The sequence below is a fragment of the Pseudoalteromonas sp. J010 genome, from assembly GCF_003934235.1.
Classification (GTDB): domain Bacteria; phylum Pseudomonadota; class Gammaproteobacteria; order Enterobacterales; family Alteromonadaceae; genus Pseudoalteromonas; species Pseudoalteromonas peptidolytica.
The window spans coordinates 57672-115342 of record NZ_RDBW01000010.1; the positions used below are offsets into that span (position 1 = coordinate 57672).

Sequence of the window (57671 nt, forward strand, 5' to 3'; positions counted from 1 at the left end):
GAGTTCTTTGTATATGGTGATATGTCTTACCGTAGCGAGATCGATTTCTTCTTGTACAAATCGGTAGAGTTTGAAGGTGAAGCTTTATTTGAAACTGGTTTACGTACAGGCTATATGTGGTTCTCTGGTGATAATGAATACGAAGTATCAGCGTTTGTTCGTAACTTATTTGACGAGCAAGTTGTTATTGGTGGTGTAGATTTTAACAATAACACGGGTATGCTGAATGAAGCGCGCTTCATTGGAGCTGAATTCAAAGTGAAATTCTTCTAATTCATGCTACAGTGATTATAATAGAATAACTAAAGCCCGCATTAAGCGGGCTTTTTTAATGAAATTTTTATGATAGGAGTGGATATGTCAGGTTTTTGGAACTATCGAGTGATATATTGTGAAGCGACCAAAGAAGAGGCGGCTTTATATCAGATCCATGAGGTAGAATATAATCTCAACGGTAAAGTTACGAACTGGTCTGAAACAGGCGCAGCACCTTTTGGGCGTACATTAGAAGAGCTACAAGCAGATGCAGAGCGACTCAAGTCAGCATTTGATAAACCAATTCTAAAAGTAATTCGACAGCCACGTGGGTATACCTTAGTAGAAGTTGAAACAGGCGAAGAAGCCACTGCTGAGCCACCTGCGGGTCTAAACAGCTAAATAATCTATTAGGAGTGTTGTGATGCGCTATCAGGCAGTTTTATTTGACTTTGACGGCACACTGGTTGACTCAGAAGCACTCCATTATCAAAGTTGGATGACAGTACTTGCTCAGGACAATATTCATTATACTGAGTTGGAGTTTTGTGATGAGTTCTCAGGTGTACCAACATTAAAAGCAGCTCAGACGCTGAAATTACGGCATCAACTTCAGCCATCACCTCAAGCTTTGTGCGATCATAAAAATCGTATATTTGTGGCTCGGGCAGCAACTGTTTTCCCCAAGTTGATGCCTTATGCGAAACAAATACTTGAACTTACCGCTAAACAGGTGCCTATTGCACTTGTGACAGGAAGCAGCAAAGCCGAAGCACTTCCCGTGCTGGATCACTATCAACTCTTAGGGCTGTTTTCAGTGATAATTTGCAAAGATGATGTTACGCAGCCAAAGCCCCATCCAGAGCCATATAACAAGGCACTTAGTGTATTAAATATAGCGCCGCATCAGGCTGTTGCAATCGAGGACACTTATACTGGGCTTACGTCAGCCAAAGAAGCCGGGGTAACTGCGGTCGTGGTACCAAACGTACATTCACGTAAGCAAGATTTTATTCATGCTGATCATTTGTTTACCGACTTAGAAGCGGTATTTAAATGGCTCAGTGCTAGCGAGTAAACCGGCTCAATAGGTTGTGAGTCTAAATTTACTCTGACTCGGTTTTACAAACGCCAAGTTATATGTAATCTTTAAATTAGAAATGCCAACACCATAAAGTAAATTAAGGGTGTGAAGTACCCTGTGGCGTCAGGTGTGCTCCTTCAGATTGGGCAAGAATTACGGCTAATTGGTTTAAGGGGCTACTTTGAGCTTTTTCGCCTAGAATTATGTGTTTACTGTAGTAAGTGAACTTAACTTAATATCCACTGCAAAGGAATGTGCTATGAGATGTTACCTATACGTACTATTTTTCCTATTTTGTTTTTCTCAATATATACATGGAAGTGAAGTCCATAAAAAAATCCAACTTGCTTCGATATATCAAGGTGATGAGGATATCTCTGCATACCTGGTAAGTGAAAAGTTTGATGGAGTTCGAGCCATTTGGAATGGTCATCAACTACTTACTCGTGGTGGTCATGTCATTAATGCGCCAAAGTGGTTTACCCAAAAGTTACCGAGCGTTTGGTTAGACGGTGAGTTGTGGGCAGGGTATAACAACTTTGCATTTGTTAGTGCAGTAGCTAGGCGACACGCCCCAAATGAGGAGCATTGGCGTCAAGTTACCTATTATGTGTTTGATGCGCCAGATCCTAAAGAGGAATTTCAAAAGCGGCACGAGCGCTATGTTAAGCTAATAAACGATATTCAAGTGGCACATGTTAAGCCAGTTGAACAAAACGTGTTTACTTCTATTGAAATGCTAAACGACTATTATCATGGCGTGTTAAAACGCGGTGGTGAAGGGGTTATATTACACTCGAAAACAGCAAAACATGAAGATGGGCGAACGAAAAATCTATTGAAATACAAACCTCACTTGGATGATGAGGCGATAGTGATTAAACATCTACCTGGTAAGGGAAAATATCGAGGGATGATGGGGGCTTTGTTAGTGAGAGATGCTAATGGAAATGAATTTAGAATAGGGTCAGGCTTTAGTGACGAGCAAAGGGCATCGCCGCCTCCAATAGGCAGTCAAGTGACGTATCGATATCAAGGCTTTACAAAGTTTGGTAAGCCCCGTTTTGCACGCTTTTTAAGAGTGAGACCAGTTATAACACCATGAAATATGGTGGTATTTGTGGCATAACAGATAGTAGAAAATAGTAGGGAAGATAGCGAGGGTAGCTCGCTATCAAAGCAGTTGGCTTATTCTGCGCGGCCCATAAATTTAGACTCAGCAGTATTGATCTTAATCTTGTCACCACTAGAAATGTGCTCAGGAACCTGAACAACAAGACCTGTAGTCAGTGTTGCGGGCTTCGTTCTTGCACTCGCAGAGGCACCTTTGATGGAAGGAGAAGTATCTTCAATTACAAGCTCTACACTTGAAGGTAAGTCGATAGAAACTGGCATACCTTGCACCACAACAACAGACAAACCTTTGGTTGACTCATCAATAAACAACAGTTGCTCTGAAATAGAGTCTTTGTTTAAGTGGTAAGGGGTGTAGTCTTCTTCGTCCATAAATACGTATTCGTCACCATCAACGTACGATAGCATTGCAGGACGGCGATTTAGGTCGGCTAAAGTTAGCATTTCTTCCGCTTTGAAGGTTTCATCGACTTTTGAGTTATCTACAACATCGTACATACGCATGCGGTACAGGCTTCCACCAGCACGACCTTGTGGTACTGAACGTTCAATATCACGAACAATCATTACACGACCATTGTACTCGATCGCGGCATGTTTTTTTATTTCACTTGCCTTTGGCATAGCTTGCTTCCTAATACAAATAAAGTTGGCACAATATAATCATTTTTCGACATTTTGGCGAGGTTCAAAGCGGTCTGAAAACCTTAAATACCGTATAAAGTTTTCATGTCCGCGTACTTTACGCCAAAGTGCTGATCAAACCAGCGGTTAATATAGTCGTGTTTTGGTTCTAGTTTTGCGCATCGTAAAATATTTTCACCCTTATTGGTACCAAGTGCCTGACCACAGTAGTTTTGCTTCCAAGTTAGAGTTAAATCTTGAGAAAACTGCTCAATTAATCCATCTAAAGTCTTTTCAGTGATGTGAGCAAGGTTAAGAAAATCCGGAGATAGCGGTGTAATATCAAGCTGCTCAAAATCAGCCTGATGTGAGCGAGTTTTGTTTTGTTTGCTATCGCTGGCATTCCCTTTGATATAACGACTAGCTAAATTGGCTTCATAGCTAATATTAATGTCAAATTTCTCATCATAGACAGTGACTGGGTATGCAAACTCTCTGGTGACTTCGGTGGTGTGGGTTTTATCGGGATTATTAGGATCTGTGCGCTCAACTTCCTGCTGATAGTGTTTTCGTTGAATATGTTGATTACTGACACGATAATAATCGGCGTCAGCATACAATGTTAACGAGAGCTGTTGAGCCCCTTGATTGTAAAACCACAGGCTATTATTGAAAGTTGCATTAAGGTCAGAAATAAAAGCGCCATATTGTCCTTTAATGGAATTGCCAAACCGTAGACCAATATCAATACGTTCACGTATATTCATTGCAAAATAACGACTGTTGTCTTGCTTATCTACCGTCAAACGTTTTGGGGTTTGCCATGCTAAACAGTACTTTTCAGTGAAGCTTTTTAAATAGAAGCGTTGTCCGCTGACCTGCTTTGCGAGCGTATTGCACTTCTTTTTTGCTTGGGTGCTTAGCGTGTCATAATAGCTGCTCATGGCGCTTGCTAATTGCGCGTTACTGATCAAATGACGGTGGTTGTGTTCAAATAACTTAAACCTGTCTGGGTGGGGCGTGTTAGACAATGAACTGGCTTCGTCAAGTAGCCACTGCCTGGCGTAATCAAGTTCTTCTCTTTGGGTGTTCGCCATTGCGCCATTTGGCTTCATTTGCCACTCTGCTTGATTTCTCACAATTTCTTCTAGTCTGGTAGCTGCGGCAGTATAATTATTCGCCAAGCGTAGCATGCGAACATCAATCAATCCTTTGTCTATAAGCTTATCTCTAGCGAGTGTTAAACCTTGCTTTGCTTCAAGATCTTCAGGATCTTCTTCTAGAGCTTGTGAATAGTACTCCGCCGCTTGGCGGTACATTCCCGCTTCGTAAAGTTTATTGCCTTTATAAACCAGCGATTTACAGCCGCTGATAGCTGCTAATATCGCAATGATGATGGCGGTTTTTTTGATCATAATATCATTCCATTCACGCAAAAAGTTCCATAAGCACAGTTGTTTATTTTGGTATCTACTGAGTCGGTATACAGACAGCCTGCTCCCAACTTCTTACCACTTAATAATACAGGGTTCTGGCGAAATCTACATCATTGAATTGTTAAGATTTTGTTTTGTCGAAACGTTTTTTTGTGGTCAAAATAACCTCAATCGACAAAGGTCGCTAGTTGTTAACATATAGCCGAAACGAAAAGCAGAGAAGGGGGTGAGTATTATGGTGTTGGTTTGTTGTCCTTTTGACTGGTTTCGACGCCCATCCATGGGCTACGACATACTTTTCTTTGATGCCTAAAGAGTTGTTGCGCGAAAGAAAGGGCACTCCCCACATCACATGGACTCCTCAGTAAATTGCCAATATGAACGTCACCGTGGTGTTGTTTTATTGCCCTCCTGACTGGCTTCGACTTACTTTTCTTTGAGGCCCAAAGAACAAGTAAGTAAAAGAAAGGGCACTCCCAGCATCACACTGACTCCTCAAGTAAATTGCCAATATGAACGTCACCGCTGTGTAAGGGACATCCCTGTCCCAGCTTTTCACGCATCCATGCGTTGAAATGACTCATTGGCAATTTACTTTCGGGTATGATGAGGGAGGAAAACGGTGCTGAGAGCTTTTTTGGTGCTTGCTGGCAAATTTGTTGCTTTTGAGAGAAAAACTAGAACTCGCAGTCAATACCACACCAGAAAAACGTAACAGCTCGGCGGGTAAACCACCTGCCACAAAACGATTTAGACTGTGAGTTAGGAGGCTACGCTGATAGTTTTTGTAACCCTTGCAAACAGCTTCACCGTAAAAATTGTAGACGATCTCACAAGCAACTTATTCTCCCCTCCATCACACCCGAAAAACATAAGTTGATATGCAATGTGCCGACAGGATGGCGGCCAAGTCTTGTCAGGCATAAGGACGTGCCTTACAAGACGGTTGCACTATATCGGCTTAGGGTTTGAGGATTGAGTGTGATGCTGGGGCGACGTTTTCTTGGTTCGTTCTTTTGCGTCGTTTCAAAAGAATGAACGAGGAGCGCATGGATGCGCTTTGATATTAAACATGGAGGTTTATGTTGCTAACGGCTGGTAGCTCGAAATTTATCGTAAAGTCAGCCCGTCCTCCTGACAGGTTTCGACGCCCATCCATGGGCTACAACTATCTTTTCTTTGCTTGCCCAAAGAAAAGGTAGCAAAAGAAAGGGCACTCCCGACATCACACTGACTCCTCAAGTAAATTGCCAATATGAACGTCACCGCTGTGTAAGGGACATCCCTGTCCCTGTCACAGCTTTTCACGCATCCACGCGTTGAAATGACTCATTGGCTCTTTACTTTCGGGTGTGATGAGGGAGGAAAACGGTGCTGAAAGCTTTTTTGGTGCTTGTAGGAAAATTAGCTGCTTCAGGAGATAAAACCAGAACTAACAATCAGCGTTACTTTCCTCTCTTCATCGCACCCGAAAAACATACTTCTCGGCGGGTAAACCGCCTCCCACAAAACTATTTGTACTGTGAGATCGGAGCCGCAATTTTTTGAGCTTGTAAACTACTCTATCGCTAATAATAAAGTGAAAATTCCACAGGCAACTTATTCCCCCCTCCATCACACCCGCAAAGCATAAGTTGATATGCAATGTGCCGACAGGATGTCGGCCAAGTCTTGTCTGGCACAAGGACGTGCCTTACAAGACGGTTGCACTATATCGGCTTAGGGTTTTAGGATTGAGTGTGATGCTGGGGCGACGTTTTCTTGGTTCGTTCTTTTTCGTCGTTTAAAAAGAATGAACGAGGAGCGCATGGATGCGCTTTGATATAAGCCAAGGAGGGTATGCTTGATTAGGATTGCTGTGTAAAACCAAGTACTTAACATGCTTAATTGCTCAGGCTAGCGGCCTCTGTGCGCTAAAAAATTATAATTGCTTATTAAGGTAAATTTAGGTGTAATGAATACATAATGAGCGCTGAGCAATGCAGGGAAAGCTTACATAACACTAGCTAAACTGAATACACTAGCTAGGTGAGCTAGAGCCTCCAAAAAGGCTATTTTTTCTAAGTAAGCCATAGCATAAACAACACCAACTCTGAGACATCGAGCGGGTAGCGGCTCAGTCCAACAAGCGATTATGCAACACAAACTGCGTGTCGCATAAATACTAAAGTGTTAGTTGCCCGAAATAATTGAGAGGATGTTGCATGGATTGGAGTACATTTGGTTCCGCTGTCGCGGGTGCTGTTGTAGGAGGGTTTCTTGCCGGTTACTTTTCGTTAAAAGCTACGCAGAAATCGCACGAGAATCAAGTTAAGCATTCCGAAGAAAATGAAGAGAAAATAATTTCGGGCCTGCTTCAAGCTATACACGATGAGATCGAAACTGTATTTGAAAGGTACCAAGAATCCATGGGGGCGAGATTAGAATCGCTTGATGATGGTCACGGCCTTGCATACTACTATCCTCTTGTTAGCGACTTCTTTAACGTATACAACGGCAATAGCTTTCTAATTGGGCGTATACCAAACAATGACTTAAGAAAGCAGATCGTAAGAACATACACTCTTGCCAAGGGTATGATTGACTCCTATCGCATGAATAACGATCTGGTTTCAAAATGGGAGTTTTCCGAAAAACTGTACGCTGAATCCCAACTAGAAGTACATAAAAATCAAGCTATCGCACATTATTCAGCGCTTGTTGATTACGCTAAAATCTTAAAGGATTCCCACAAAACCCTTAAGCAAGAAGTTTCTGCGTTGCTTAGAGAACTAAGGAAAAACGGCGTTCTAAATGAAAAAAACAACTAACAAGGCAATTAAAAATCGCCCACTAAAAGCGTGGGCTGGACTCGCTACCGCTCGCCTTTTATTGCGACGTTAATTCAAAGAGAATTTAAGTGAAATTTCCAGAACTAGAAACATCTCGGTTAATTCTTAATAAACTATCAAGAGATGACAGTCTTGCTTTGTTAGCTATTTTTTCCGACGAAAACGTGGTTAAGTTTTACGATATTGAAGCATATAAAACTGAAGCGCAATCGTTAGCGTTGATAGATTTTTTCAATAGCCGTTTCGCCGAAAATATGGGTATTCGCTGGGCCATTCGACTTAAAGACTCAGGAAAGCTTATAGGTACTTGTGGTTTCAATTCGTGGAATCCAAAAATGAAAAATGCAGGGTTAGGGTACGAGCTATCTTCTTTTTATTGGGGGCTTGGGTATGCTTCCGAAGCGATAAGTAAAATCATTGAACTGGCCTTTTCAGTAGACACACCTTTTCACGAATTATATAGAATTCAGGGTGATACCATGATTGGGAATATTGCTTCTGAATCAATTTTGAAAAAGCTTGGCTTTAAAGAAGAGGGAATTCGGCGTGCCAGTGGTTACTGGAAAGGTGAGTTTCATGATCTGAAGTGCTTTGGTTTAATCAAGCCCGAATTCATAGAAATATAACAAGTACGTTATCAGTTGATTTTGCACCTTCACTCTTAAGACGTCCCCTAATAACTTCTCAAACGAGCTAAGACTTCTAATACCAGCAAAAACATTTTGCGCTTCTAGCAAGGTGCTAACACTATTCTTTTCTGATACACAGACAATCGGGTTTGATTAAATCTGATTAATCAAACCCGAAAGATAAAGCTAACTCTTGTTAAATCAAGATAAGGTTACCGAGTTAACTTATCTTGGGTTTTGGTATCAAAGTCGCTGGCGTCATGTCTTTCATGCAGTTGTTCATGAGGCTCTCCCCACGTTCGGTTGACCATCTTTCCACGCTTCACGGCTTCTCTTGATGCAATTTCACCTGCCCAGCGGATCACGTGCTCATAGCCATTGACGTCTAGAAATTCAGCAGCATCATAAAGGTGGCCTTGAGCGAGTACACCGTACCACGGCCAAATTGCTATATCCGCTATGGTATATTCATCACCGCAGATATACCGCCTAGTCGCTAGGTGCTGATTGAGTAAGTCTAGTTGGCGCTTGACCTCCATGGTATAGCGGTTAATGGGGTATTCGTAATGTTCTGGCGCATAAGCATAAAAATGGCCAAACCCACCTCCAAGTAAAGGGGCAGCTCCCATTTGCCAAAATAACCAATTTAAGCATTCTGTTCTTTTGGCTGCGTCTTGAGGTATGAATTTTTGGAACTTTTCAGCTAAGTAAAGCAAGATTGAGCCCGACTCAAATACCTTGGTTGGTTCATCTGTGCTGGTATCGAGTAAAGCTGGGATCTTAGAGTTAGGGTTAAGTGCAACGAATCCTGAGCTAAACTGCTCACCTTCCATTATATCAATTAAAAAAGCATCGTATTCGGCTTCTTTAACGCCTGCGGCAAGTAATTCTTCAAGTAAAACTGTCACTTTTACGCCATTTGGTGTGGCAAGAGAGTAGAGCTGTAGAGGATGTTTGCCTTGCGGTAGGGACTTTTCAAATCTCGCGCCTGCGGTGGGGCGGTTAATATTAGCAAATTTACTGCCATCACCACTTTGCCATGGCCATTGCCAAACCTTTGGTGGGGTATAACCCGTTTTACTCATTTGATGAACTCCTTCTGTGACTGTCCTTATTGATTATAGAGCTTAGAAGTGAAATGAAAATGAACAAGCTCCTTTTGTAAAGTGCTGAGTAATACCAATTTGACTTAATACATTGTTCAATGTGAAGGAGTCAACCTGACGTTAACAGCGTTACAAATTTCTTATTTAGAACAAATGAATAGCAAAATTTTTGCCTTGCCTACAGGGCGTAGGTACCTCGGCGTGAGCAGGACGCGGAAGCGGTGTTATCGATAAGATTTTCTCGTCTCAAAATAGACCACTTAATTAAGATAGTTGACATAATTTAAAGTAATAACAAGATTAAAAGACAAAAAAATGCCGATCTATGATCGGCATTGTCGAATTGGTTGGGAGTTAAAACACCACAGTTTGGGTTGTCGAGCTGGTTGTTTTACTACCTTGCTCACATATTGAGTAGCTATGATACCGCTACCTTTAACACTGATGCTGTCTGTGTAGCTATTATCGTTGCTAGTTGTGACAATTTTACTACCATCGCGATAAATATCGACTTTTAACATACCTACACCACTCCAGTTTAGGTCTACATGGTGGCTGCCTTTTTATTTGTAATCGGAAGCGATAATACCAATTAGCCTTGATACTTGCTCAATTTGAAGGAGTCAATCTGACACTAACTGCGTTAAAAATTTATTATTTAGAACAATCTAATAAGAAATTTTTGCCTTGCCTATATGGATGTAGGTACCTTAGCGATAGCTGGGCGCGGTAGCGGAGTTATCAACAAGATTTTTCGCCTCAAAATAGACCACTTAATAAAAATAATAGGTATAACTTTCTCACCACCAACATCCGGATAAACTCACTGGGTAGTATATGTGGCTGCTACTGCGTGACTACCATTAAGTGGCGCTATGAAGCTGGTGGCGGTATTTAGTTACCAATAGCACTAAAAAAGGCAGCGCGAGTAAAAGGTGCATTGCTAGTTGAATTGGTGCTTCTAATGCTAAAGGTTGACTCATTGTCGCAAGTAACCCCGCACCACTCATTTGTAATACGCCAATAAGAGCAGAAGCTGTACCTGCTTGCTTGGCAAACCCTGATAGTGCCTTGCCAGCCGCAGCGCCAATAGTAAAAGCAAAACCGATAGATGCTAGGTACATCGGTAATACAAAATGTGCAACGTCAGTTTGTGGCAACAGTAACAAGACAGCACCACTCATACAAAAAATACTTAGTCCAAAGGTAAGGGACTTTTGACTGTTACGTTTAATAAAGTGTGGGGCAATGAAGCTTGCAGCAATACTTAATATTGCATTACCAGTAAACCAAAAGGTAAAGTCAGACACGCTGCCCCCCATTTTTGCCATAATCCAACCGGGCGCTGAAATCACGAACACCAGCATTGCAGCCATACCAAGCATAGTTAGCATCGCGTTGTACACAAAGGTGCTATTATTTAGCATAGGAGTAAAGCGCCTTAGGTCTAGAATATGACCACTGTAATGGGTGTCTTCTGGGCGAGTTTCTTTATAAAGCAAGATGACGAGCAGCAATCCAACTAAAGCAAATCCAGATAAAAAACTAAAATTACTTTGCCAGCCAAACTCAATGGTAAGCCATGCACCTAAAATTGGCGCGAGTGCGGGGATAAAACACACAATACCATTTAAATAAGTGATCATCTGGCCGCTACCTTTATGGCCAAAGCTATCTCTGACAATCGCAAAAGCACTAACGAAAGTGGCGCATGCCCCTAGACCCTGTAAAACGCGTGCTACCATCATTAATGACCACGTTGATACCAAGCTTGCCATCACTGCACCAATTGCAAACAAACTTATCCCAATAAGTGCAATCGGCTTACGACCATACTTGTCTGCTAATGGACCTGCGATGAGCTGTCCTAAACCAACCGCTAACATATAAATGCTAACAGTTTGCTGGATCTTGTTTTCCGATACTTGCAGGCTGGTTTGCATATCAACAAAAGCAGGGAGGTAAAGGTCGATACCTAATGGGCAAAAAATCACGAGTAGAGCAAGAATAAAAATTAGGGCTTTTGAATTGGGTGCGGTCATGATGTCTCCTTTTGGCCGCTATTGTATTGCGGAGAATTTGAAAAGACAGGACAAAGCGCCGATTTAGCAAATTTTTAAGATATTTTATTCTTTGTGTATTTTCGGTGGTTGATTAACTGGTCAGATGTGTTAATTTTAAGCAAACTAATATTTTGACTCTACTTATGTCTGCACCACTTCTAAAAATTTATAAAAGAATGAGTTGGTTGCCATTTGGCAAATGGATGTTTAGCAAAGCAGTTTGTCGTAAAGCTCCTTACTTTGGCACCATCAAACCAAAGATAACGTTGCTACAACCTGGAATATGTAAAGCGACAATTAAAAACCGAAAAGCCATCCACAATCACATTGGAACGGTACATGCGATAGCGCAATGCAATCTTGCCGAGCTATGCGCAGGTGTGATGACAGATGCCACAATCAACCACAAGTCACATCGTTGGATCCCAAAAGGGATGACAGTACAATATTTGGCAAAAGCTGAAACTGATCTGCACGCAGTTGCCAAAATTGAATACCCTCGGACATGGGAAGACAAAGAAGAATTAATTGTGCCGGTCGAAGTGTTCAATACCTCTGGGGAAAAGGTATTTCACGCTGATATAAATATGTATATCAGTGCGAAGAAATCCTAATTAACCAAGCATCAGATTCATTATCCCCAGCTCAGGTTAATTATTGGTGGTTTGCGTAGCTGAAGAGTCAATTAATGTCACATTATTGGCTCTTTCGCTGTGGTGAGTGAGCTTACCTTCCACATGCGCGCCAGCTTCAATTGTCAGTGTTTCATGCTCGATATTGCCAAATACTTGTGCACTCGGACGCAGAATTACTTGCTTGGCGTGAATATCCCCCTCGACTTTTCCATGTATGGTCAAATCTGAAGAGTGAATGTTGCCTGTTACGAGACCGGTTGAACCTATGGTGAGCTTATTGACGTTTAAGTTACCTTGTACAGAGCCATCTAGTTGCAATTCTGTTTCACAGGTAATATCGCCAGAAATTTGGGTGGTGTGGGTGATGATAGCTGGGATGCTACTTGGCTGACTTTTAAATGAGTTAAACACGAGTCCTCACTGTCGCAGCGTCAAAACAATAGATGTGATGAAACCTGAATAAGTAGTGAGTTTGCTGATCACTTATTTAAATTTCAGTTTATTTATTGAAAGCGCGAGCGATTTTAATTGGGTTTAAGTGTTTTTTACCTTGGATCACCTCATAGTGCAAGTGAGTAGAGGTACTTCTTCCTGTACTTCCCATCAAAGCAATAACGTCACCCTTGTCTACTTGCTGACCTTTTTTTACTTTGATGGTATGTAGGTGTCCATATCGAGTTGTGATCTCATTAGCATGTTCAATTTCAATAAACTTGCCATAACCACCGTTTTTTCCAGCTCTTTTTACAACACCTGCGGCAGGGGCAACAATATCTGTTTTATGCCACCCAGCTAAATCAATACCTTTATGAAAAGCACGACGCCCTGTTATCGGATCTTTACGAAAACCAAATGCACTGGACACGTAATACTTCTCTTGCTCAACTGGGAGGGTGTCAGGCAATTGTCCTATCATTGTGGATAACTGTGCATAGCTTGTATAGTAATCGATAGTATTGATAAAGCTGGCTTCGACTAAGGCTAAATCAGCTTGAAAGTAGGGACCACCCTGCGCATCTGAAGAGTCTGCAAGTTGCAAACCTACACTATCGATTGAAGCTTTTATTTCTGCTATGTCAGTTGCGTATTTTTGACCAAGAGCGCGGTTCAAGGTTTGTTGTTGCAACAGTAATTTGGCAGCTTGAGGTGCGAAAGTATTGTCATTGTCTGGTGATGCTTCTTTGTCCGTTGAGTGTTCATCTGTCTTGCTATTGCTGGCCGCAAGTTCGGTTGCATCTATTAACGACTCGAGCACATTATGTTGCTGTGATAACTGCGCTAAAGTGTTTTGCTGCTGGGTAATGGTCTGCTCTAATTGTGCCTTTTCATGCTGCCACTTTGCTTGCAACTGAGTGAGATTTTGCTGTCCTTGAGAGAGCTGAATATTGTTGTTATGAAGTTGGATTGCGGCGTTTACAGACCACAGTGCAATTGCAGCGAAAATCATCAACAAACATACTTGAAGCCAAGATGGTAGTACGATCATCTTTACATTGGCGTCTTGACGGACAATCAATTGAGTGGGCTTAAACAGCTTTAGATATAGGCGCTTGAGTACTTGCAACATTCAACCTCAAATTAAATTCAGCGCTACACTCTAACAATTTTTAGTCAAATTTCCAGTTTTTAGAACTAAAAAAAGGCATGAAATAATCATGCCTTTGATTTAAAAGTAAATAAATTTGCGATTAACTCACGGCTAATTGCGATTATTTGGCTGGAAGTATGGTGCCTTCAACAGAGCCGAAGCCAATACGATTATAACCATCAGCTTCACACCAGCCGCGCATAATGACTTTATCACCATCTTCTAAGAACTTACGCTCTTCACCATTTTCTAGAGTGATGGTTTCTTTACCACCACGTGATAGTTCAAGTAATGAGCCTGCCTCTTCGTGCTCTGGGCCTGATTGCGTACCCGAACCTAGCATATCGCCTGGTAAAAAGTTACAGCCATTCACCGTGTGGTGAGTAACCATTTGTGCAACCGTCCAGTAACTATGCTTAAAGCTGGATTCAGACAATTTGCTTGCCTTAGCGCCTTCGCTACGCATTTTTTCAGTCTCAAGTAGTACATCCATACGAATGTCAATAGCACCAGACTCGCGGTTTTGCGTTGACTCTAAGTAATCCAGCGGCTGTGGGTCGTTTTCATCACGGTGCCATTGAGTACGGTATGGTGCCAGAGCCTCTGTGGTTACAACCCAAGGAGAAACCGTTGAGGCAAAGTTTTTCGCAAGGAATGGACCTAATGGTTGATATTCCCAGGCTTGCAAGTCACGTGCAGACCAATCATTGAATAAACAAAAACCAAAAACGTGATCTTCAGCATCTTTAATCGCGATAGAGTCGCCAAGTTCATTACCTTTACCAAGATAAATACCTAGCTCTAGCTCGTAGTCTAGGCGCTTACAAGGACCAAAAGATGGCGTATCCGCATCAGGTGCTTTGGTTTGGCCTTTAGGGCGAGGGAAGGCTTGACCTGAAACACCAATAGATGAAGAACGGCCATGATAACCGATTGGTACCCATTTATAGTTCGGAAGCAGTGGGTTATCAGGACGGAATAGGCTACCTACTGCCGTTGCGTGATAGATAGAGGTATAAAAGTCGGTGTAATCGCCAATGTGGCAAGGTAAAGCGTATTCCACGTCATCTTGAGCAACCAATGCGCCTTCAAGGCTTGATTGCAGCTCAGAGCCTTCACGTAATGCACGAGAAAGCGCAAGTCTTAATGCTGACCAGTACTGCTGGCCCATACCCATAAATTCGTTTAATGCTGGGGCATTTGCCGCTTCTGCAGCCTCTGCTGCATCACCTGAAAGTAGGTTAGCGTCAACAACAGCACCAAGATCTAGTACTTGATCGCCAATCGCAACACCGCCACGAAACTCTTCATTACTATTCTTACGACGAAATACTGCAAAAGGTAAGTTTTGAATGGGGAAATCAGTTCCAGTTGCATTTGCACTAGCTACCCAACTCTTTAACTGGATGTCGTGTGTTTCATTAATTTGAGACATTGCCTTTCCTTTAATTTTGGCTTTCAACTTGAGTTATGGTCAAAAACGAAAAACTCAAGTTGTAATAGCAATTTGATAAACCACAAAAAGCAGCTATCGCTAGCTGCTTTTTAATTAATTTGATAAGTGTGTTTAGATCACGCCACGGCGTTCTTGGTCACGTTCAATCGACTCGAATAACGCTTGGAAGTTACCTTCACCAAAACCACCATCATCAACACGTTGGATCATTTCGATGAAGATTGGGCCGAACAGATTCTTAGTAAAGATCTGTAGTAGGTAGCAGTCTTCGCTTTGGCTATCGACTAAGATTTGGTGTTGCTTGATTTTTTCTTTGTCTTCTTTAACCCATGGTACACGATCAAAGATAGTGTCGTAGTAATGATCTACAATATCGAGAGTTGCAATTGTGCTCTTGTCTAGTTTATCTAATGAGCCAACTAAATCGTCAGTTAAGAACGCTAAATGCTGTACACCTGGACCATTGTACTCATCTAGGTACTCATCAATTTGGTTATTGTTGTCGTCTTTACCTTCGTTGATTGGAATAGAGAAGGTGCCACATGGTGACTTAAGTGCGTATGAAAGTAGCGCGGTTTTTTGACCTTTGATATCAAAATAACGGACTTCGGTAAAGCCAAATACGTCTTTATAGAAGTTAGCCCAGGTTTCCATCGTCCCTTTATAAACATTGTTTGTGAGGTGGTCGATGCGCTTAAAGCCCTTATCAGCAACAATGCTTTGCTCTTCTAGGTCTACAAAGTCTTGCTCGTAGATTGAGCCTTTGTCACCAAAGTTTTCAATGAAATAGATAAGGCTGTCACCAATCCCGTAAATCGCAGGGTATGGTAAGTCTTTGTGTGTTGAATCAGTCGCCGGTTTTGCACCACGCTCTACAGCAGTTTCAAACGCTTTTTGCGCGTTTTCAACACGCCAGCCCATTGAGCAAATTGCAGGGCCATGGCTTTTTGCAAACTCTGCTGAGAAGCCTTCACGCTCGTTATTCAACAGGAAGTGAATATCGTGTTGGTTGTAGTACACGATATCTTTATCTTTAAATTTCTTTAGCTTTGAAAATCCAAAGTCAGTGAATACCTTATCCATATAATCAGCGTCTGGTGTTGCATACTCTGTGAACTCGATGCCGACTAGGCCTAGTGGATTATTTACTTCACTCATTGTTTTACTCCCGTATTAAGCACTGGGTGACTTGTTAGAATTTATGACTGGATAATTAATCAAATTACTGCAAAGGGGAAGTTAAAGGGCGTAAATAGCCATAGCGTACTTTGTAAATTTAGTTGCACAATTGCCATGCAAAAGACACAAAATCGACACAGACGAAGTCAAACTTATTTTTGTTTAAATTTTGAGTGAAAATACCAAAGGAAAAATACGAGGTGTTAAGTATGGCTTTTCTTATATTTTGATTTTACTGGCTTTTATTGTTTTTCTAGATCAAGAGTGTGAGGTGAAGTGTTCTGAACATAAGACTAATTGGAAAGGCGAAATAGGAAAGGCCTGTATTTAAATCTTTACACTTAATGCTGCGAGAGGGGGTAAACCACGCCTGAACAGCGTGGTTTACGGTAAATATTATTGCTTCTCAGCGGATACTTCTAGCTCTTCAGCTAAATAGTGCTCCTGAGTGTGCGGCTCATGATTGCCCTCTGCACCGTGCATCCAGTCAACGAGCTTATTGCTTAGTAGGTACATGAGAACTGCTGATAGTAGAGCGACACCGCCTAAGCCAATGAAAATGCTCATTGCATTGTTCATGGCTTCTTGGCCTTCACCGATGAATGAGCCCACAAGACCAGCTAGCTTGTTCGCAACTGCTGTACATAGGAACCAAATACCCATGAGCAATGACGCTAAACGTAGTGGCGCAAGTTTACTTACCATTGATAAGCCAATTGGTGATAAACACAGCTCACCTAAGGTATGGAATAGGTAGAACAATACCAACCAGATCATGCTGATCTGCAGTGTGCTGCCTGCTTCTGCACCTTCAGTTGCCAGTGCTAACATCATAGTCAAGAAGCCTAACGCAAGGAAAACGAGGCCAATGGCAAACTTAACCGGAGAGTTTGGCTCTTTCTTATCCAGTTTTAGCCATATCATTGCAACTAAAGGTGCGAAAATAATAATAAAAATAGAGTTTAGAGATTGGAACCAAGAAGCAGGGATCTCAAAGCCCATCAGCATGCGGTTAGTGTAGTCATTAGCGAATAAGTTCATCAGACCACCGGCTTGCTCAAAACCCATCCAGAAGATAATAGAGAATACACTCATCGTGAAAATTACACGAATACGGTCTTTTTCTTGTTTTGTTAATGGTGCTTTTGTGGCTGAATCAGACATTTGCTGAGATAGCTTTGCTGAGGGTATTTTACCTATATCACCTAAATATTTTTGGCTTAAGATCAGCTGCATAACCACTGAAATAACCATACCAATACCTGCGGCGATAAAGCCAGCCTGCCAGTTAATTACCGCAGCAACATAACCCGCAACAAGTGGACCCAGTGCTCCACCTAAGTTGATACCCATATAGAAAATAGTAAATGCACCGTCACGACGCTTGTCACCCTCTTGGTATAGATCGCCAACCATAGTGGAAATATTAGGTTTAAATAGGCCGTTACCTATACAAAGTAGTGCCAAGCCAAGGTAAAACACATTTACTTCTTGTCCTGCAACAATACTGTGTGGAATACCCATAATAAAGTGGCCTGCAGCCATTAGAATACCACCAATGATGATGGCTTTACGCTGACCTAGTACGTTGTCGGCAAGCCAACCACCAAATAGCGGAGTAAGATAAACAGCCATGGTAAAAGTACCGTATAGGCTAAGCGCATCGGCATTATTCCAACCAAACCCACCATTTTGTACTTGAGCAACAAGGTAAAGAACTAAGATGGCACGCATACCGTAGTAGCCAAATCGCTCCCACATTTCGGTACCAAATAATAAGAAGAGGCCTTTAGGGTGACCCAAAAATTCTCCGGCCTTCGGAACTGAATTCATATGTACTTCCTAATTTAATCAATGTGTTGTATCTGGCCATTGTTATTTCAATCAACACTGAATAATGAGCAACTTACTTTAAATACGACGTTAAAAAACGAGACGCAGTAAACAGAACACTTTTCAATGCAGATTAGCGATGCGCGACAAACAATACTGCATGCTCTGATTAAGCATGGTGGTAAATTGTCATGGCATGCCTGTACTTTTTTTGAACGGGTGGCCAGTACCTATTTTAATTAGTGTTTGTTGTATGTAACGACTAACTAATTTAAAAAAGCGCGTCAGTATACTCACAGAGAATTAATAGGGGAAGCATTTGTAGGCAGAAAGCGAATAAAATGCGTTCAGCACTACAACGAATAGATCATTAGAGAGCATTTGATGCTAGTTTGGTGCGGATATATAAAGGTGCTGCTATCTACCGTGAGTTTGAGTGGGCATCACAATTGTGGATGCAAACGGTATTTGATGTGATAGCAGCTACTTATAATAAAAGTGTTATGCCTCTTGACTTAAATATGCTTGGATAAACTCAGTTGCAGCCAAGAAATCTTGCTCTAATTTATCGCGCATTTGGATCAGCTGATCGCCAGTTAAGGTGTTTTCTTTACATAGAGTTTCAAACTCAGTAGCGGTTTCTGCGACGCTTTGCGCACCAATTGTTTTCGAAATGGATTTTAACTGATGACACGCTTCTATGATCTCTTCTTGGTTCATAGTGATAACCGCGCCATTTATATCACGGGTCAATTGGCTACTTTGTTCTAAGTACATCCTAAAGAAACGATTACGTTTGGCAGCGTCATGATTGACATACTTATTTAGCATCTCCATGTTGATCGCTGGAGTCGGTAAAGGTTCTGAGTCAACACTTGGACTATCAACTACTTCAGGTAAAGCGGATCCAGTACTTTGAACCGCAAGCGGATCAATAGATGCAGTATGTGAGGCTGCTTCGACTTCGGGGGATGCCGTGCTCTGTTGCGGCTGTTTTGCTTGAGGCAGCTGCTCAATACATTTGTTTAAAGTGGTTTCTAATACATTTAACTCCACAGGTTTGGTGATGTAGTCGTTCATTCCTGCAGTTTCGCAGCGCTCCCGTTCACCTTTTAAGGCATTTGCAGTCACCGCGATTATGTAAGGCTGATCAAGGTTTTCGGGCGCAGTCTCAACATAATCTCTGATGTTTTTCACCATGTCGTAGCCTGACATTTTTGGCATGTGTAGATCGGTTAGAACAATCGGGAAGTGTTCTTTTTTCCAAAGCTCAAGTCCTTCCTCACCATTTTCGGCCACCTCTACACCATACCCAAGTAAGTGCAATTGGTCAGTAAGCACTTGTTGGTTTAATACGTTGTCTTCAACGAGTAATACGAGCTTATTTGTGGCTCTTGCTTCATCAACACTTAAAAAATCATTGATTGTGCGTGTAGGTTTGATCTCTTTGGGTTTATGAAGTCCAGCGGCCACAAGAATAGACGTCATAAAGCTCGACTTACATAAAGGCGAGGCATTGAGGTAGAAGATGTGCTTGTGATTCAGCGCAGCTTCGTCCATTTTGCTCAAAACTACAACCTGTTGTGCGTTTTTCTCTAATGAATAAACAATACTTCTTAATTCTTCATTGACCCTATCCATACCATCAAGACCATCCAATACCCAGATCAGCTTATCCTCATGTTGGTGGTCTGGAATTTCTGAATCGTCAATTACCATTACATTCGCTCCCATGAACGAAAGATAGCGGTTTAAGATATTCTGCCTTTCTTTGTTTGACGTCAGTAAAGCAACGCTTCGGGCATTTAGAAGCTGTTTATTTGCATAATTTACTTTACCGTCAACGCTAAATGGCAACTCAACGATGAACTCACTACCCATGCCAATATCTGAATTAACTTGAATACTGCCAAGCATCAACTCAATTAAACTTTTACAAATAGATAGTCCAAGCCCGGTTCCACCAAATTCTCTTGTAATTGAGCCTTCGGCTTGGATGAATGGGTTAAAGATTTCCCTTAATTGTGCTTTAGTCATACCTTTACCGTTGTCGGTTACGGTAAAGCGTAAGGTATAATGCTCAGAGGTATTTTGTGAAACTTCAACTGCGATTTTGACATACCCTTGAGTTGACTCATCGGTCGTTGTAAATTTAATGGCATTACTACATAGATTGTATAGAACTTGCCTTACACGAACCGTGTCACCCACCAAGTTAGTTGGAATATCAGGTGCTATCACTAGTTGTAAATCTAGCTTACGTTTTTTGGCAACAGAGGAGAGCACTCGAGCAACCTCTTCTGTGGTTTCAGCAACTGAAAAAGGACTGTTATCAATTCTTAACTTACCTGCCTCAATTTTTGAAAAATCAAGAATGTCATCAAGAATGCCAAGTAATGAAAATGCAGAATCTCGAATGATGGTGGTTAAGCGGTGCTGCGCACCGTCGAGATCGGTTTGTCGCAGTAGATCGATAGTCCCAATGACGCCATTCATCGGAGTGCGGATCTCATGGCTCATGGTTGCTAAGAAAGTTGTTTTCGCATCGCTGGCACGCTCAGCATTTAAAATGGCTTTCTCCAGTGCCAATGTTCGCGCCTGAACTTCTGTCTCTAGGCTTTCTTGTAACTGTTTCAATTCGTGTTGAGTAGCCTGATCAGACTCAATCGAAGTCTGAACTTGCTTTAATAGCGTATTGATAGATGAAGCGATGTCAGACAATCCACCGCGGTAGTAGGTACCGACTGTCGCTTTATAATTTTTATCTGCGGTGAGTTGCTCTATCTCTTCTACGAGCGCTTGACTGTCATTGTTGGATGTCGCAGACAGCTTTCGTTGTGTAAATACAAAAACAAAGATAGCAGCAACTAAACTTATAAATAGTAGCGCGTATGCGAGTATCGAGTTTTCGTCGGCTGTTGTACTTGGTGTTGGCGTATAGGTAAGGATAAGCTCGCCAACATTTTGCCCGTCTAACTGTAGTGGCATATGGTAGACTTGCATGTCGCCTTTGTTATAAAACTCCTCACGATTTAACGCATTAACTGGCTCCCCCGGGCTTTGTTGAAGTACCAAATTTGGTTGCCCCATGCCTGTATTGATATAAAGGTAAGCCCCAAGGTTGGCGTTCCCACTAAGTAGTGCCTGTACTACCTGTTTAGCATTATCAAAGCCATGTTGAGTAATTACTTTTGCTAAAGGTTCAGAGATGGTCGTTGATTGCTGTTTAAGGTTAGCCGTCGCTATGGTTGGCGCTTTTGTTTGCTTGGGAAGTAAATAGGCCCCAGTGGCGCTACACATTCCAACTATAAGAATTGCGACAAAAAGAAAGAGTACTTGTCCGTTAGTGTTTGCGCTATTTGGCATGCTTTATCTCGCAAGAATTATTTATACGTATCATCTGTTGCAATCGTAACACCTTCGACAGCTTTTTACCTCTCGTTTTTCAACCAGTGACTAAAATCGAGGTAAAGAAAAGAGTATTGAAAATATCAAAATAATCAGGGTGTTGAAAGTAAGGCTGTAGTCTTTTATTAGTATGGTTATCATGGCTTTTTAATAAATATTAAATATTAAGTAACGTTTTTATAAAGTAATATTGGTTAACTTCCCCGCTTATAAGGATATCTTAATGTTTTCACATCAATCTCGACGGGTACCAGCGTGGTTCTGTGCCATATTATGTGTGTTGCTGTTCAGCGCCTGTAATAACAATGATAAATCAATCATTACTCTTAAAACTCCCACCGAGCCCAGCGTCGGCTTTACTTCCCCATATGGTGTTGCCGGAGATGATCAACTCTTTCATCAGTTAGAGCTGATCCGTGCCGAGTTTAGCATGCCTGCATTGGGAGGTTTTATCATTTCTGGGGACGAATTAATCGAACTGGATGTTACTGGAGTGCGAAGCAGTACCGGGCAAGTCCCTGTATCTGCCTTTGATAGGTGGTCTATCGGCTCATTTAGCAAATCCATGACTGCCACATTGGCTGCACGCCTTGTTGAGCAAGGAATCATAGAGTTTGACAGTCAAGTGGCCGAAATATTTCCAGAGCTCATAGGTAAGATTAATCCAGAACTTGAGTCTGTTACCTTAAATAGCTTGCTTTCAATGACTTCAGGGTTGCAACGGGATTTAGCGTCTATGTATTCGGGGAAGTGGCACCGTGATAATAGAGACATGACGAGCCAACGATATGATTGGACTATCGAACTATTAAATGCACAAAGATCCGTGCCGCAAGGGACTTATCTATATAGTAATGCCGGTTATGTTGTTGCCGGCCATATGTTAGAGCGTGTCACTGGGCAAGCATGGGAAAGCCTTATTGCTCAAGAGCTATTCGAGCCACTAGGGATGGCGGATGTTGGTTTTGGATCTGCTAGTGATGATGACCCAGATGGACAGCCCAGTGGTCATCAAATGAGAGAAGGCAAATGGCACCCAATTACGCCAACAGATAGAGTGGATTTACCAAAAGTGATTGGACCTGCGGGGTTAATCAATACGACACTACATGACTTATCTATTTACTTGGGGGCGTATTTAGCCGGTGCTAGGGGTAATGATAATCTGATTGGTGCCAGTTCATATGTACGACTATTAACGCCAGTCACACCTGAATATGGATTAGGTTGGATCCTTACACCTAATGACAGTCGGTTTCATCATAACGGCTTTACCGGGACATTCTATTTAGACAACCTTGTATTACCTGAAAGAAATGTTGCGATTCTTGCAGTCACAAATGGCGACACGGTTAATGCTAAATTAGCCGTAGAGAAGGTAATTGATATCTTACTGAAGCGGCTGGATGCAAAGCAACATTATAGCGGCAAGTAAAAGAACCAGAACAACACAGTGGTGACTATTACTTGAGGGGGAGCTTACTGCTATATAAAGGTAGCTAGCCTTCATGCTATATGTACAGGGATAGTCAGATAAAAGCGTTTAAAACTGGAAATTAGCCTGCCTTGCGTGTTTTTTCATCGAAAATGCGGTATTTTGACCGCTTTGCCTGAAAACTGTGCAAACGATAAATGTATTTAAAAAAAGGGTTGACTTAGAACCGCAAAACCCGTTTAATACGCCGCACGCCCAGATAGCTCAGTCGGTAGAGCAGAGGATTGAAAATCCTCGTGTCGGTGGTTCGATTCCGCCTCTGGGCACCAAATTAAAAATCATTGCATTAGCAATGTGGTGCATGCAGAAACTGCATGGTACACGAATTAGTGTGCCGACTTAGCTCAGTTGGTAGAGCAACTGACTTGTAATCAGTAGGTCATCCGTTCGACTCGGATAGTCGGCACCATTTAATTTAGGCACTAGCCTACATTTTCTAGATAACTAAGTTTTTTAGAAAATAAAAGATTTGCCCAGATAGCTCAGTCGGTAGAGCAGAGGATTGAAAATCCTCGTGTCGGTGGTTCGATTCCGCCTCTGGGCACCACTAATTTAGTGTGCCGACTTAGCTCAGTTGGTAGAGCAACTGACTTGTAATCAGTAGGTCATCCGTTCGACTCGGATAGTCGGCACCATTTAATTTAGGCTTTAGCCTATAATTTCTAGATAATTAAGTTATTTAGAAAATAAAACATTTACCCAGATAGCTCAGTCGGTAGAGCTAATTGGAGTTGTATTGAAAATCCCTTTAAGGATTAATATACTAAAAAGATTTGCCCAGATAGCTCAGTCGGTAGAGCAGAGGATTGAAAATCCTCGTGTCGGTGGTTCGATTCCGCCTCTGGGCACCATCATTTAAAAAGCCTCGCAATAGCGAGGCTTTTTGCTTTTATACAGTCTAAATTGACATATCTAGCTTATTGACTCCTTGTTGTCCTGATAAACATCATTTTATTTTAGTTGCGTAGTAAAACATTAATACCAATTAACCTCAGTATTTGCTCAAGTTGGAAGCGTAATATCAATTTGACTTAATACTTGCGCAATTTGAAGGAGTCAATCTGACGCTAACGGCGTTAAAAATTTCTTACTTAGAACAACTAAATAGCAAAACCTTTGCCTTGCTACAGGACTTAGTGAGAGCAAGACGCGAAGCGGTGTTTTACCTAAAACTCTTTGGCTAGACAAGGAAAAAACAAAGTTGTACTTTAGCAACAATGAGTTGGAGCACGCCTTATCCAAACCTCGGGTTAAATAGGCAACCTATTACTATTCTTTCTATAAATTTAACGCAGTAGTGAGGGGTAACAGCTGGTAGAAAACCAAGCGTAGACTAGATGCTTAACTGGTAGCAGGGCGCGAAAAGCGATGCTGCTACCATTTACTCGTTTTACAAAGCGGTACTTACTCAAACAAATCTTTGTAATATAATATGTTCACTATTAGTGACGATACTGCTGTCGGTAGTTTTCTACCCAAAGTTTAGTGGCTCCACACACCGCCACTGGCATCACTATTAAATTCACAAATGGGATTGAGGTTAATACGAACACCGCAAAGCCAAAACCGTAAGACATCCCCTGTTTGCTTTTCAAATCATCCTTCATTCTTTTGAAGTGAATTTTATGGTTATCAAATGGGTAGTCATTATATTGAACACTGTACATCCAACATGTGAACATAACCCATAAAATTTGACCGACAATAGGTAGCATCCAAAGTAATATAAAAAAACCAAGTGCGCGTGGCAGGTAGTAACACAGCTTTGTCCACTCTCGTCCTAGCATCCGTGGTACATCTTTTACAGTATCCAAGAGCTTGTCATCATTGATTTTCTGGTTGGTAAGGTGAAGTTCCACTTTTTCAGATAACAGTCCATTGAAGGGAGCGGCAATAAAGTTGGTTATAACCGTGAAAATCATACTATAGCTAAAAAGTATCACTAAAATAGCGATGGGCCACATTAACCACTCTAGCCAACTTAGCCACTCTGGTAATAATCCATTCAGGTAATCAAACCCTTGAGTCAGCCAGTCGTAAAGAAAAAATAGCGATGCACCAAATAGCAATATATTTATGGTGAGAGGGATAAACACAAAGCGTTTAAGCCCTTTTTGGGTGATCAAAGAAAAGCCGGCAATAAAGTACTCGATACCGCGTGATAGTTGCACATTACACCTCGTGTTGTGATACCAATATGACTGAATACCTGAATAAACTAAGAAGATAAAGTGGGCGCTAACTTCGTAAGAATACCTTATTTAACAACACTAAATCATAAAATTTTAAGCTTGTTAGCGGTAAAGGTGCTTATTCCAAAATAGACTATTTATAACGCCAACAGGTATGACTTTACGCTTTAATTTTAGACAGATATCAAAAATGTTGCCCCTAGTATAGCGCTAAACTTGGAGCGGCTAACAGGAGATTAGTAACAATTTATCTCAGCCTATATTATGACAATATTAGCGTGTAAAAATTAACCTGAATACATTTAGTGGTTTAGTGAATAGATCAGAAATAATACTTGTAAACGCAAGAAACAGCCCATACACTCAGATTATGGCAGTGGAAGTGAGAGCGTGATGCAATTAGTTCGTTGGGTTATTACATTTTGTATGTTGAGTCTGTTGGCTATGTCAACGGCCGATGCTGCTAAATGTGACTCTACACTGATTGTTACGCCTATTGTTGTTGATTTAGACAACCCGAACGTAAATCCTGACGTTGACACTTGTGCTGTCTCTACCCCCCGCAGTTTAGTCGCCACTAGCGATTTTGCTATTGAGCACCCAAAGCTTACCTATTGTTTTTCCAATGCTTTATATGAGTCAATAAGAGCACCACCTGTTGTAGATTAATTTAGTCCTTTTCCGTGCTTAATTAATTTAAAGATAGAGGTGATCTATGAACACTAACACCGTTATAAAAACACAGCCTGTGTTTGCCTATGAACTTGCTGAAAATCATTTTCCTGCGTGCGGTACTGATAATCTTGAACAGGCTCCAGCGCATTGTCTTATGCACACTTTGCATTTGTCACCAATGCAGCATATTGATGAAAATAGTAGTATTGATGAAGCCGCGCTAGTGTTGACTAAAACGCACCGCAGAGCAAGTTTCGTTGTTGATAGCCAAGAAAAGCTGGTAGGTATGATATCGAACGCTAGGATTGGCAGCCGTTATGTATTGAGTATGGCCGAAAAACGTGGCTGTACTAGACGAGACTTGACTGTAAATGATGTCATGATCCCACTTTCAGAGCTGCGTCAAATTACACTTAAACAAACAAGTCAGGCTGTCGTTGGCAAAGTATTAAAAACCATGGAAGAGGCTGGTCACGAGTTTTTATTAGTGATAGATGACTCAACGCTTTACCCAGTGGGTTATTTTGATCTTATTGATTTGATGAAAGCTTGTGGACGAGCGGTAAATTCAATGAAACCTGCGAATAAATTTAGTGATATCGTTGGTACTATTTTACACCACGCAGAAATTTAAATACTGAATCTCTAAAGTTAATGTAAATTAAAGTTAGCAAGGCGTCGCGAGGCGCCTTTTTCGTGGATGACTGTACTGTTACTGCTCCTGCTTGCAATGGATAAGGTTGCGGTATGCTAGGAGCGCTTGATATAGAGGTGGTTACTTTGCACCGTTAAAGTCAAGTTGTCGCCAAGACTCATATACAAATACTGAGACAGCATTGGACAGGTTCATACTACGGCTATCTGGGCGCATTGGAATACGCACGCGTTGTGGCTCTGGTAATGAGAAAATTATCTCTTCTGGTAGACCGCGAGTTTCAGGACCAAACAGCAAGCAGTCACCTTCTTCGTAGGCCACCTCGTGATGATATTTAGTACCTTTTGTTGTGCAAGCAAATACTCTTTTTGGGTTACGTTTAGCAAGGTAAGCCTCAAAATTGGGATGACGCTCGACTTCGCTAAATTCATGATAATCCAAGCCTGCACGCCTTACTCGTTTATCATCCCATTCAAATCCCAAAGGTTCAATTAAGTGCAGCGAATATCCAGTATTGGCACACAAACGAATAATATTACCAGTATTAGGTGGGATCTCGGGTTGGTATAAAACGATGTCTAACATGATAAGCCTCAATAAAAATTTGCACGGCAGTATAGCCCATCTCCAATCAGAATTACACGTGTGACCGGGGTAAAAGAAAAGCACAGCAAGCATGGAGTTTTGCATCTCTTTAACTTATCAAAGTAATGAACACAGATAGGAGCGTGCAGCAACTGAACATGAGACTATTGCAAAAAAATTGACATTCGTAATCTGTTTTTCATTTCAAACCATTACCCTGTAATATAAGTATATCGCCATACTTTCGTGGGTGGTTCGTTAGTCAGTTGGGTATTTCTAAGGGGTAAATGTGAGTCGTAGCTACGAGTTTTGGGTGAGATTTTCCAGTATATTCACGATTGCTATTGTAGGGGTGATGATAGCAGCGAAGTGTTGGGCTTGGCTGTCTTCTGGAAGCGCAGCAATGCTCGGCTCTTTAACCGACTCATTACTTGATATTAGTGCGTCGTTGATGAATTTGTTTGTGTTAAGTTACGCATTGCGACCGGCTGATGATGATCATAGGTTTGGTCACGGTAAGGCTGAAGCGCTAGCTGGGCTCGGGCAAGCGGCATTTATTGCAGGGTCGGCCAGTTTACTAGCATTTCATGGTGTAGAGCGGATCATTAACCCTACACAAATTCCCCATTCTTTATTTGGGGTATGGGTGAGTTTATTTGCTATTGTCTGCACGTTGTTAGTTGTTGCGGTGCAGTATCAAGTTGTCAAACGTACTCAATCTATCGCAATTAAAGCCGATTCATTGCACTATAAAGGTGATATTTTACTTAACCTAGCTGTACTGGTCGCGGTATTGCTGAACTTTTATGGCATTGGCTATGCGGATCCTATTTTTGCTATCGCTGTTGCAATATACTTACTTTACAACAGCTGGGACATTGCCAAAGAAAGCGCTGCGCACTTGATGGATAAAGAATTACCAGACGATGAAAAGGCGCAAATTGTGCTTATTGCTTCAAGCCATGAAGATGTTTATGGTGTACATGATTTACGTACAAGGCAAGGTGGAAAAATAAAGTTTATCCAGCTCCATTTAGAGTTAGATGATGATATGCCGTTGATGCGAGCACATAATGTTGCAGATGAAGTGGTAGCCAGTATTAAAGAAGAGTTTGAGTGTGAGATGGATATTCTTATCCATCAGGACCCTGTATCGCTTGCACTCGGTAATACCCCTGTAAATTCGTAAAAATCTTTAAGCACGGCTCTGCGAGTTATGTCTTGCTCGCAAAGCAGCTCATGTTTTCCTGCAAACTCGGTACGTGTCACCTTATCATGGTGCGCGGCAAAGCGGATCTGTGCCTTGTTGTCGACGATACTATCGTGAGTTGCACAAGCGATGCGGACTGGAATATTTAGCTCGATTTTGGTCAGTGCTCGACATTTTTGCAGTGCAGTATAAAGCCAGGCGAAGCTAACTCCTCCAAGTTGTAGTTCAGGATATTGATCGTATAACCCTCTAAATAAAGCGTAACGAATAGGGCAATTTGTCAGATCATTGTCTTGAAACGGTTTACTTTGGTATTGTTGTTGACCGATAGCATATTGTTTGCCTAATCCTACTAGACATGCCAATCCAGCAATGGCTTCAGCAACCCAAGCAGGGTAGGGAGCGGTGTTGATCCCAAGCATTGGTGCTGATAAATACACGCCTTTAATATTGCTAGGGTTATACAGCGCTAAGTAGTTACAGGTGATCGCTCCTCCCATAGAATGCGCCAGTATAAACAGAGGCAGAGTGTTGTGTGGATTGACAACTTGCTGCATAAAACAGTGGAGAGTCGATGCGTAATCATCAAATCGTTTTACGTAGCCAATGTGTTTGTTTTTTAACAAGCGAGGAGAATACCCTTGCCCTGGGTGATCATAGGTATATACAGCGATATTATTTTGTGCCAGTTCCCATAACAACTCCCTATATTTATGCGCGGATTCAATACGCCCATTAACCAATACCAAAGCAAACCGTGGTCTTTTTGGTATATGATAAACATAAAAAAGCTTGCCGTGAGGAGTATCAAAAAAGCCTCGTTGACACTGTTGCCAGTGTTTATCTATTTCAGGAAGGTGAGATTCTAATTGCTCGCTGCAGCTATAAAACATGACTACCTATATAACGGAATACGAATGCTGACCTGAAGGCCAACGTTGTTAGTAAATTCAATATGGGCATCATGCACTTTTAGTGCATGTTGGGCAATGGCAAGCCCTAAACCAAACCCTCCTTTTTGATTATGCTCTGGTGTGCGTGCAGCTGAAACTCGAAAAAACGGGATACAAAGCTTGTCTAACATATCTTCACTCACCCCCTTGCCATCATCTTTTATGATACAAAGGAGCTGCTCGTTGGTACTCTGAATATCGAGGTTAATCGTGCTATTTGCGTATTTAATGGCATTACGAATGATGTTTTCAAAGGCGCGATTTAGCAGCATAGCATCACCATTGAGCGTTACTTCAGGTATTGTGCTGGCGACAAATTGCTTGCTTAATTGTTGCGCCTCAAACAGAGCATCTTCGATGATTGGGTCGAGTAGCTCATTGAGGGGGATCGGCTGTTTTTCTATTGGTATTTGGTCGGCTTCTAGTTTTGACAAATGCAAAATATCACCGAGCATGTTCTCCACTAATTGTGCTTCACGCTCTATGCGCTCAAAGTAACCTTGGTTGTCCTTCGTTGCGTGGCCTGCGGCCAATCCCGTCGCCATTTGCAAGCGGGTAAGCGGAGAGCGAAGCTCATGAGAAATATCTGCAAGCAGGCGCTTTTGATTATTGACCAAAGACTCTAACTTATCAGCCATCAGGTTGAAGTCATGGCCTAGTTGACCAAGTTCGTCTTGACGCTTTTTGTCTATGTTTGCACGGCTGCTTAAGTCACCTTGAGATAGCTTGGCTGCGCTTATTTGCAGTGCCTTAATTGGTGTAAGCAAGTTTCTGGTAAACCAAAAACACAGCAATAGACTCGCGCCTAATACCACCGCAATTTTAGCCCACAGCGGCAATGCTCTAAGCTTAATAATTGCACTTGGCGTGTGATTTTCAAATACCAAATAAAGGCGATAGTTATCATTATTCAGTGTGACTTCAAGCGGCCCGAATGCTTTATATTCAGGTGTGTAAATGGCCAGTGGTTTGGTATCTTCTGTAAAGCTAAGTAAATCGAGGTCAAGTGCTTTGATCCTTGGATTTGCAGCAATACTCTTTTCACGAATGCGGTGACTTAGGTAGATATTTCTTGCCTTTCTTTTGCGTAATTTTGCGATATGACTTAACTCAAAGCTGGGGCGTTGGCTGACTTGGGTTAAGACTTGCTCTAATTGCTGTAAATTATGCAGCATCGACCTTGAGATCTTTTTAGTTTCTACAACGTCTGGCTGTAACAGGCTTATCCCAAGTAAAAGTAGAAGAGTAGCTATGATGGTTAGCCAAAACCATGCAAATACCTTAACTAATAAGTACCGCTTCATTCATTATGCCTTCAAAAATATATAACCAGAACCACGTATAGTTTTGATATAAGTATGGTCGCTCAAAGCTGCTATTTTCTTCCTAACGTTGGATACATGCATGTCAATTGAGCGGTCATAGGGCACCAGTGGCCTGCCTAAGACTTGACGAGATATAGTTTGTTTATCAACAACCTCACCAGCAGATCTCACCAATAATTGCAGCACTTCATATTCAGTTCCCGTCAGTGACAACAACTCACCACTCACAGAGGCGCTCCTAGCGCCGATGTCTAAGCTAAGCTGATGAATAGTAAAGGTGTCTTGAGGGCTGTGGTGCTTATAATGATCCACTCTGCGGGTGATCGCTTTAACCCGTGCAAGTAGCTCTCTGTGATTAAATGGCTTGGGTATATAATCATCAGCTCCCAACTCAAGACCAAAAATACGATCAAAATCGTCCCCTTTTGCGGTGAGCATAATAATTGGCGTCATTTTTTGTAAACGCAACGATTTTAACACTTCAAAGCCATCCATCTCAGGGAGCATGACATCTAACAATATAAGGTCAAAGTTTTGCTTTAACGCGCGCTGTAGCCCTTCAGTACCTGTATGCTCCATGTCGACTTCAAAACCTTCAGCACTAAAGTATTCGTGCAAAAGATCACAAAGTGCTTGGTCATCATCTATAAGTAAAATGCTATGTCTTATGGTCATACTTTATCCGGCGGCGATTGAAAAGATAATTACAGTGTCTATCCCATGATGTATTACACCTTACTTTATTGCGGTATGTAAATTGCCTTTGCGTTTTTTTGCAAAGCACTGACAAAACTTTACCCTGATTTGACGTTCCTTTTCTTGTCGATTGCTAGATTAGGAGGTGACAAAGCAACGGCAAACAAGGAGCCAAAATAATGAGATTACTATCAACTTTAGCATTAGCAACAGTACTGAGCTTATCAGCAGTTAGCTTCAATGCAGATGCGGGATCTATGGGTCGGCAGTTAGAGCATTCAGCACGATTATTACTATCAGATAAAGGCCAAAAATTGTTGGAATTGAGCGATACGCAGCAATCACAATTAGCAACCATCTATGCTGATTTCAAAGCGGCAAAAAAAGCACTGAAAGAAAAAGGCAAAGACGTACGTAAATCACATCGTGAAGAGATGAAAGCATTAATGGACGCAGAGGTGTTTGACAAGGTACAGGCACAGCTGTTGCTTGAAAAGGGTCAAGACAAAAAACAAGCTTGGGCATTACTGGCAATGGAGACTCGACACAAAGTTTTTCACGTATTAAATGAAACACAACGTGAAAAAATCAAAACGCTTAAATCACACCGTAAGCACAAAAGAGCAAATAAAGCCGAGTAAATGATCCTTTTCCTTAAAATGTCTCGCCCTTGGTCGTCTTTGCTAAGGGCCTTTCTTATCTCTATTTCCACAATAATATCTACCTCACCAAAGTGTTTTCTTAATTACTACTAAAATATTGATATGTGCGTAAACCCCGCGAATAGTATTGTCTAGAGTTACATGTTGATAACATGTGGATGTTGTGATACTTTTCGATTAAGAGTACATATGGCAAGTCTGCTGATAACTCTTTGCAATAGTGTTTAATTGAAATGGTTATAAATTTACGCACACAACCTTACCAGTAACTTTTATCTATAAGTAAAATCGTTTTACGTACGCTGTTGATTGCTGGTTACTAGGTATCACTGAGGAAAACATGCAGACACCTGAAGAGTATGAGGTGACACTTAGGATCCGAGAGTTGCTTAAAGAGCTTAAAAAGCGTAAGGGCTACACTAAAAAAACAGTGAGTCAAAAGCTTGGGATCGGTCTAACCACGTTAGATGATTACCTAAATGGAACCAGCTCATTTCGTTTAGGTACATTGATAAAATTATCAGAAATCTGCCGCATTCAACTAAGCGATATCTTGGAAGGAGCGGGGCACATAGCAAAAAGCTATGAACAAGGTACAAAAAAGATTGAGCCTGATACGGATAGTAATGAACAAAGAGAATCAAATTAACGATTGTTAGCCGTTAGTATTTTTTACTTATTTAGTGCTGTATTAACCTACTAAACCGTTTGTGCAAGCGGTATTTTTTGGAAATAAAAAGGAATGAAAGGCCAATAACGGCCTCTACTACTCTTTGAAAAAACTGTCTTCATTTTTTGCTAAAGCAGCTTCGATGTCTTCAATTAAGCTTTGTGTATCTTGCTGAGTAAGTTCGCCGGTTTTCATCGGGGAAGAAATCTTGTTAGATTCATCTGACCAGTCACCCAAATCAATAAGCTGACAGCGCTTAGAGCAAAATGGGCGAAATTGACTCTTATCAGCCCACTCAACATCTTTTTGGCAGGTTGGGCATTTTACTATCGTCGGCATAACGTGTTACAACTCATAACTTCACTTTCTGATGCTGTAAGTCTAATGGTATTTAGAAGGTTTGTGAACTAATTGCCTTAGTACTTTGTTTTACCGACTAAAAACTCTGGGTTTAAGAGAGCCTAGTTCAGAAGTAGTGATACAACACTACCTCTGAACAGATTTAATTAGGCCGCTTCATCCATATTTTTTTGTTTCAATAGTCTGCTTGTTACAGTACCTGCAGTCATTGAGCCTGATACATTGAGTGCCGTTCTTGCCATATCAATTAATGGCTCAATTGAAATTAGCAGTGCAGCAATTGTCACGGGAAGCCCCATAGCAGGTAACACAACTAGAGCTGCGAAGGTGGCGCCACCGCCAACTCCTGCAATGCCAAATGAGCTAATTGCGACCATTGCGACTAAGGATACGATGAAGTCGATAGCAAAAGGGTCAACGCCAACCGTTGGCGCAACCATGACCGCCAACATCGCTGGATAGATACCAGCACAACCATTTTGTCCGATTGTCGCACCAAATGAAGCGGATAAATTTGCGATGGCGGGAGGTACATTAAGCTTGTGGATCTGCGCTTCAACATTAAGTGGAATGGTTGCCGCAGAGCTACGAGAGGTGAAGGCAAACGTTAAAACAGGCCAAATCTTTTGGAAAAACTGTTTTGGATTTTCTCCAACCAAAGTAACTAACAAGCCATGGACAACAAACATCAGTAAAATTGCCACATAAGACGCGATGATAAAGCCTAGTAGACTAACTATATCGGCCATACTTGATGTTGCTATTACTTTTGCCATCAAGCCTGCAACACCATAAGGTGTAAGGGCGATGATCATACGTACAAGACGAAGTACAACGGCTTGTGCGCCCTCAACCGCATTCTTTATTGGGCTGCTTAAGTTTGACTCTTCCATGATGGCTCTGCGGGCGGCAATACCAGTTAATACGCCAAAAATTACCACAGCGATAATAGAGGTAGAACGTTCGCCTGTTAAGTCTGCAAATGGATTCGTTGGTACAAAGCTGAGCAACATTTGTGGGATGGTTAAATCAGCGACTGTTGTTGCTCTTTGTTCAAGTACAGCAATTCGTGCAGTTTCGCGAGCGCCTTCCACCAAGCCCGCTGCACTTAGCCCAAATGCTTGAGTGATAAAAATACCAATCAGGGCAGCAATCGCCGTGGTAAATACTAATATAGCGATAGTGACAAAAGAAATCTTACCGAGAGAGCCTTGATTGTCGAGCTTGACCACTGCTGCAATCATAGACACTAATACTAGAGGCATGATCACCATTTTAAGCAAGTTTACATAGCCACTGCCAACAATAGCGACCCAATCTAATACTGTTTGTTTAGTCGAGAGATCATTAGCGAAAACAAATTGTAGTGCGAGCCCAAATACACTACCGGCAACTAAGCCGAGTAATACAGTTCGAGAGAGCGTTTCAGCGCGCTGTTGAAAGCGATAAAGACCGAAAAGTATGGCAACAAACACCACCAATGCGGCGATAACAGCAAAAGACATCATGATACCTTTCGAAACATTAAAAAATAACGCGCAACTATAGCGGTTTTAGTAACTTTGCTAAAATATTCTTTCACTATGGAATAGAACAAAAGGTTATCAAAACAGGTAAAAGTTTTCTAGGAGATACTAATTGTAGATCCTTACTTAACCGAAGCTCAGATTACTTAACCCAAGTTCAGGATACTTACATCCACAGAGCTTGAAATGTTGAACTTGATAAAAGTTAGTGAGGTCGAAGAGATATTTGTTGTTGCAAATGTATAGATAAAAAGCAATTGAATAAAGAAAGAGGAGATTGTTCCCCGGCTTCGTGGATGCCAATGTCAGCCCTTGAACCCTGAGGTTCAAGGCGGAGAGCAACAGCCTACCGTAGGCTTCTCGGTACATGCCGAGCATGCTCAATAGTAGACAAACTGCTATCCTAAACGAAATTTATCGGCTCAGGGACTTAATCAGCTGTCCGACGAGCTAGGGAACAACTACAGTATATAAAACATCTGCCGATCACGAAACCATAGTATTGCAATTTTTGTGTCAACCGCGTGGTTTTTCCCCAGTTTGCTTAGTGACTGACCAAGCGTTAATCTGGGCGTTAACTTCGGCTCAATATTTACTCCATTATTATTAGTTTATTCCTTATCTACATCTTAAGTTAAAAAGGTGTGGGGGCAGTAAAGGTCATCATCTCATTGGTTGTGGGATGTGAAATTTGCAACATCTGTGCATGTAATTGCAGCCGCTTCGCTGCTGCTAATGCTTCATCTTTGGCATATAGTCGATCGCCAAGAATGACATGTCCAAGCGAAAGCATATGTACTCTGAGTTGATGAGAACGTCCAGTGATCGGAGTCAATTTAACTCGGGTGGCCTGCGCTTCATATTCGATGACTTCAAAATGCGTTAATGAAGGCTTTCCTGTTTCATGGCAAACCATTTGTTTTGGGCGATTTGGCCAATCACACACAAGTGGTAAATCAACAGAGCCCGTTTGTTGCTGTAATTTGCCATGAACTCGAGCGATGTAGTATTTGTGGGTTAAGCGGTCTTGAAATTGGATGCTCAGGTGTCGATGCGCTGCTTTGTGCATGGCAAGGCATAATACGCCCGATGTTGCCATATCAAGGCGGTGTACAATTCTTGCTGTGGGGTAAACAAAATTTACTCTGGCGATAGCGCTGTCCCAGTGTTTTGGATCTTTGCCTGGTACAGTAAGTAACCCACTGGGCTTATTGACCACTAACATATCTTCATCTTGGTACAAAATGTCAAGATAGGGAGAAAGGGGGGGAGCGTAATTTAATAACACCAGCTGCCTCTGTATGAACAAGAACCAAGCCGGATATTATATATGAGTTGCTTATTAAGCGGTAGCATGAAGAGAGCCGCAGCTCTCTTCATGCTAGGGAGTTACTGGTTCGCAACCACAATCAAACGAATAGCGTCTAACTTAAGCTGTGCTTTTTCAATGTGTGTGCTCAGCTCCGCTCTTTGTTTATCAAAAACCTTTATCTCTTCGTCGCGAATATTAGGATTGATGGCTTTTAGTGCTTGCAGACGACCTTGCTCATCACCGAGTTGCTTTTGCATTTTGTCCATCGCACTGGCTTGAATACTTTCAAGCTGAGTTTGGGCAATATCGCTTGCTTGTGTGATAAGTGGATGGATTGCGCTTTGTAGTGCATTTACAAGTTTACTACCTGTTTGTCTGCCAACGGCAGAAAGTTGCTGATTGAAAGCATCAAATGCAACATTTTGTGCTAAGTCGTTCCCGCCTTTGTCCATTAGCACGCGAATTGGTGTGGGAGGTAAAAAGCGACCTAATTGCAGTGACTTAGGTGCCGAAGACTCAGCCACAAAGATCAATTCAACAAAGAAAGTGCCTACAGGTAACTTGTTGTTTTTCAACAGCGCAACGGATGCACAGCCAAAGTCGTCGTTGCAAATCATATCCATGACGCCACTGACCATAGGGTGATCCCAGCTAATAAAATGCGCATCTTCTTGCGATAATGCTGTGTCGCGATCAAAGGTTACCGTGATCCCGTCGTCTTTTAAGCATGGAAACGATGGGTTTAGCATGTGCTCAGTAGGCTTCAGGATAATGGTATTCTCGCCTTTGTCCTCTTGATTAACACCAAAAGTATCAAACACATTAATCATGAATGCAGGCAAGATTACGTCGTTATCAAGCGCTTCGATTTCAGCAACGATGTTATCTGTCTTACCTTGACCACTAGAGTGAAGTTCAAGTAGACGGTCTCGGCCTTGCTCCATCTTTGTGCGCAGCTGTGCATTCTCTTTTGCGGCTTGCTCTAATAATGGATCTAGCTCGTCTTCGTCACAATTATGTTCAGCAATGAGCGCCAGCAAATCATCAGAGAAAGATTTATACAGCATTTGTCCTGTTGTGCTGGTGGTTTCAAACGCATCTAAGCCTTCGTGATACCAACGTAGTAATACTTCTTGTGCGGTGTTTTCAAAATAAGGCACATGAATATTGATATCATGTTTTTGACCAATACGGTCAAGGCGACCAATACGTTGCTCAAGCAAGTCAGGGTTAAGCGGCAGATCAAATAGCACTAAGTGATGTGAGAACTGGAAGTTTCGACCTTCAGAGCCAATTTCTGAACAAAGCAATACTTGCGCACTATCGTATTCATCGGCAAAAAATGCCGCCGCACGGTCACGCTCGATAATCGACATGCCTTCGTGGAATACTGCCGCTTTAATGGCTTCACGTTCACGTAACACCTGCTCAAGGCTAATCGCGGTTTCTGCTTTGGCACAAATAAGGAGTACTTTTTCATGCTTTAGCTCTTTTAACTTAGCAATTAACCACTCAACGCGGGGGTCGAACTGTGCCCAGCCGCTTCCTTCACCTTCAAATTCTTGGAAGATTTTTTCAGGGAATAATGCACGCATCGCGTTAAATTCAGGGCTTTGAATGCCGCCAATGTTACCCATTACCGACATTGCTGTTTTGTATTGCTTAGGTAAAGGTACTGGGTATTGATGTAATAAACGACTTGGGTAACCATCAATGCCACTACGGCTATTTCTAAATAGAATACGGCCAGTACCATGGCGGTCTAATAGCATAGACAAGATTTCAGCTTTGGCGTCGCTATCGCCATTTTGTGCCTTTGCTAGCAGCTCTGAAATATCGGTTTCTTTTAGCAATGTACAAAGTGTTTGCTCTTCTTTTGCATCTAGCTTTTTATCTTGCAGTAAGTTGTTCGCGGCTTCTGCAACTTCTTTATAATGGCTTTCCTCTTCTACAAACACGTCGTAATCATAGAAACGGTCAGGGTCTAGCAGCTGCAAACGCGCAAAGTGACTGCGGTGCCCAAGCTGATCTGGTGTTGCAGTTAGCAAGATCAATCCAGGAATGTCTTGGGCAAGTTCTGCTATACGTTGATACTCAGTGCTTGGCTTTTCCTTAGTGACTGTCAGGTGGTGCGCTTCATCGACAATCAGTAGATCCCAATCGGCGAGTGTAGCTTGCTCAAACCAGCGGCGCTTTTTGGTAATAAATTCTAGACTAACCAGTACCAGTTGTTCTGTTTCGAATACATTCGGTGCATCTGCATACGCTTCACTACAACGCTCCTCGTCAAAAATAGAAAAGTGCAGGTTAAAGCGGCGTAGCATCTCGACTAACCATTGATGTTGCAAGTTTTCAGGAACTACAATCAACACACGGTTGGCACGGCCAGATAAGATTTGCTGGTGTAAAATCATACCTGCTTCAATGGTTTTACCTAGGCCTACTTCATCAGACAGAAGTACTCGAGGTGCAAAACGCTTACCGACTTCATCGGCAATGTAAAGCTGGTGCGGAATAAGGCTTGCACGCTGACCTATCAACCCTTTGAGATGAGACTGTTCTTTATCAAACTGATGCTGCCAAGTTTGATAACGTAGCGTATAACGGTCAAAACGATCGATCTGGCCTGCGAATAGACGGTCTTGAGGTTTATTGAATTTAAGGAAGTGATCAAGAAAGGTCTCTTTAAATGAAGTCTCTTCTTCATTGTCAACTCGAGTACCATGATAGCAAAATAGTCCATTTTGCTCTTCCACGCTGTCAACACGCAGTTCCCACTCTTCAACATGGCGGATCACATCGCCTGGGTTGAATACCACTCGAGTTACAGGTGCTTCCTGTACTGAGTAAACACGGTTTTCTCCGCTAGCAGGAAATAAAATAGTCACTTGACGCCCCTCAAGTGCCACTATCGTGCCCAATCCTAAATCTGATTCCGTATCGCTGATCCAGCGCTGACCTAAGGAAAAATTCATGGTTATCTCGTCTATGCAGAAAAAAGGCGGCTATGTTACCTATTCACGCCCATTTGTTCAATATGAAAGTCTGTACACTGCTTTACAAATCAAGCTTGGCAAGGAGCTGGGCGAAATTGGCATGCCATTAGCCAACTAGTTGTTTTTTAACAAAACGCAAGTTGTATTTTCTTTTGTCATAAAAGCGACTTTTATGACAAATAGACTAAACTTGACCTATACCCAAAGCATAATTTGTCACACTCACCGTGTATTGGGTATAGCATAATAATCTGTAAACAACAGGAATGCGCTATGGTAAAACAAGATAAAGACCATAAAGTATACGTACTAGACACCAACGTACTTCTCCACGAACCACTCGCTTACCTTTCTTTCCAAGAGCATGACGTTGTCGTTCCCATGACAGTTTTAGAAGAACTTGACCACATCAAAGATAGAAAGAGTGATGTAAGTAGAGATGCGAGAGTTGCAATTCGCGGATTAGATGATGTACTGCGCGATGCAACGCCAGAGCAAATGCTAGAGGGGGTAGCGCTACCAACATTAAAACTTGAAAACCACAGAACGCCAAGTTCTGGAAAGTTGATAATTGTTAATGATCATTTATTTCCTGACTCTATATCAGGGTTACCTGGTAATGAAAATGACCATAGGATCATCAACTGTGCGGTACATTTACAAACGCAATATAGTGACAAAAAAGTCTTATTGGTTACCAAAGACATTAACATGCGGCTAAAAGCGAAGGGGGCTGGGCTTAAATATGTAGAAGACTATCGCACTGATCAGCTGATAGATGATATTGCATTACTTACCAGTGGGTTTAAAAAGGTTGATGGCGATTTTTGGCAAGATGTTGGGGAGTGTCAAACGCAGCAAAATGGCCGTTATACTATCCATGAGGTACCAAAATCATTGGTGCCTGATGTGTTTTGCAACGAGTATCTTATTGATGATACAAATCATTTTGCAGCGCGAGTGGTGGGGTATGATGATGAGCACATCAGATTAAAAGACCTTGGTGTTGAGCGCCTAATGCACCGTCAAGCATGGGGGGTAAAACCAAAGAATATAAACCAAGGTATGGCATTGGATGCGTTACTTGATACTGATATTGAACTGGTGATACTAACAGGGCCTGCGGGTTGCGGTAAGACATTACTAGCGCTTGCGAGCGCACTAGAGATGATTATTGAAAAAGGTATTTACGACAAAGTCATTGTGACGCGTAACACACCTGAAATCGCAGAGAGTATCGGATTTTTACCCGGCACCGAGGAAGAAAAAATGGCGCCTTGGCTTGCAGCCATCACCGATACTTTAGAGGTGCTTCATAAACATGATGAAAGCCCTGTCACGAGTCGAAACTACATCATGGAGAAAGCAAATATCCAATTTAAGTCGGTGAACTTTATGCGTGGCCGCAGTATTCAAAATGCGGTTGTTATTTTGGATGAGAGCCAAAACTTAACCGCCTCGCAATTAAAAACTATTATTACTCGCTGTGGCGAGGGCACTAAGCTTATTTGTACCGGCAACTTGGCACAGATAGACAGTAATTATCTAACCCCAGTTACGTCTGGATTGACTTATATTGTGGAGCGATTTAAAGACTTTGAAGGCAGTGCTACCATCAATTTAAATGGCGTTGTAAGGAGTCGCTTAGCCAGTTTTGCAGAAGAAAATTTATAACTTGCCTTGAATCGGCTGGCTCGTTACTCTTTTGAATACGTATGTGTGCAAACGGGAATGAGCCAGTAAATGGATGCAACTAAAGAATTTTTACCACTAAGAAGCTATCGAAAGGGAATTTTAGTTGCAGTGGTTATTCCTATCTTGTTGGTACTCATTTTAGCTTACCACCTATATCAAATTAAACTCGAACGCCAATATAAAGTGCGTTTTGGTCAGTATGAATACGTTTCTCAACAGCTCAAACAAGAGTTTTATGCTGCACATGTTGTGTTAGACAGTATTGCAGTTAATCTCGCGCAGCCAATTTCTTTTCAGAAACCACCAGAATGGCTGGAAGACATAGAACAGCACCCTGAGCATTATTATCATGCACTGCCAAATAGCGGCGGCGAAATTGTTGGCAGAGGGCAAGTAAACGAGGCCTTATTTGCAACTAAGCGTTGGCAGACCGTGTTGTCACTCAATACCGCTTTTGATGCAGCTTTGGCACTGCAAGGTGGGCTATATGCAGTTGCTTATATCGAAGATGATGGCTTTGCCTTTATTAAACGTAGGGAGGCCACGAGCAGCCACTTTATTACTCAGCTAGTGCGCGGTAAATTTCAGCCCGACTTTAGCCTTGGTAATATTGTCGTTGGCTCTCCAGTTAAATTTTTTGATAGGCAAATGTTCGCTCTTGGTAAAAAGCTCTCGACGGTCGACAATACCCATATTTTAATGATTTACGATAGTCATATTATTGATCGTTGGCTGCAAAACATAGGCTCTTTGGATGGAACCATGGAGTTTAAAAACCAAAGTAATGAAATCATTGCGGGGGAGCGTTTTGACTATGAGCATGCCGGGCTTGCAAAGTCTGCTGCGCCTTGGCAGTACGGATTACACTTTATTGCAGAGCCAGCTAAAGAACCTATTAGCTTAAATTATCATGAAAGCTATGCACAATTTGCCGCGCCCCTGCAACGAGAAATATTGCTAGAGCTTTCGCTATTGCTCTTTTTTATATTATTTACGTTTACCACCATTGTGTGGCTTAGTCGGCAGATTTTTGTGCGGCCATTAACGCACTTTGTCAACTATCTCTCGTTACAGGGACACTCACCTGAAACGACGTTAAATTATCCTATTCCCTCAGAATGGCAACCATGGTTTGCTCAAATCAAACAAGTCGTAGAGCAAAAATCGCGCTTAATGCATACGCTAAAGCAGCATAACCAAGAACTTGATGACGAAATAAAGCGTAAGCAGCAAGCACTAAAGCAGAGTTTTGAAGCTAAGGAACGCCAAGCTGCATTATTAAATGCCGTATTAGACTCGGTACCAGACATCATTTACTTCAAAAATATTGATGGCTCTTTCATTGGCTGTAACCGAGCGTTTGAGGAGTTTATGGGGGTGGATAAGTCTTTACTGGTGGCGAAAACTCAACGAGAAATTACCTCAGGCCTCACTATTTTACTTGAGCAAGAGGCACTAATGGAACACTCACAAGAACAAGTGTCTACCAACTTTGTATTGGGTAAAAATACCTACTTTTTAACTATCACACCACTTAAATCGGACACTGGAAAGTTGATTGGGTGCTTGGGCGTTGCACGTGATATTACAGCAGCTCAAGAAGCTTACAACGCTTTAAGAGATTCTGAAGAAAACTTTAGAGCGGCAACTGAGTTTGCCCCCAATGGGGTTATTTTATCAGCAATAGATGGCAAAATACTGGAAATGAACAAAGCTGCAAAGCGCTTTTTATCCTTAGATAAAAACACCGGAGAAAAGCAGCTGGAGCGGTTGTTTGATGAACAAAACTGGCAGTCGCTTCAAAGTGTGTTAGCTGGGTTATTAAAACAGCAAAAAAAAGTAGTAGAACACACGGTTTCGCAGGCAGGTAAGCACAGGTGGCTTCAACTTAGCATCTCTTTGGTTTGGGATAAGGATAAACGCCCAAAATACTATGTTATTCATATTCAAAATATTACAGGCCTGCTGCTTGCGAAGCAGGACGCTGAACGTGCAACACTTGCTAAAAGCCGCTTTATCGCAAATATTAGCCATGAAATTAGAACGCCAATCAATGCTATTTTAGGTCTTGCGGACATGATAAATAGTGAGTCGCTAACACGACTGCAAAGTAAAAAATTGCAACAGCTTTCTGGTGCTGCAAACGAACTATTGGCAATGCTCAATAGCATTTTGGAATTTGCAAAAGTAGAGAGTCACCAAGGCACTATCCAGTACGAGACCTTTCAAGCTTGTCAGGCATTTACGGCCATAGAGTCGTTGATAAAGCCTTTGTGTGTGCAAAAAGGCTTATCATTTGAGTTGCAAATTGACGCCTTAGTTTGGCCCTATCTGTATAGCGATGAAGACAAGATCAAACAAATATTAGTTAACTTATTAAGTAATGCAGTTAAGTACACCAATCAAGGCCAAATTGGCTTAAAAGTTGATGTCACAGCGGATACAACGGCTAAGCAAACAATAAAGTTTGCAGTGTGGGATACTGGTGTTGGGATTAAAGCACAACAAGTGGAACATCTCTTTGACGCCTTTACTCAAGGGGACGAGAGCTTCACTCGACGACATGAAGGGATTGGTCTTGGACTTGCGATCGTAAAACAAGAAGTGGCATTACTGGGAGGAAATATTACCGTTGACTCGACGCCCAACCAAGGTAGTTGCTTCTTTTTTGAATTGGTTGTGGATAAAGGAGCTTGCCCCATTGTCGAGAGCCATAAGGCCGTTTACTGTCTTGTTGACACTCAGGAGCAATTGCCGAGTTACCTCGCGGGACTGGCAACCCCTATATTGTTAGATCAAGTATCGCAAAGTGCTGAAGATTTGGAGCAGTCCATCGTGGTTGTACCTCCACACTGCGCCAATTTACCTGCAGGTGTTTTAGCGAGTACGAAGGCCGTTATATTACATTGTGACGAGCAACTAACAGAGCAAAATAACCATATCGCCCTGAATCAACATGTGTTCTATCAATCTGCATATACTTGGCTTGCGGAGTTTGCTCATATGACGCAAACCGTGGATAGTGGTTGTATGCAAGTAGCAGGCGCGCTGTGTTTGGTGGTAGATGATAACAGTCTGAATCTGGATATTACTGAAAATATGTTGAAAAAGAATGGCATATCGACAGTTGCACTTCAAAGTGCTGAGAAAATTCAGGAAATAGTACAAACCTTAAGTCCTGATGCCATTTTGATGGATATTCATATGCCCAAGGTTGATGGTTATCAAGCCACTCAACAAATAAGAAAGATATGCTCAGCAGCTGAGCTTCCGATTATCGCGTTGACTGCAAATGCAAGTAAAGAAGAGCGTGCGAAGGCTGCTAAAGTCGGTATGAATGACTATTTGGTAAAACCCATTAGTAGCGCTCAAGCTTGTAAAACGCTTGCAAGTAATATTGTTAAGTCAGAGCTTACTACAGAGGCATTTTTTGATTATGAGTTTGCCTTGTCACAGATGATGCAAAATGAAACGTTTTTGCAAACAATGTTAGATAAATTTGCTAAACTTTGTCATGATTACCTAGAACAGGTCAGCCAACTTGAACAGGGGTCAGCTTTATTTGAACTTGCACATGGCATCAAAGGGGCGGCTGCGGGATTAGGGTTTAAGCGGCTTGCTAAAGTGGCTAAAGACCTTGAAACGCAGAGTAAAAAAATCACAACTATAACAAATCGCACAGACTTGGATAAACTAACCACCGCACTATCGCAAGTCATATGCTTTATTGAGCTAAGAAGGTAGTACTACGGGATGCAGCAAGCTGAGCACATTTTTATAATTGATGATGACCCGATAAACAAAATGGTGTTAATCAACATACTGAGTGAGGATCACACACTTTTTCACTGTGAAGATCCTGCGTTTTGCATCGATGAGGTAAAAGCGAATCGTACCGATCTGATTATTTTAGATGTTGCTATGGGCAATGGATCTGGTTTTACCATTTTGGAGAAGCTAAAAAAAGACGCGAGCACTTATGGGATCCCGGTGATAGTCATATCGGGTAGCGTGAGTTTTAAAGACGAAGCGAGGGGACTAGAATTAGGTGCCGTAGACTATATTACAAAGCCTTTTAACCCTTTGATCGTAAAAACAAGAATTAAAAATCATCTGGCAATTAAGAAAAAGAATGACTTACTAGAAAAGCTGGTCTCATTGGATGGGTTGACGGAATTACCAAATCGTAGACGTTTAGATGAAGAAATGCGGGCGCTATTAACTGGAGGTGAGGCCGCACAGGGCTGTTTTTCTATCATGCTGGTTGAACTCGATTTCTTTAAAACGTTTAACGAGCATTATGGTTATATGCATGGTGATACTTGTTTGTTTAAGGTGGCTAAAGCGCTAGAAGAAACGGCCGCACGCTACAGCGTATTTATAGGTCGCTTCGATGGTACTCGCTTTGCATTAGTATCGGCACAGCATGATATTGATACTGTAACATCAATTGCACAGTCACTTCATGATGCAGTTAATGCGCTAAAAATACCACATATCGCTTCTCCCATTTGTGCACATGTTAGTGTCAGTATCGGGGCTGTACATATTGAGCAACATAAAACCCTAGAGCTCAACGAATTGATAAAAAATGCTGATAGCGCGCTGGCAGAAGCGCAAAAGCAACAGAGCACAATATTTATCAAACAGATATAATACGTTTTTATAAGAGCTACAGCTCAGCATGGTTTCGAGCTTAGATAAAGAATGGGCACGCAATAGGATGTGTAGCTGCTTTGCAGCTTGTCTTAATCACACCATCCTTGGTGTGTATACACTTTAAAGAACTTGTTTAAGTGCGCTATCACCAAAGCCGATAAGCTGATTATTTTTGAATACTAGCGCAGTACATTCATCTTTGGTTATTTTTCCATCTGAATGCTTGCTGTTTGTAGCATAGTAAAGCACTTGATAATTATCACCATCTTTTGCCACGAGCTCACTGAAGTCAGGAGTAGACAGCGCTTCTTTCACCGTTGCGTAATCGGTGCCCATTTTAAAATCCGCTATCTTTTCACGGTTTTCACGCTGCTTTTGTTCCCAATTCGAATTGTATTTAGATGCCCAGCCGTGCTCAACTTCACCATCCGATACTGCAACAATACAACCTGATAACAGAGTCGAGCTTAGTGCTGCTACTAACATTAATTTTTTCATTATTCTTTCCTTTTTGCTCTTTATTGCTGTTTTTTATTGTAAACAGCTTTTCACTTTTTTGTACCTTATTAAAGCAAACTTTTTGCCAACTTGTAATGCTTAATAATATCAATAACTTGCTTTTTTTTGTCCAACCTGGGAGTTACATTTTTACCAAAATTTAGTGATATTCATCATTGTTCAAGTAACTAGACCACTCTATTTCTGTCTGTGCCGGAGGCGAATGCGTTAATATTGAGTGCGATCTCATTTACCAAGCGTGCAATCGCCTCTTTACTTGCCCATGCAATATGAGGGGTGAGTAGCAAATTATCGCCTTGATAGTTCACTAATGGATTATCTGTGCGAGCAGGTTCATGTGTTAACACGTCCACTGCCGCTCCTGCAATTTGATTATTATTAAGTGCATTAACAAGAGCTTGCTCGTTTACTATCCCACCTCTTGCTGTATTTATTATAAAAGCATGACCTTGAAGTGCTGCAAACTCAGCGTCATCAATCAAGTTTTCAGTTTCTGCTGTCAGGGGGCAATGGATAGACACAATATCAGCAATACGTAGTGCCTCAGTAAAAGCCATGCGGCCATTTCTAACTTGAGTGGCGCCTTTACGCTCAGCAATGATCACCTTTGCACCAAATGCTTTGGCAACATTTGCAACCGCTTCACCCAAAGCGCCATGTCCTATAATGACAAAATGCTTTCCTGCGATTTCGCTAATGTCGTAATCTAAACGGCAAAACATAGGGCTTTGCTGCCAGCGTCCAGCTTGGCAATCTTGTTGGTAACGATGAATATTTGTCATCAAGTTACCTAACATAGTAAAAGTATGCTGAACAACAGAGGGGGTTGAGTAACCAGCTACATTTGCCACCGCAACATGATGTGCCTTAGCTGCTTCTAACTCGATATTATTAACCCCGGTGGCTGCGACACAAATCAGCTTTAATTTCGGTAAAGACGCAATGAGCTTCGCATCAAGTTTGACTTTATTGGTAATTATGACTTCTGCGTTTTCACATCGAGACAAAATGTCTTCGTAGGCGGTCATATCATAAGATGTGAGTGTGCCTAATTTAGCAATAGGTGTAAGGTCGGTATTGGCAAGAGTTTTAGCGTCTAAAACCACTATTTGCATTATTTTTATCCTTTACTTGACTTTGGAGTTAACTCTAAGGTTTATACTTATCATATCGGCTAGGATAATCTTCGGGACTGAGGAGTGTAAAGTGATAAAGATTGGTGAGCTGGCAAATCGGCTTAACGTATCGACGGACACGTTAAGATATTACGAAGCAAATGATCTGCTTCACCCTTGCGCAAGGAGTGAAGGAGGGTATCGCTTGTTTGATGAGCAAAGTGAAAAACAGATGCGTTTTATTCTTCGTGCTAAAAAAGTGGGATTTAGCCTCAAAGAAGTGCAAGATCTGTTAAAAATTAAATTTGAAAAGCATCAGCACAGCTGTGAAGAAGTAAAAACGCTGACGCTCACTAAGCGTGATTTAGTTAGAGCGCGCATAGCAGAGTTACAAAAGTTTGAACAATCCTTGTCAACACTGGCAGAGCAATGCTGTGGTGGCGAGGAAGCAGCAGTGAGCTGCTCAATTTTAACCGCCTTGGAGGCTATCGATGAATGAACTGATATTGAATTTTTGGCAGCTATTTTTAGTATCAGCGCCATGGTTGTTACTAGGTTTAGTGTTGGCGGGCTTACTCAACGTTTTTATTCCAAAAGACTTACTGCAAAAGCACTTAGGTCAGGAAGGATTTTGGACGACAATTAAAGCTGCCTTAATTGGTGCGCCAATGCCATTATGCTCTTGCGGTGTTATACCCGCAGCGGTTGGGCTTAGAAGAGCTGGAGGGTCGAAAAGTGCGACGACAGCTTTTTTAGTTTCAACGCCCGAAACCGGCGTCGACTCAATCTCTGTTTCCTATGTGCTGCTTGGGCCTTTTATGGCAGTGATAAGACCTATTGCTGCGGTTACTAGTGCGATTGCAGCGGGTTTATTGGTTGGAAAGGAAAAAGATGAAGATAAAAAATCAACGACGGAAAAAGCGTCAAATACGTCTCCTAAAACTAGCAGTTGTTGTAGCGCCTCAGCCCCATCGGAGCCAAAACCGCAGGTAACCAAGTCTTGTTGCGATACTAAGCCGGTAACCAGCCCAAGCTGCTGTACACCAGCGGAGCCAAAGCTAGTAGCCGCTGGAAGTAGTAATAGTAGTTGCCAGAGTAAGGCTTCATCGGCGTCAGCTTGTTGTGATCCCAGCCCTTCTGAAACCAGTTGTTGTAGCTCACAGCCAACAGAAGCGCAGTCAGCGATTACGGCAAAAATAATTGAAGCAATAAAGTTTAGCTGTAATAAGTTATTATCTGATACCGCGGTGTGGTTATTGATAGGCTTATTTTTTGCCGCGTTAGTGCAAACATTTGTACCTGAGTCATTTTTATCTCAATGGGGCGATGGTATTTTAGCGATGCTGGTGGTTATTTTGATCAGTATTCCAATGTATATTTGTGCTACCGCTTCAACGCCAATTGCAGCAGGTTTATTAATGGCTGGAGTGTCTCCGGGGGCGGTATTGGTATTCATGTTGGCAGGCCCTGCCACCAATATTGCTACTATAGGCGTTGTAGGTAAAGAGCTTGGGCGTAGAGCCGTATTTGCTTATTTGGTCGGTGTGATTGGGGTTGCGCTTATCTTTGGCTTCCTGACCGATCACCTCGTTGCTACCTATGGCTTTGTGGTCACTCCGATGATTGGTGAAGAGCATGAAATTCTGCCTCACTGGCTTAGCGTATCCATGGGAATATTACTTGCCGCATTATTACTGAGACTGGCGATACTTAAGCTGAGTGAAGTATTTAGAGCAGAGAGTGTGTAGTGCTGACTTTAAAGTAATCGTTATCCAGCACTGCTAAATTACGCTTAGGCATTTTATGTTCCAGCAAGATGTATTACTCTGGTGGTCAGACATGAAATGCTTAGCGTCTGTTTATCTGACACGATAGAATGCGCCAAAGTATGCTTTAATCCGAGAGTTTGAGAAGTAGAGTGGATAAATACGCTGACATAAGACCGTATAATGATGATGAAGTTGTACCTGCCTTGGCACGTTTATTGGGAGATGACCAGTTTATCGATGTTATCGCTAAATATAACTTGCCGGCATGGTTAAGTGCCTGGCCAGTAGTTGCCCGACCCCTAGTAAGAATGAAGCTTAAAAATAAGTGGGGAAACTTTTGCAGTATCGAGCAGGTACAAAATGAAGTTGCGTACTATTTACAGATTTTAATCAACAAAACGACGTCTAAAGTCACATATTCAGGTCTTGAGTCGCTTGACTCGCATACCTCTTATTTATTTATTTCAAATCACCGTGATATTGTGCTGGATCCAGCTTTGGTAAACTGGGGATTGCATCAACAGCATATGCGTACTGTTCGAATCGCGATTGGGGATAACCTGTTGCAAGTACCTTACATCACGGAGCTGATGCGTCTTAACAAAAGCTTTATCGTGAAACGCTCTGCAAAAGCGCCCAAAGAAATGCTAAAGGCGTTAACCCAGCTCTCTGCCTATATTTTTGACTCGCTTAGCGAAGGAAACTCTATTTGGATTGCCCAAAAAGAAGGACGAGCTAAAGATGGCATCGATCAAACGGATCCTGCTTTACTAAAGATGTTGCAGTTGAACGGCAGAAAGCTAAAAGTAGACTTTTCTGAGTATATTAAGCAGCTAAAAATTGTACCGGTTGCGATTTCATATCAATATGAACCATGTGCAGTAGCCAAAGCAAAAGAGTTGTATCATAAGCAGCAGTTTGGCCAGTATGTTAAGGCGCAAGGGGAAGATATCGCCAGTATTGTTGACGGCTTTAGCTCAGACAAAGGCCATGTGCATGTTGCCTTTGGTGCACCAATTACTTGCGATGTGGAGAATCCCGACGAACTAGCCCAAGTTATTGATAAACAAATCTTAGAGCTTTATCACTTACATTCAACTAATCACTTGGCAGCAGGGGATGACACGAAAGTAAGCGCTGAGGATAGAGCTGATTTTATGTCAAAGCTTGAAACTGTTCCTGATGAACTGAAACAGTTTGTGGTGAGCATGTATGCTGAACCGCTACGCCGAAAAGGGATTTAATCCCTTTCTCGCGATTTATTTTGTCTGCTATTCACTCGTGGTTAAACCATACCACTTGATCCAGTCTTTCTTCAGTAAGATAAAGGCTTGTGCGCAGATACAGTTAAATGTGTCGCGCACCGAACAGTGAATGAGGATCACTCTCAAAGCGCATTATTTCGATACTGGCTTTTCGTAATATACGACTTCCATATCGCCTAAAATGTCAGTGTGTAGCCCTTTTTTGACAAAGCTCATCCCGAGCTTTTTCATTATATTGATAGAGCCTGTGTTGCCTTCATCAGCAATCGCACTAAAGTGCGTAACATCAGGGTTTGCACTGACTAATTCAGACATGACTTGTTGCGCCGCTTCGGTTGCAAGTCCTTTTCCCCATGATATCTGTTTAAATCGCCAGCCAAGTTCTAAATCTCGATCATTTCTTTGTTCGCTAAAAAAATGAGCAGGGCGGACTAGAATCCAGCCGAGAAAGTGTTTATCTGGCAACTCAAAACAGCCCCAAAGTCCCCATCCTTTAGACTCTTCGGTGAATGTACTTAAGCGTGGAATATAGACCGTTTTCACCTCTTCCAGTGAATTTGTTTTGCCACCTGTAATAAACTTCATCACCTCAGGGTCGCTATCAAGGTCGGCGAGCAGTTGGGCGTCTGCTGCGGTGAGCAAACGGTAATGTAGCCTTTTTGAATCCTTTACTTGCATCTATTTATACTCTCAATAAAACTTTAGCGTACAAGAGCTTACATCCTGAGTAAAGGTAGTGATTAAGTTTGCGTAGACGCAGGCGTAACGCTTGACTAAAATACGCCGGCATTTTTTGATGGGGAACAGAGTGAACAATTCAGTATTAGCACTTAGACAGCAACAAATTGCTGCTGCACGACGAGAGTATAAAGCCAGAGGCTCCAAATTAGCGCGTTGTGAATGTTGCTTATTAGCGTCCACTTTGTGTATTTGCAATAAAGTACAAGTTGCTGAAGCAAACTGTGCAGTATGCTTGTTAATGTATCACAACGAAAGCTTTAAACCGTCCAATACCGGGCGTCTCATTGCTGATGTTATTCCTGATAATTATGCGTTTCGTTGGGACAGAACAGAACCTGATGAAGGTTTATTGGCGCTACTTGCAGATCCACAATATGCGCCGATAGTCGTTTTTCCTGAACAAGGGGTAGAGCCTGAGCGGGTGATCACGCAAATACATCGTACAGCCGATAAAAAACCATTGTTTATCTTTTTGGACGGAACATGGCGAGAAGCGAAAAAAATGTTTCGAAAAAGCCCTTACTTGGATAACCTGCCTGTGCTGTCAATCGCACCGGATAAGCTTTCAGATTATAAGCTTCGGGTGGCACCACATGAGCACCAGCTTGGAACGGCAGAAGTGGCTTGCGTATTGTTTGCTGAGTGTGGTGAGCAAGATGCCGCTGATAAATTAACTGCCCACTTTGTCGACTTTAGAGATGCTTACCTAAAAGGAAAGCGCAGCAAAATGTAGCCTAAGTATATTGTGAGCAATCACTAATACCAATTTGACTTAATACGTGCTCAATCTGACGCTAATCGCGTTAAAAATTTCTTATTTAGAACAACTAAATAGCAAAATTTTTGCCTTGTCTACAGGACGTAGGTACCTCGGCGTGAGCAGGACGCGGAAGCGGTGTTATGGACAAGATTTTCTCGCCTCAAAATAGACCACTTAATTAAGAAAATAGGTATTATTGCTAACTATTGATGTTATTCCGAATGATAGGCTGTAAATGGATACTTCATTTTGTGCAAATAATGCAATTGGTATAACGACGCTTTTGATTTACGTAGCCTCAATAGCGGGTGAGTTTAGAGAGGGAGCAAAATAAGAAGAGCGCGACCCATTGCTGAGCCGCGCTTACGGAATCTTCTAACTGCATCCTGCAAAGTTGAGTAGTTCAACGTCCTGAATCTTTCCTCTTCCATGGTATCGCTTAGTGTTCTCATTTTGCGAATAAAGGCATCTAGCCCTGTGTCCTTGTTCCTTTTAAACGTCCACTGTTTTATCCTTCGCCATCCAATTGCTAAGAACATCCATTTGTTCTCATTGTCCCTTGTTGCTACTTTCCAAAGCAGCAGTGCCAATAATCGCTTTATCTACTTAGGCACTTAGTAGCTTGAAGCTAGTATATCAAGCTAAGTGTTGCGTTTATAACTGCAACGATTGGTATCTCCTAAACCACTAGTTACGGGTACATCCTTTGTACCTTCCTTTTTCATCCTTAACCAACTGCGTATCCAACACAGTAACGTTAACCTTTAACGACTAGCTTCTCCCCTGAAGCGCTCCTCAGATTCATCATGAACCTTATATTCCATTCCCATCTCTGTGCTTACTCCCTGTAAACACTATCCTCGCTCTACTTACCCTCTCATCCTTTAAGTGGGTGCGCCTCCTTTTGCATTTCCTACCCTGAGCGTATCCTGATGTCCCTTTATTTCTCTTCCTGAGATGTTGTTAATTATAAGCAAGCCAAAAAAAATCGCTGTAGTTAAAAGTAGACCTTTTACAAGAGGGATAAATATGAAAATTTATAACTGTATAAATTTCAATGAAATAGGTTTATTTTGGGTGTTATTTCAGCGTCTATTTACTCAATTTCTGGTAGTTAAGTAAGAAATATCTCACAGTTGATTTTCCGCTTTTCTACAATGGATCACTAAGCCCTGATACAAGATTAAATATTCAGGGTGTAAAACGATATAATTACAGGTAGAATTATTTGATAATAATTATTGTTTACTAAATGGAGTCTTTATGAAAAAAGCACTGGTTACTTTACTGGCTGCGCTCACTTGCTTACCAGCAGTGGCGACAGAAGAGGTTAATATTTATTCGTTTAGACAACCTTTTCTAATCCAACCAATTTTGGATGATTTTACAAAGCAAACTGGTATTAAAACTAATGTGGTTTTTGCAAAAAAAGGCTTGATAGAGCGAGTTAAGCGTGAAGGTAGACACAGTCGTGCTGACCTTGTACTTACATCAAACTTCAGCGCGCTAATCCAGTTAGAGGATGAGAACCTGACGCAAACAATTAGTAGCGACACGGTTGCAAAAAATATTCCGGCAAACTTTAGAGACCCTGAAGGGCAGTGGGTAGCATTAACTAAACGGGTACGTAATGTTTATTCATCTAAAGCTCGCACTGGCAAGTTAGATGCACTTACTTATGAGGCATTAGCAGACGAGCAGTATCGCGGCAAAATTTGTACACGCTCAGGTAAGCACCCTTATAACCTTGGTTTAGTTGCCTCTATGATTGCACATCACGGTGAAGCAAAAACTAAAGCATGGCTAGAAGGGGTTAAGGAAAATTTAGCGCGCAAGCCTCAAGGTAACGATCGTGCGCAAGTGAAAGCGGTAAAAGAAGGGCTATGTGATTTAGCCATCGGAAACAGCTACTACTTCGGTAAAATGATGGAAGACGAAAAGCAAAAAGCGTGGGCTGATGCCGTTTATATCAACTTCCCAAATCAGAAAGATCGTGGTTCGCATATTAATGTTTCTGGTGTTGTCTTAACCAAGCACGCTAAAAATACTGAAAATGCCTTGAAACTCATTGAGTTTATGACCGACAATAAGGCGCAGAATATGTATGCGTCGATGAATATGGAATATCCAGTGAAACCTGGCGTCGAGTTATCTAAACTAGTGGCATCATGGGGCGAATTTAAGGAAGATAGCCTACCATTGTCAGAGATCAGTAAATACCGTCCATTAGCGCTTAAGTTAATTGATGAGGTAAAATTTGACCTTTAATGCAGTTATCATTGTCACTGTCTAAATGGCAGACGTTTGCGTGGCTGATAGGGCTTAGCTTATCAGTCCCGCTTTTATTTTTGATCGTTGAGTCGTTTCAACCAGACTCTGAAGTATTTGCTCACCTTTGGGATACTGTCCTATGGGATTACGTCAGCAATACCATTTGGCTTATTGTTGGTGTTTGTCTTGTCTGCGCGTTAATAGCTTTGCCTCTAGGTTGGTTAACCGCGTATTGTGAATTTCCTGGGCGGCGTTTTTTTGAGTGGTCGTTGATGTTACCACTGGCGATGCCAACTTACCTTATTGCATACGTCTATACGGATCTACTTGATTATGCTGGGCCTGTACAAATTGCGCTAAGAGAGTGGTTTGGGTGGCAATCACCTGATGACTATTGGTTTTTCGATATTCGCACTTTGCCCGGTGCTATCGTGATGATAGCTTTGGTACTATATCCATATTTATTTTTGATCTTCAGGACCGCACTGAGAGAGCAATCTTTCAAGCTTGTGCAAGCTAGTCAGCTTATGGGTAAATCACCTTCTCAAAGCTTTTTTAAGGTAAGTTTACCCTTATCTCGTGGTGCCATTGTTGCTGGTTTAGCGTTGATCTCAATGGAAAGTATGGCAGACTTCGCTACCGTTCACTATTTTGCTGTAAGCACGCTAACTACCGCGGTATACGATACTTGGCTTGGGTATTATTCTCTTACTGCTGCCGCAAAAATATCTGGCATTATGCTGTTGTTTTTATTTCTGGCGTTAACATTAGAGCGGTTTAGCCGGCCAACACAAGTAGTACATGAGCGCCAATCAAGTGTAAACAGCACCACGCTATATCACCTCAAAGGCACGCAGGCATGGTTGGCCAGCGGGTTTTGTTGGCTGATTCTTGCCGTAGCATTCATTGTACCAACATGGGTACTGGTCGATTATGCTATTAACTACTTTGAGCAAGCATGGAACGATAGTTTTTTCTTGTACGCGTGGCAAAGTCTAAAAATTGCATTTTGGGTGAGTGTAGTCTTGATTATCATGAGTATGTTGGTGGTATTTAACCAGCGTGTCAGTCATGGTAAGCGTGTTGCTGTGCCGGGTAAATTAGCGAGTACTGGCTACGCACTTCCAGGAACTGTGTTGGCAATCGCAGTGTTGATCCCGCTAACCTTACTAGATGATAAGCTAAACACATGGTTTGAAGGCACTCAATTTGAGCCTGGGTTATTGTTTAGTGGAACTATCTTTGCCTTAGTTTTTGCATATGTAGTGAGGTTTTATGCCATAGCTCAAGGAGCGGTAGAGTCAAGTTATCAACGGATCAGCCCAAGTCTAGATATGGCAAGCTTTTCTTTAGGACGCAATCGACTCAGCACGATGTTATCGATTCATTTGCCTTTATTACGTCGTGGTATTTTAACCGCTGCACTGTTGGTGTTTATTGAATGTATGAAAGAGCTACCCGCAGCGTTGTTATTGCGACCCTTTAATTATGAGACATTAGCCACTCATGTTTTTCAATATGTCAGTGATGAGCAGCTAGAATTAGCCTCTGTGTCGGCGTTATTTATTGTTTTAGTTGGTTTAATTCCGCTTTATGTCGTAAACCGTTCAATGGAGCAGCGAAGTTAATGCATAGCTTAGTGCTAGAAAATCTTTCTTATCGCTATGACGGCGAAGCCGTAGTGAATAACTTAACTCTAAATGTAGAGCAAAATGAGATCGTATGTTTGCTCGGTGCTAGCGGTTGCGGAAAAACCACGACACTTAAAGTGATTGCTGGCTTGATAGAGCCATTTCAGGGTAGCGTCAGTATTTTGGGTAAAGCCATGAATGGTGCGAGCGGATTTATCCCACCACAAAAGCGTAATATTGGGATGATGTTTCAAGATTACGCGCTATTTCCGCACTTGACTGTGGCACAAAATGTGGCGTTTGGTTTAACTATCAAAGATAAATCGACGCGTGAAAGCAGAGTCGCTGAAATGCTCAACTTGGTGCAGCTTCAAGGCTATGCAGCACGCTTCCCCCATGAGCTTTCTGGTGGTCAGCAGCAACGAGTTGCGATTGCTCGTGCACTGGCTTACAAGCCTAATTTGCTATTACTTGATGAGCCATTTTCAAATATTGATGCGCAGGTACGTTTTCAATTAATTAATGATATTCGTCGTATCATTAAAGATCAGCAAGTTTCTGCTATTTTTGTGAGCCACTCAAAGGAAGAGGCGTTTGCTTTTGCTGATCGCCTTGCCATTATGGACAAAGGAAAGATTGCCCAAGTTGGTGATCCAAAAACACTATTTCAACGTCCCAAAAGTAAAATGGTTGCTGAATTTTTAGGCCAAGGGATCTACATTCCTGCACAAAGGGTCAATGGTGCTTCCGTCGAAACGAAATTTGGTGCTGTACACTCTTTGGTTGAACTTGGGAATATGGATGCAAAAGGTGAAGTGTATCTACGACCGCAGCATATTACTCTAGAAAATTGCGCCCAAGGCAGTGTTAAGATCCTTAATCAACGTTTTATGGGAACAGAGTATATTTATCGCGTGGCCGTAGAGGGTCAAGAGCTTGAGGTATCTCACCCTGCACATGAGCCTCTTGACTTAACTAAACCAATCTCTTTAAAAATTAAGGCACATGCTGTAAATTTCTTTTCTTAATAGTAGATGAATAAAGCAGGGAGTAGAGCATGGCGCTTGCCCAATCTGGTGTGTGTGCTGAAGCTAATTTGCACGGCTTACATTTGTTCTTCAATGTGCTTGAAGGGCAAGATGAAGCGTTACGAGCGGCGCTTGGTAATTGTGGGCGTCTACAAGAAGAATTAGAAGACCGCTTTTCTGAGTCCATGTTGTCGAGTTTTGTGGCTATTGGTGCACAGTATTGGCCGCATATCTATCCCGAATTTATTCCTAAAGAGCTAAAAAGCTTTCCGCACATTATTGATGCTGAGCATACCGTACATACTCAACCTTTCGACTTACTCTATGTGATCCGCTCTGATCGCGAAGATGTTAATCATATCTTTGCCCAAAGTGTATTGCATATGCTCAATGGTTTAGTCGAGATGGTGGCACACGTCCGTGCTTTTCGTTTTCTGGATGGGCGTGATTTTAACGGTTTTATTTACGGCGCCAATAATCCCAGAGGGCGTAGCAAGCGTGAAGTGGCTTTGGTGCATAACCCAAATGCAGCTGATCACCTAGGAAGTTATATTCATGTAAAGCGGGTGAAGTTTGACCTAATGCGTTGGCAGAGTTTATCACTCAGTGAACAAGAGCATTTAATGGGTCGCACACGGTTAGACAATGACTTGATAGTCGATTGTGAGCTCCCGAACCACGCAACTTTAACCGAATTAAAAGATGAAAATGATCATGCGCTAATACTGGAGCAAAGTATGCCATTTGGCGATGTATTTGAACAAGGAAGCTTGTATTTAAGTTGTAGCGCCAGAGGTGATGCGTTTGAGCAGGTGTTAAAAAGTAGGCTGGGAGTAGCAGAGAATTATGATCCGATATTAGATTATTCCAGCGCAGATATGGGGTCTGCTTTTTTTGCACCATCCTTAGAGTTTTTGTCAGTGATGGCAAAAATGCCGGAGTGAGTCGCGAGTTGATCTGAATACTATTTTGACCGAGCGGTCTTCTTATTGTGGAATTAGACAGAAAGTAATATAGAGTAAGCATTGAGGCGATGGCCTGCTCTTTCCTTTATCCAATCCAAATAGTTGTAAACTTACTTGTTACAAATTAACCAATATGGTAATTTTATGTAATAAATAATTCCTGTGTTTATTTTTTTTGGAATTGTAATTTCTTGGTAAAAGCAAGTTGGTATCACTTTAATAATGGATAAAATAATGAGAATAAAAACCTTCTGCCTGACTACACTGTGTCTTTTTTCATTGTCGGTTAGTGCTGCAAATGACGTATATGGGACTGTTGATCAACTGATCACAAGGTCGGGTGCTAATGGCGACCACGCAGTTTACTTTAGAATTGAAGTAATGAAAGAGTACTCTAATTTTGAAACTTGTATTGCCAATGGTGATGAGCTTACATGGCAATTAGACCTTTCTTCACCTGTCGCGCAATATCAATTTGATATTCTGAAAAAATCATATTCGGAGCGTTTGCCTGTTAGGATCATCGGACATGAGGATGTTTGCGCTAATGGTGAAGCTCAATCCGATAAAATATTTGAGCTCAGTCCTTGGTCATGGAGTGAATACTCAATGAAAAAAGTCGCAGCGCCTAAATAATTTGAACCTTGAATAATTAATGCCTTTCTAGCAGCCAGTTTTAG

Annotated in this window: 48 protein-coding genes, 5 tRNA genes and 1 other RNA gene (1 of these 54 only partly in view); 31 read left to right on the top strand and 23 right to left on the bottom strand. The window is 41.8% G+C overall.

All coding sequences use genetic code 11. From position 1 onward, the window contains the following. The 4 genes from EAG18_RS06665 to EAG18_RS06680 form a co-directional block, all read left to right on the top strand. Nucleotides 1-273: the 3' portion of a TonB-dependent receptor gene (locus EAG18_RS06665; protein ID WP_125251604.1), read on the top strand. 2037 nt of this gene lie to the left of the window's left edge; only the last 273 of its 2310 coding nucleotides appear in the window; its start codon lies beyond the left edge, outside the window; it ends in the stop codon at nt 271-273. Nucleotides 274-357: 84 nt separating this feature from the next. Beyond that, nucleotides 358-657, top strand: coding sequence for a hypothetical protein (locus EAG18_RS06670; RefSeq protein WP_125251605.1), 300 nt, complete (start codon nt 358-360; stop codon nt 655-657). 22 nt (nt 658-679) lie between these two features. Then, entirely contained in the window at nt 680-1333 is a 654-nt protein-coding gene (locus tag EAG18_RS06675; protein ID WP_125251606.1) for an HAD family phosphatase, read from the top strand. Between the two features lie 265 nt (nt 1334-1598). Further along, nucleotides 1599-2444: a DNA ligase gene (locus tag EAG18_RS06680; RefSeq protein ID WP_125251607.1), complete on the top strand. Its 846-nt coding sequence runs from the start codon at nt 1599-1601 to the stop codon at nt 2442-2444. A gap of 83 nt (nt 2445-2527) precedes the next feature. Here EAG18_RS06680 and yeiP read toward each other — a convergent pair whose 3' ends face one another. Next, nucleotides 2528-3097 carry an elongation factor P-like protein YeiP gene (yeiP, locus tag EAG18_RS06685; protein WP_125251608.1) on the bottom strand — a complete coding sequence of 190 codons (570 nt, stop codon included), beginning with the start codon at nt 3095-3097 and terminating at the stop codon, nt 2528-2530. Nucleotides 3098-3180: 83 nt separating this feature from the next. Beyond that, nucleotides 3181-4512 carry a tetratricopeptide repeat protein gene (locus tag EAG18_RS06690; RefSeq protein ID WP_125251609.1) on the bottom strand — a complete coding sequence of 444 codons (1332 nt, stop codon included), beginning with the start codon at nt 4510-4512 and terminating at the stop codon, nt 3181-3183. Nucleotides 4513-6737: 2225 nt separating this feature from the next. Between EAG18_RS06690 and EAG18_RS06695 the strand changes: the two genes are divergently transcribed. Both EAG18_RS06695 and EAG18_RS06700 read left to right on the top strand, forming a co-directional pair. Further along, on the top strand, nt 6738-7343 hold the full coding sequence (locus EAG18_RS06695; RefSeq protein ID WP_125251610.1) for a hypothetical protein: 606 nt from the start codon (nt 6738-6740) through the stop codon (nt 7341-7343). 89 nt (nt 7344-7432) lie between these two features. Then, complete coding sequence (locus EAG18_RS06700; protein ID WP_125251611.1) at nt 7433-7990, top strand: GNAT family protein; 558 nt, start codon at nt 7433-7435, stop codon at nt 7988-7990. Between the two features lie 215 nt (nt 7991-8205). On the opposite strand, the gene yghU is transcribed toward EAG18_RS06700, so the two are convergent. Further along, a complete protein-coding gene (gene yghU / locus EAG18_RS06705) occupies nt 8206-9078 on the bottom strand; it encodes a glutathione-dependent disulfide-bond oxidoreductase (RefSeq protein WP_125251612.1) in 873 nt (290 codons plus the stop codon). A gap of 884 nt (nt 9079-9962) precedes the next feature. Then, complete coding sequence (locus EAG18_RS06710; protein ID WP_125251613.1) at nt 9963-11141, bottom strand: multidrug effflux MFS transporter; 1179 nt, start codon at nt 11139-11141, stop codon at nt 9963-9965. A gap of 164 nt (nt 11142-11305) precedes the next feature. On the opposite strand from EAG18_RS06710, the gene EAG18_RS06715 reads away from it, so the two are divergent. Further along, nucleotides 11306-11776 (top strand): hotdog fold domain-containing protein, encoded by a 471-nt coding sequence (locus tag EAG18_RS06715; RefSeq protein WP_125251614.1) that lies wholly within the window; start codon nt 11306-11308, stop codon nt 11774-11776. Nucleotides 11777-11812: 36 nt separating this feature from the next. On the opposite strand, the gene EAG18_RS06720 is transcribed toward EAG18_RS06715, so the two are convergent. The 6 genes from EAG18_RS06720 to EAG18_RS06745 form a co-directional block, all read right to left on the bottom strand. Next, on the bottom strand, nt 11813-12208 hold the full coding sequence (locus tag EAG18_RS06720) for a polymer-forming cytoskeletal protein (RefSeq protein ID WP_125251615.1): 396 nt from the start codon (nt 12206-12208) through the stop codon (nt 11813-11815). An 88-nt stretch (nt 12209-12296) separates the two neighbouring features. Continuing rightward, complete coding sequence (locus tag EAG18_RS06725; RefSeq protein WP_125251616.1) at nt 12297-13364, bottom strand: M23 family metallopeptidase; 1068 nt, start codon at nt 13362-13364, stop codon at nt 12297-12299. Nucleotides 13365-13506: 142 nt separating this feature from the next. After that, a complete protein-coding gene (gene fahA / locus EAG18_RS06730; RefSeq protein WP_125251617.1) occupies nt 13507-14820 on the bottom strand; it encodes a fumarylacetoacetase in 1314 nt (437 codons plus the stop codon). Nucleotides 14821-14952: 132 nt separating this feature from the next. Beyond that, nucleotides 14953-15999 (bottom strand): 4-hydroxyphenylpyruvate dioxygenase, encoded by a 1047-nt coding sequence (hppD, locus tag EAG18_RS06735; RefSeq protein WP_125251618.1) that lies wholly within the window; start codon nt 15997-15999, stop codon nt 14953-14955. A gap of 417 nt (nt 16000-16416) precedes the next feature. After that, complete coding sequence (locus EAG18_RS06740) at nt 16417-17853, bottom strand: peptide MFS transporter (protein ID WP_125251619.1); 1437 nt, start codon at nt 17851-17853, stop codon at nt 16417-16419. 501 nt (nt 17854-18354) lie between these two features. Further along, nucleotides 18355-21219: a hybrid sensor histidine kinase/response regulator gene (locus EAG18_RS06745; RefSeq protein ID WP_125251620.1), complete on the bottom strand. Its 2865-nt coding sequence runs from the start codon at nt 21217-21219 to the stop codon at nt 18355-18357. 265 nt (nt 21220-21484) lie between these two features. Between EAG18_RS06745 and EAG18_RS06750 the strand changes: the two genes are divergently transcribed. The 6 genes from EAG18_RS06750 to EAG18_RS06775 all read left to right on the top strand — a co-directional run bounded on the left by EAG18_RS06750 (nt 21485) and on the right by EAG18_RS06775 (nt 23607). Beyond that, nucleotides 21485-22696, top strand: a complete 1212-nt coding sequence (locus tag EAG18_RS06750) for a serine hydrolase domain-containing protein (RefSeq protein WP_125251621.1) — start codon at nt 21485-21487, stop codon at nt 22694-22696. 253 nt (nt 22697-22949) lie between these two features. Beyond that, a tRNA-Phe gene (locus EAG18_RS06755) sits at nt 22950-23025 on the top strand. Between the two features lie 64 nt (nt 23026-23089). Next, nucleotides 23090-23165: transfer RNA gene (locus tag EAG18_RS06760), tRNA-Thr, on the top strand. 62 nt (nt 23166-23227) lie between these two features. Beyond that, a tRNA-Phe gene (locus EAG18_RS06765) sits at nt 23228-23303 on the top strand. A gap of 12 nt (nt 23304-23315) precedes the next feature. Then, nucleotides 23316-23391, top strand: a tRNA-Thr gene (locus tag EAG18_RS06770). Between the two features lie 140 nt (nt 23392-23531). Then, nucleotides 23532-23607, top strand: a tRNA-Phe gene (locus EAG18_RS06775). Nucleotides 23608-24198: 591 nt separating this feature from the next. Here EAG18_RS06775 and cysZ read toward each other — a convergent pair. Further along, a complete protein-coding gene (gene cysZ, locus EAG18_RS06780; RefSeq protein WP_125251622.1) occupies nt 24199-24927 on the bottom strand; it encodes a sulfate transporter CysZ in 729 nt (242 codons plus the stop codon). A gap of 414 nt (nt 24928-25341) precedes the next feature. Here cysZ and EAG18_RS06785 point away from each other — a divergent pair, with 414 nt between their 5' ends. Together EAG18_RS06785 and EAG18_RS06790 are read left to right on the top strand one after the other, a co-directional pair. After that, nucleotides 25342-25617 (top strand): hypothetical protein, encoded by a 276-nt coding sequence (locus tag EAG18_RS06785; RefSeq protein ID WP_125251623.1) that lies wholly within the window; start codon nt 25342-25344, stop codon nt 25615-25617. Between the two features lie 46 nt (nt 25618-25663). Further along, complete coding sequence (locus EAG18_RS06790; protein WP_125251624.1) at nt 25664-26257, top strand: CBS domain-containing protein; 594 nt, start codon at nt 25664-25666, stop codon at nt 26255-26257. Nucleotides 26258-26398: 141 nt separating this feature from the next. On the opposite strand, the gene trmL is transcribed toward EAG18_RS06790, so the two are convergent. Beyond that, the gene (gene trmL, locus EAG18_RS06795; protein ID WP_125251625.1) at nt 26399-26863 is read right to left on the bottom strand and encodes a tRNA (uridine(34)/cytosine(34)/5-carboxymethylaminomethyluridine(34)-2'-O)-methyltransferase TrmL; all 465 of its coding nucleotides are present in this window, start codon (nt 26861-26863) and stop codon (nt 26399-26401) included. 343 nt (nt 26864-27206) lie between these two features. Here trmL and EAG18_RS06800 point away from each other — a divergent pair, with 343 nt between their 5' ends. Then, the gene (locus EAG18_RS06800) at nt 27207-28052 is read left to right on the top strand and encodes a cation diffusion facilitator family transporter (RefSeq protein WP_343327574.1); all 846 of its coding nucleotides are present in this window, start codon (nt 27207-27209) and stop codon (nt 28050-28052) included. On the opposite strand, the gene EAG18_RS06805 is transcribed toward EAG18_RS06800, so the two are convergent. From EAG18_RS06805 to EAG18_RS06815, 3 genes are read right to left on the bottom strand one after another with little or no spacing between them, the layout of a single operon-like run. Beyond that, nucleotides 28004-28966, bottom strand: coding sequence for an alpha/beta hydrolase (locus EAG18_RS06805; protein WP_125251627.1), 963 nt, complete (start codon nt 28964-28966; stop codon nt 28004-28006). The genes EAG18_RS06800 and EAG18_RS06805 overlap by 49 nt on opposite strands. A gap of 2 nt (nt 28967-28968) precedes the next feature. After that, nucleotides 28969-30330 carry an ATP-binding protein gene (locus tag EAG18_RS06810; protein ID WP_125251628.1) on the bottom strand — a complete coding sequence of 454 codons (1362 nt, stop codon included), beginning with the start codon at nt 30328-30330 and terminating at the stop codon, nt 28969-28971. Between the two features lie 3 nt (nt 30331-30333). Next, nucleotides 30334-31026, bottom strand: coding sequence for a response regulator transcription factor (locus tag EAG18_RS06815; protein ID WP_185745562.1), 693 nt, complete (start codon nt 31024-31026; stop codon nt 30334-30336). A 200-nt stretch (nt 31027-31226) separates the two neighbouring features. On the opposite strand from EAG18_RS06815, the gene EAG18_RS06820 reads away from it, so the two are divergent. Continuing rightward, a complete protein-coding gene (locus EAG18_RS06820) occupies nt 31227-31688 on the top strand; it encodes a Spy/CpxP family protein refolding chaperone (RefSeq protein WP_125251629.1) in 462 nt (153 codons plus the stop codon). Between the two features lie 361 nt (nt 31689-32049). Further along, complete coding sequence (locus tag EAG18_RS06825; RefSeq protein WP_125251630.1) at nt 32050-32358, top strand: helix-turn-helix transcriptional regulator; 309 nt, start codon at nt 32050-32052, stop codon at nt 32356-32358. Nucleotides 32359-32475: 117 nt separating this feature from the next. Here the strand turns inward: EAG18_RS06825 and yacG are convergent, their stop codons facing one another. From yacG to rapA, 5 genes are all read right to left on the bottom strand, one after another. Further along, complete coding sequence (yacG, locus tag EAG18_RS06830) at nt 32476-32718, bottom strand: DNA gyrase inhibitor YacG (protein ID WP_125251631.1); 243 nt, start codon at nt 32716-32718, stop codon at nt 32476-32478. A gap of 167 nt (nt 32719-32885) precedes the next feature. After that, nucleotides 32886-34244: an L-cystine transporter gene (locus EAG18_RS06835; RefSeq protein ID WP_125251632.1), complete on the bottom strand. Its 1359-nt coding sequence runs from the start codon at nt 34242-34244 to the stop codon at nt 32886-32888. A 298-nt stretch (nt 34245-34542) separates the two neighbouring features. After that, nucleotides 34543-34725: non-coding RNA, 6S RNA (gene ssrS, locus EAG18_RS06840), on the bottom strand. A 174-nt stretch (nt 34726-34899) separates the two neighbouring features. Continuing rightward, complete coding sequence (gene rluA, locus EAG18_RS06845; protein WP_185745563.1) at nt 34900-35553, bottom strand: bifunctional tRNA pseudouridine(32) synthase/23S rRNA pseudouridine(746) synthase RluA; 654 nt, start codon at nt 35551-35553, stop codon at nt 34900-34902. 101 nt (nt 35554-35654) lie between these two features. Further along, nucleotides 35655-38552 (bottom strand): RNA polymerase-associated protein RapA, encoded by a 2898-nt coding sequence (rapA, locus tag EAG18_RS06850; RefSeq protein WP_125251633.1) that lies wholly within the window; start codon nt 38550-38552, stop codon nt 35655-35657. Here rapA and EAG18_RS22140 point away from each other — a divergent pair. From EAG18_RS22140 to EAG18_RS06865, 4 genes are all read left to right on the top strand, one after another. After that, a complete protein-coding gene (locus EAG18_RS22140) occupies nt 38551-38691 on the top strand; it encodes a hypothetical protein (protein ID WP_185745564.1) in 141 nt (46 codons plus the stop codon). The two genes, rapA and EAG18_RS22140, sit on opposite strands and share 2 nt — an antisense overlap. Nucleotides 38692-38846: 155 nt before the next feature. Beyond that, complete coding sequence (locus EAG18_RS06855; RefSeq protein ID WP_125251634.1) at nt 38847-40247, top strand: PhoH family protein; 1401 nt, start codon at nt 38847-38849, stop codon at nt 40245-40247. Between the two features lie 69 nt (nt 40248-40316). Next, nucleotides 40317-44012: a PAS domain-containing sensor histidine kinase gene (locus tag EAG18_RS06860; RefSeq protein ID WP_125251635.1), complete on the top strand. Its 3696-nt coding sequence runs from the start codon at nt 40317-40319 to the stop codon at nt 44010-44012. Nucleotides 44013-44021: 9 nt separating this feature from the next. Then, complete coding sequence (locus EAG18_RS06865) at nt 44022-44924, top strand: diguanylate cyclase (protein ID WP_125251636.1); 903 nt, start codon at nt 44022-44024, stop codon at nt 44922-44924. A 123-nt stretch (nt 44925-45047) separates the two neighbouring features. On the opposite strand, the gene EAG18_RS06870 is transcribed toward EAG18_RS06865, so the two are convergent. Both EAG18_RS06870 and EAG18_RS06875 read right to left on the bottom strand, forming a co-directional pair. Continuing rightward, nucleotides 45048-45425, bottom strand: a complete 378-nt coding sequence (locus EAG18_RS06870; RefSeq protein ID WP_125251637.1) for a DUF3192 domain-containing protein — start codon at nt 45423-45425, stop codon at nt 45048-45050. 188 nt (nt 45426-45613) lie between these two features. Further along, nucleotides 45614-46561, bottom strand: a complete 948-nt coding sequence (locus EAG18_RS06875; RefSeq protein WP_125251638.1) for a D-2-hydroxyacid dehydrogenase — start codon at nt 46559-46561, stop codon at nt 45614-45616. Between the two features lie 91 nt (nt 46562-46652). On the opposite strand from EAG18_RS06875, the gene zntR reads away from it, so the two are divergent. From zntR to EAG18_RS06890, 3 genes are all read left to right on the top strand, one after another. Further along, nucleotides 46653-47060, top strand: coding sequence for a Zn(2+)-responsive transcriptional regulator (gene zntR, locus EAG18_RS06880; RefSeq protein ID WP_125251639.1), 408 nt, complete (start codon nt 46653-46655; stop codon nt 47058-47060). Further along, nucleotides 47053-48309 (top strand): SO_0444 family Cu/Zn efflux transporter, encoded by a 1257-nt coding sequence (locus tag EAG18_RS06885; protein ID WP_125251640.1) that lies wholly within the window; start codon nt 47053-47055, stop codon nt 48307-48309. Before zntR ends, EAG18_RS06885 begins: the two co-directional genes overlap by 8 nt. A 170-nt stretch (nt 48310-48479) precedes the next feature. Next, nucleotides 48480-49574 carry a 1-acyl-sn-glycerol-3-phosphate acyltransferase gene (locus EAG18_RS06890; protein ID WP_125251641.1) on the top strand — a complete coding sequence of 365 codons (1095 nt, stop codon included), beginning with the start codon at nt 48480-48482 and terminating at the stop codon, nt 49572-49574. Nucleotides 49575-49727: 153 nt separating this feature from the next. Here the strand turns inward: EAG18_RS06890 and EAG18_RS06895 are convergent, their stop codons facing one another. Continuing rightward, nucleotides 49728-50273, bottom strand: a complete 546-nt coding sequence (locus EAG18_RS06895; RefSeq protein WP_125251642.1) for a GNAT family N-acetyltransferase — start codon at nt 50271-50273, stop codon at nt 49728-49730. A gap of 130 nt (nt 50274-50403) precedes the next feature. On the opposite strand from EAG18_RS06895, the gene EAG18_RS06900 reads away from it, so the two are divergent. From EAG18_RS06900 to EAG18_RS06930, 6 genes are all read left to right on the top strand, one after another. After that, complete coding sequence (locus tag EAG18_RS06900) at nt 50404-51069, top strand: tRNA-uridine aminocarboxypropyltransferase (protein ID WP_125251643.1); 666 nt, start codon at nt 50404-50406, stop codon at nt 51067-51069. Nucleotides 51070-52359: 1290 nt separating this feature from the next. After that, nucleotides 52360-53364: a Fe(3+) ABC transporter substrate-binding protein gene (locus EAG18_RS06910; protein WP_125251644.1), complete on the top strand. Its 1005-nt coding sequence runs from the start codon at nt 52360-52362 to the stop codon at nt 53362-53364. Next, a complete protein-coding gene (locus tag EAG18_RS06915; protein ID WP_125251645.1) occupies nt 53364-54995 on the top strand; it encodes an iron ABC transporter permease in 1632 nt (543 codons plus the stop codon). Before EAG18_RS06910 ends, EAG18_RS06915 begins: the two co-directional genes overlap by 1 nt. Next, complete coding sequence (locus EAG18_RS06920; RefSeq protein WP_125251646.1) at nt 54995-56026, top strand: ABC transporter ATP-binding protein; 1032 nt, start codon at nt 54995-54997, stop codon at nt 56024-56026. Before EAG18_RS06915 ends, EAG18_RS06920 begins: the two co-directional genes overlap by 1 nt. A 29-nt stretch (nt 56027-56055) precedes the next feature. Next, a complete protein-coding gene (locus EAG18_RS06925; RefSeq protein ID WP_125251647.1) occupies nt 56056-56970 on the top strand; it encodes a Dyp-type peroxidase in 915 nt (304 codons plus the stop codon). Nucleotides 56971-57225: 255 nt separating this feature from the next. After that, nucleotides 57226-57627: a hypothetical protein gene (locus EAG18_RS06930; RefSeq protein WP_125251648.1), complete on the top strand. Its 402-nt coding sequence runs from the start codon at nt 57226-57228 to the stop codon at nt 57625-57627. The last annotated feature ends 44 nt before the right edge of the window (nt 57628-57671 follow it).

Bases quoted from the DNA above. Each gene is read 5' to 3' on its own strand.
- EAG18_RS06710 (WP_125251613.1), bottom strand. From the start codon at position 11,141: ATGACCGCACCCAATTCAAAAGCCCTAATTTTTATTCTTGCTCTACTC.
- yacG (WP_125251631.1), bottom strand. From the start codon at position 32,718: ATGCCGACGATAGTAAAATGCCCAACCTGCCAAAAAGATGTTGAGTGG.
- EAG18_RS06785 (WP_125251623.1), top strand. From the start codon at position 25,342: ATGCAATTAGTTCGTTGGGTTATTACATTTTGTATGTTGAGTCTGTTG.
- EAG18_RS06825 (WP_125251630.1), top strand. From the start codon at position 32,050: ATGCAGACACCTGAAGAGTATGAGGTGACACTTAGGATCCGAGAGTTG.
- EAG18_RS06930 (WP_125251648.1), top strand. From the start codon at position 57,226: ATGAGAATAAAAACCTTCTGCCTGACTACACTGTGTCTTTTTTCATTG.
- EAG18_RS06815 (WP_185745562.1), bottom strand. From the start codon at position 31,026: ATGACCATAAGACATAGCATTTTACTTATAGATGATGACCAAGCACTT.
- EAG18_RS06895 (WP_125251642.1), bottom strand. From the start codon at position 50,273: ATGCAAGTAAAGGATTCAAAAAGGCTACATTACCGTTTGCTCACCGCA.
- EAG18_RS06885 (WP_125251640.1), top strand. From the start codon at position 47,053: ATGAATGAACTGATATTGAATTTTTGGCAGCTATTTTTAGTATCAGCG.
- EAG18_RS06860 (WP_125251635.1), top strand. From the start codon at position 40,317: ATGGATGCAACTAAAGAATTTTTACCACTAAGAAGCTATCGAAAGGGA.
- EAG18_RS22140 (WP_185745564.1), top strand. From the start codon at position 38,551: ATGGTTATCTCGTCTATGCAGAAAAAAGGCGGCTATGTTACCTATTCA.
- EAG18_RS06740 (WP_125251619.1), bottom strand. From the start codon at position 17,853: ATGAATTCAGTTCCGAAGGCCGGAGAATTTTTGGGTCACCCTAAAGGC.
- EAG18_RS06865 (WP_125251636.1), top strand. From the start codon at position 44,022: ATGCAGCAAGCTGAGCACATTTTTATAATTGATGATGACCCGATAAAC.
- EAG18_RS06715 (WP_125251614.1), top strand. From the start codon at position 11,306: ATGTCTGCACCACTTCTAAAAATTTATAAAAGAATGAGTTGGTTGCCA.
- rapA (WP_125251633.1), bottom strand. From the start codon at position 38,552: ATGAATTTTTCCTTAGGTCAGCGCTGGATCAGCGATACGGAATCAGAT.
- EAG18_RS06670 (WP_125251605.1), top strand. From the start codon at position 358: ATGTCAGGTTTTTGGAACTATCGAGTGATATATTGTGAAGCGACCAAA.
- EAG18_RS06870 (WP_125251637.1), bottom strand. From the start codon at position 45,425: ATGAAAAAATTAATGTTAGTAGCAGCACTAAGCTCGACTCTGTTATCA.
- EAG18_RS06910 (WP_125251644.1), top strand. From the start codon at position 52,360: ATGAAAAAAGCACTGGTTACTTTACTGGCTGCGCTCACTTGCTTACCA.
- yeiP (WP_125251608.1), bottom strand. From the start codon at position 3,097: ATGCCAAAGGCAAGTGAAATAAAAAAACATGCCGCGATCGAGTACAAT.
- EAG18_RS06750 (WP_125251621.1), top strand. From the start codon at position 21,485: ATGTTTTCACATCAATCTCGACGGGTACCAGCGTGGTTCTGTGCCATA.
- EAG18_RS06810 (WP_125251628.1), bottom strand. From the start codon at position 30,330: ATGAAGCGGTACTTATTAGTTAAGGTATTTGCATGGTTTTGGCTAACC.
- EAG18_RS06695 (WP_125251610.1), top strand. From the start codon at position 6,738: ATGGATTGGAGTACATTTGGTTCCGCTGTCGCGGGTGCTGTTGTAGGA.
- EAG18_RS06805 (WP_125251627.1), bottom strand. From the start codon at position 28,966: ATGTTTTATAGCTGCAGCGAGCAATTAGAATCTCACCTTCCTGAAATA.
- fahA (WP_125251617.1), bottom strand. From the start codon at position 14,820: ATGTCTCAAATTAATGAAACACACGACATCCAGTTAAAGAGTTGGGTA.
- hppD (WP_125251618.1), bottom strand. From the start codon at position 15,999: ATGAGTGAAGTAAATAATCCACTAGGCCTAGTCGGCATCGAGTTCACA.
- EAG18_RS06790 (WP_125251624.1), top strand. From the start codon at position 25,664: ATGAACACTAACACCGTTATAAAAACACAGCCTGTGTTTGCCTATGAA.
- EAG18_RS06875 (WP_125251638.1), bottom strand. From the start codon at position 46,561: ATGCAAATAGTGGTTTTAGACGCTAAAACTCTTGCCAATACCGACCTT.
- EAG18_RS06835 (WP_125251632.1), bottom strand. From the start codon at position 34,244: ATGTCTTTTGCTGTTATCGCCGCATTGGTGGTGTTTGTTGCCATACTT.
- EAG18_RS06675 (WP_125251606.1), top strand. From the start codon at position 680: ATGCGCTATCAGGCAGTTTTATTTGACTTTGACGGCACACTGGTTGAC.
- EAG18_RS06690 (WP_125251609.1), bottom strand. From the start codon at position 4,512: ATGATCAAAAAAACCGCCATCATCATTGCGATATTAGCAGCTATCAGC.
- EAG18_RS06745 (WP_125251620.1), bottom strand. From the start codon at position 21,219: ATGCCAAATAGCGCAAACACTAACGGACAAGTACTCTTTCTTTTTGTC.
- EAG18_RS06915 (WP_125251645.1), top strand. From the start codon at position 53,364: ATGCAGTTATCATTGTCACTGTCTAAATGGCAGACGTTTGCGTGGCTG.
- yghU (WP_125251612.1), bottom strand. From the start codon at position 9,078: ATGAGTAAAACGGGTTATACCCCACCAAAGGTTTGGCAATGGCCATGG.
- EAG18_RS06680 (WP_125251607.1), top strand. From the start codon at position 1,599: ATGAGATGTTACCTATACGTACTATTTTTCCTATTTTGTTTTTCTCAA.
- EAG18_RS06855 (WP_125251634.1), top strand. From the start codon at position 38,847: ATGGTAAAACAAGATAAAGACCATAAAGTATACGTACTAGACACCAAC.
- trmL (WP_125251625.1), bottom strand. From the start codon at position 26,863: ATGTTAGACATCGTTTTATACCAACCCGAGATCCCACCTAATACTGGT.
- EAG18_RS06820 (WP_125251629.1), top strand. From the start codon at position 31,227: ATGAGATTACTATCAACTTTAGCATTAGCAACAGTACTGAGCTTATCA.
- EAG18_RS06725 (WP_125251616.1), bottom strand. From the start codon at position 13,364: ATGTTGCAAGTACTCAAGCGCCTATATCTAAAGCTGTTTAAGCCCACT.
- EAG18_RS06925 (WP_125251647.1), top strand. From the start codon at position 56,056: ATGGCGCTTGCCCAATCTGGTGTGTGTGCTGAAGCTAATTTGCACGGC.
- EAG18_RS06920 (WP_125251646.1), top strand. From the start codon at position 54,995: ATGCATAGCTTAGTGCTAGAAAATCTTTCTTATCGCTATGACGGCGAA.